Raw genomic sequence first — 57,485 nt, 5'->3', positions numbered from 1 at the left:
CCGGGGAAAATGTGGCCGCCCGTGCCACCAGCCATGATGAGGGCTGTCTTTTGCGCGCTCATACGCGGCCTCCCCGCATTAAGAGCTTATTCTCATAGTCGACCCGCAGTACCACTGCAAGCGCCACAAGGTTCATCAAGATCGCCGACCCACCAAAACTCATCAACGGCAGCGTGAGCCCCTTGGTCGGCAGCGCTCCCAGGTTCACGCCCATGTTGATAAAGGCCTGAAAACCGATCCAGATCGCCACACCCTGGGCCACCAGCCCTGCAAACACACGGTCGAGTGCGATGGCCTGGCGGCCGATGTGCATGATGCGGCGCGTCATCCACACGAACAGCACGATGAGCGTGAGCACGCCCACCAGGCCGAATTCCTCGCCGATCACGGCCAGCAGAAAGTCGGTGTGCGCCTCGGGCAGCCAGTGCAGCTTTTCGACACTGCCGCCCAAGCCCACGCCAAAGATCTCTCCGCGCCCGATGGCAATGAGCGAGTGCGACAGCTGGTAGCCCTTGCCCAGCGCGTGCTCTTCGCTGAACGGATCAAGGTAAGCAAACACGCGTTCGCGGCGCCAGGGCGAGCTGGCGATCATCAGAGCGAACGCTCCGACCAGAATGCCTGCGATCAGGAAGAACATGCGGGCGTTGACGCCGCCCAAAAACAAGATGCCCATGGCGATCACGGCCACCACCATGAAGGCGCCCATGTCGGGTTCGGCCAGCAGCAGCACACCCACAATGGCCACGGCAGCGCCCATCGGCAGCACGGCGCGAAAGAACCGCTCTTTCACATCCATCTTGCGCACCATGTAGTCGGCGGCATAAATCAGCACCGCAAACTTGGCCACTTCCGACGGCTGAAAGCCGATGGGCCCGATGGACAACCAGCGCCGCGCGCCGTTGACCACCTTGCCCACGCCGGGAATCAGCACCGCAATCAGTAGCAACAAGGCCACGACAAACAGCCAGGGCGCCGCGCGCTCCCACAGCGCCATCGGGATTTGGAACGCCAGCAGCGCCACCACAAACCCGATCACCAGGTACATGGCGTGGCGGGCCAGAAAATGCGTGGAGGCGTAGTTGGCAAACCGGGGGTTGTCCGGCATGGCAATCGATGCGGAATACACCATGATCAGCCCCCAGGCGAGCAGTGCCACCACCACCCACAACAGGGCCTGGTCAAACCCGAGCACGCTGGCCGGGGTGCTGGACGAGCGGCGGTATTCGATGCCTCCCACGCGCACAGGCAACACGTCCACGGCCTTGCCGGGCAACCCGCCAAACCAGCCGGTCAGGCGTTGCAAAAGGGGGGTTGCGGTGGCATTGCTCATGACAAACCTTCCGCCGACTGGCCCGCGTCTTCCGCCAGGTTGCGCACGGCCTCGCAGAACACCTGCGCGCGGTGCTCGTAGTCCTTGAACATGTCGAAACTGGCGCAGGCGGGCGACATCAGCACCGCATCGCCCGAACGCGCGCGCTCGGTCGCCATCTGCACGGCCTGCGGCAATGTCTCGGCGTCCAGCAACGCGACTCCCGACTCTTGCAGGGCCGCGCGAATCAGCGGCGCGTCGCGGCCGATCAACACCACTGCGCGGGCATAGCGGGACACGGGGGTGGCCAGCGGCGCAAAGTCCTGGCCCTTGCCCTCGCCACCCAGGATGACCACCACGCGGCGCTCGGCGCCCAGGCCCGTGAGAGCGGCCACGGTGGCGCCCACGTTGGTGCCCTTGCTGTCGTCAAAATATTCCACGCCGTTGATGATGGCCACAGGCTCCACGCGGTGGGGCTCGCCGCGGTATTCACGCAGCCCATACAGCATGGGCGCCAGCGGACAGCCTGCGGCGGACGCCAGCGCCAGCGCGGCCAGCGCGTTGACCGCGTTGTGGCGGCCACGGATACGCAGCGCATCTGCCGGGATGAGGCGCTGAATGTGCAGCTCTTCCTCGGCTTCGTTGCGGGCACGCTTGCGGGTTTCGTCGGCCTCCATCGCGCGCACCAGCCAGGGCATGCCACTGACCACTTCGATGCCGAAGTCGCCCGGGCGCCGAGGCATGTCGCCCCCAAAGGTGAGGTGTGCACGAACCTGCGGCTTCTGCAGCTTGACCTTGACGGGCGGCGGCAGCATTTCCATCACGGCGGCATCCTCGCGGTTCAAGATCATCAGCCCCGTCTGGCCAAAGATGCGTGCCTTGGCGGCGGCGTACGCCTTGATGTCGCCATGCCAGTCCAGGTGGTCTTGGGTGATGTTGAGCACGGTGGCGGCCTTGGGCTCAAAGCCCGCCACGTCATCCAGCTGGAAGCTGGACAACTCCAGCACCCACACGTCGGGCAATGTGCCAGCGTCCAGGTGGGTGGTCAGGGTGTCGAGCAACGTGGGACCGATGTTGCCTGCCACCGCCACACGCTTGCCCGAGCGTTCGACGAGTTGGCCGGTGAGCGATGTCACGGTGGTCTTGCCATTGGTGCCGGTAATGGCCAGCACGGCCGGGCGGTACCCCTGCGAGGCACCCAAAACACCCAGCGCCATGGAATACAAGCTTAATTCGCCTCCAGCGCTTATTCCATAAGCGCTAGCAGCTATCAATACGGGAGCAATTGCAGTCGGACTGAGGCCGGGCGAACGGTAGACCGCGTGCAGGTTCTGGCCTTCCACCAGCCGCGCATCCAGCGCACCTGCCACAAACCGCACCTGCGGCAGTTCGTGTTGCAGTGCTGCCAGTTGCGGCGGCGCGGTGCGGGTATCGGCCACGGTGACCTGCGCGCCCCAGCGCACACACCAGCGCGCCATGGCCAGGCCGGATGCGCCCAGGCCCAGGATGAGGACGTTCTTGTCCTGGAGGGGGGCTACCATTTCAGCGGGCGGACTGTCCGGTTCTGCCACCACATCTTCGGAATCGGCGGTGTCATCGGCCGCCACGGCGGCGACATTCGCGGCGCCCGGAGCGCTCTCGGGCGCCGACACCTCGGCAAAGATCTGGGCCACAAAATCGGCCGCGGCCTTGGCGGCTGAAACAGCAGGGGCCTTTTCAGGATCCCAGGCCGGGGCTTTGCCCGGTGCAGGGGTGGTGGCAGGCAAGGCAGGATCGGATGCGATGGCCTCTGCCTCCGCAGGCGAGCCGCCGTCTGCAAGTGCATCCGCATCCAAAGACTCTGCCGACACGGGCGACTCGGCAGGCGCCTCCGGTGCATCGCCATCAGCAAGCACCGCTATTCCGTCCACATCCGTGTGTGGGCCTTGGGTGCGCACTACTTCGGCGTCTGCGTCGGTTTCGTTTTCGTTTTCGTTTTCGGGGTCTGGTGATCTGCCCGCGTGCTTGGCATTCACCCCTGACACGTCCACGCTCACGCCCGCCGCTGCAGGCTGCTGGGCGGGTTGGCCGGGAATGAGGGGATCGCTCGGGTTCATCGCAGTTTCAGGGTGGACAGGCCCACCAGGCACAGCAACATGGTGATGATCCAGAAGCGCACAACCACCTGCGTTTCCTTCCAGCCGCTTTTCTCAAAATGGTGGTGCAGCGGCGCCATCTTCAGCAGGCGGCGGCCTTCGCCGTAGCGGCGTTTGGTGTATTTGAACCAGGTGACCTGCAGCATCACCGAAAGGGCTTCGACCACAAAGATGCCGCCCATGATGGCCAGCACAATTTCTTGCCGCACGATGATGGCAATCGTGCCCAGGGCGGCACCCAGCGCCAATGCACCCACATCACCCATGAACACCTGCGCCGGGTGCGCGTTGAACCACAGAAACGCCAGCCCCGCGCCCGCCATGGCGGCGCAGAAGATCAACAATTCGCCCGAACCCGGGATGTGCGGGAAAAACAGGTACTTGGAATACACCGAACTGCCCGTGACATAGGCAAACACCCCGAGGGCCGAGCCCACCATCACCACCGGCATGATGGCCAGGCCGTCGAGGCCGTCGGTCAAATTGACCGCGTTGCTGGAGCCCACGATGACCAGGTAGGTCAGGATCACAAAGCCCAGCACGCCCAGCGGGTAGCTCACTTCTTTGAAGAACGGTAGCTGCAGGCCCGCCTTGGGCGGCAGATCGAGCGAGAAGCCCGACTGCACCCAGCCCACAAACAACTCCCACACCTTGGCGTTGGAGCTTTCCGAAATACTGAACACCAGATACAGCGCGGCGAGCAAGCCAACGACCGACTGCCAGAAATACTTCTCGCGCGAGCGCATGCCCTCGGGGTCTTTGTTGACGACCTTGCGCCAGTCGTCCACCCACCCAATGGCCCCAAAACCCAGGGTGACGATCAGCACGATCCAGACAAAGCGGTTGGACAGGTCAAACCACAACAAGGTCGAGATGGCAATCGACAGCAAGATGAGCACGCCGCCCATGGTGGGCGTGCCACTCTTGGACAAATGCGTTTGCATGGCATAGCCGCGGATGGGCTGGCCGATCTTGAGCGAGGTGAGCACCCGAATCACCTTGGGGCCCGCGATGAGACCAATCAGCAGCGCCGTCATGGCCGCCATCACCGCACGGAACGTGAGGTACTGAAACACCCGGAAGAAGCCGAACTCGGGCGACAGGCCCTGCAGCCATTGCGACAGCATCAGCAGCATGTGGTCTCCCCGGCTTGGTGGGCCCGTGGTGTCACCGCGCGAGCGATATCAATGCGTTGCGCCATGGTGTCCCTCCTGTGTCTCGTTGGACTGTTTTTGTTGTTGTTCTTGCGACTGCACATCGGCGGTAGCCAGGGCCGCAATGGCCTCTACTACCTGTTCCATCTTCATGAATCTCGATCCCTTGACCAGCACGCTACCCACCGTGGGCAGGGCTTCGCGCACCGCCAACAGCAGTGCGCCCATATCGTTGAAATGCCGGGCACCGCCATAGGCAACATAGGCAGACGCGGCGTGTACCGATTGCTCGCCCAGTGCAAACAGCTGGGGTATGCCTGCGTTGCGCGCATGCGACCCGGCTTCGGCGTGGAACTGAGGGCCCTGATCGCCCACCTCACCCATGTCGCCCAGCACCAGCAGCTGGGGTGCAGGAAGCTCGGCCAGCACGTCGATGGCAGCGCGCATGGAGTCAGGGTTGGCGTTGTAGGTGTCGTCCACCACGGTGATCTGGCGGCCAGACACGTTCACGCTGAAGGCGCGGGAGCGGCCTTTGATCGGGGTGAAAGTGGTCAACCCCTGCGCAATAGCGGTCAACGGGGCACCCGCTGCCTGGGCGCAGGCGGCTGCGGCCAGCGCATTGGCCACGTTGTGGCGGCCTGCAATGTGCAAGCGGGCGTCGACACGGCCCTGTGGCGTCGCGATGGTCACGGCCCAGGCGCCCTGCTGCCACTGCGCGTGGGTGCAATCCACCTCGCCGCCTGGCCCAAAGGTAAGGCACGCGCGGCCAGCGGCCAGCGAGCGCCAGAGCGCGGTGTATTCGTCGGCAGCCGGAAAAACTGCGGTGCCATCCACGGGCAAGCTGGCAAACACCGACCCGTTTTCGCGCGCCACGGCCTCTACCGTGTGCATGAATTCCAGGTGTTCGCGCTGCGCGTTGTTGACCAGCGCCACAGTGGATTGCGTCATCGCTGCCAAAGTGGCGATTTCCCCCGGATGGTTCATGCCCATCTCGATCACCGCAGCCCCATGGGTGCTGCGCAGGCGCAGCAGCATCAACGGCACGCCGATGTCGTTGTTGAAATTGCCCTGCGTCGCGAAAGCGGCATCGCCTTTCCAGGCGCGCAGGATGGACGCGATCATCTGCGTCACGGTGGTCTTTCCATTGCTGCCGGTCACGCCAATCAGCGGAAGGCTAAATTGCGCACGCCACCCGGCAGCCAGCGCGCCCAACGCGGCAAGGCTGTTGGGCACCTCGATGCCCGGCAGTCCTGCCGCCTCCAGCCCGCCATGGGCCAATGCCGCGGCAGCTCCACCGGTGCGCGCGTCCGACAAGAAAGCATTGGCGTCAAAACGCTCGCCCTTGAGCGCCACAAAAAGGTCACCCGCCTGCAAGCTGCGGGTGTCGGTATGGACCCGGGCCAGGGGCGTGGCGGGGTCACCCACCAGGCGGGCGGCGGGCACATGCGGCTGCAGCCATGCGAGCGCCTGCTGCAAGGTCATCACCGTGGTCGGCGCTGCGGTGGTGGTGGTGGTCAGGCTCATGTGCTGACTCCTCGGGCTTGCAGCGCGCTTTGCGCGTGGGCCTTGTCGGAAAACGGCAGGCGCACACCGGCTGATTCCTGGGTGTCTTCGTGGCCTTTGCCCGCGATCAGCACCACGTCGGCGGGCGCGGCCTCGGCCACGGCCTGTGCAATGGCGGCGGCGCGGTCGGGTTCGGCGCGCACCACGCTGCTGGCAATGGTGCCTTGCAGAATCTGGTGCAGGATGGCGGCCGGGTCTTCGCTGCGTGGGTTGTCGCTGGTCACCAGCACCCGATCGGCCTGCTGCTGCGCCACGGCCCCCATCAACGGGCGTTTGCTGGCATCACGGTCACCACCACAGCCAAACACGCACCACAGCTGGCCTCCGCGCTCGGCCGCCAGAGGGCGCAGGGCCTGCAGCGCTTTCTCCAGCGCGTCAGGGGTGTGGGCGTAGTCCACTGCCACCAGGGGCAGCCCCGGGCTGTGGATCTGCTCCATGCGGCCCGGCACCGGCGAGAGCTGGGCACAGGCGTAAAGCGCGTGCTCCAGCGGCACACCCAGCGCGCGCAGCGCTGCCAACACGCCCAGCAGGTTGGAGACGTTGTACTGCCCGATCACGCGCGTCTGCAGCACATGGGTGTGCACGCCTTCTGCCACGGTAAAGCGCAGCCCGCCCTCACCCATGCCAATGTCGCGCGCGGCCAGGCGGGCCGGGCCGGTGATGGAAATGTTCCACAGGTCCAGCGGGCGGTCGGCCAGCGTGGCATGCAGCTCTGCGCCTCGCGGATCGTCCGTGTTGATCACGGCAGCCTGTAAACCGGGCCAGTCGAAGAGCGCGCTCTTGGCCTGCCAGTAGGCCGTCATGCTGGGGTGGTAGTCCAGGTGGTCCTGTGTGAAATTGGTGAACAAAGCGACGCGGATGCGCGTGCCCGCCATGCGGTGCTCGGCCAGACCGATGGACGAGGCCTCGATGGCGCAGGCGGAGCGCCCTTCATCTGCAAACTGCAGGAAGGCGCGCTGCAGACGCACCGGGTCGGGGGTGGTCATACCAGTGGGGGTCAGCGTGGGCGGCACACCCATGCCCAAAGTGCCCACCAGCGCACAGCCACCTTGCGAAATAAGCTCATTTTTTGATAGCGTATTGAGCGCTTCGGCCAGCCACCAGCTGGTGCTGGTCTTGCCATTGGTACCTGTCACGGCCACCACATCCAGGCGCTGCGTAGGTTGGTTGAACCAGTCGGCCGCAATGAGGCCCGTCGCGGCCTTCAAGCCGCGCAGGGCCGCCACGGGCATGCCGTGGAGCGCAAAGGCTTCGGCGCCTTCATGCTCAACCAGACAGGCCGCGGCGCCGCGCGCCAGGGCATCGCCAATGTGCGCGCGGCCATCGGTGGCCGCGCCTGGCCAGGCAATGAAGCCGTCACCGGGCCGGACTTGGCGGCTGTCGGTCTGCAGCGTGCCGGTCACCGTCTCGCGCAACCAGGCAGCGGCGTCGTGCACCGTCTCCAGCAAGGGCAGTGTGCTCGTCACAGCGACTCCTCCACCGCATCGGCCACGATCTGCGGCTTGACCGCCATGTCCGGCTGCACGCCCATCATGCGCAGCGTCTGCTGAACCACTTCACTGAACACGGGGGCGGCCACCGCACCGCCGTAGTACACGCCGTTGTTGGGCTCATCAATCATCACGGCCACGATGATGCGCGGCTTATCGATGGGCGCCATGCCGGTGAACCAGGCGCGGTACTTGCCCGACGCATACGTTTTGCCAATCTGTTTGCGCGCCGTGCCTGACTTGCCACCGACCGAGTAGCCCAGGGTTTGCGCTTTTTGACCGGTACCGCCCGGGCCTGCCGCCATCTGCAGCATCTTGCGCACCTGGTCGGCTGTGCGTTCTGAGAACACGGGCACGCCCACGGCGATGTCATCGCTCTTGAGCATGGTGGACGGAATCACGCGCCCACCATTGGCGAACACGGTGTACGAACGCGCCATCTGGAACAGGCTGGCTGAGAGGCCGTAGCCGTAGGACATCGTGGCCTGCTCCACCGGGCGCCAGGTCTTGTAGGCGCGCAGTCGACCCGTCACCACACCGGGGAAATGCAGCTGAGGTTTTTGCCCGAAGCCCGCCGCCGAGAAGGTCTCCCACATCTCGCGCGCAGGCATTTGCATGGCGATCTTGGTGGTGCCCACGTTGCTCGACTTCTGAATCACGCCTTCCACCGTCAGCACCCCGTGGTTCTTGGTATCGGTGATGGTGGAACCGGTAATGTTGATGCGGCCAGGGTTGGTGTCCACAACCGTGTCGGGCCGCACGCGACCGGACTCAAGTGCAAGGCCGATAGTGAACGGCTTCATCGTCGAGCCTGGTTCGAACACGTCGGTGAGCGCGCGGTTTCGCAGCTGCTCGCCCGTCAGGTTCTGGCGCTTATCGGGCACGTAACTGGGGTAGTTGGCCAACGCCAGCACTTCGCCCGTGTGCGCATCCAGCACCACCACGCTGCCCGCCTTGGCTTTGTGCAATGCCACCTGGTCACGCAGCTTCTGGTACGCAAAAAACTGCACCTTGCTGTCGATGGACAGTTGCATGTCCTTGCCGTCGACGGGTGGAACGGTTTCGCCCACACCCTCCACCACGCGGCCCAGGCGGTCTTTGATCACGCGGCGCGACCCGGCTTTGCCCGCCAGCTGGTCGTTGAAGGCCAGCTCCATGCCTTCCTGGCCGTGGTCTTCGACATTGGTGAAGCCCACGACATGGGCCGCTGCTTCGCCTTCGGGGTACTGGCGCTTGTATTCCTTGCGCTGATAGATGCCTTTGATGTCGAGCTTGGCAATCTGCTGGCCCACATCCCAATCGAGCTGGCGCTGGATCCAGACAAACGTCTTGTCCTCGTCGGCCAGCTTCTTTTGCAGGTCGGCCTGTGGCATGTCAAGCAGCTTGGCCAGTTGCTTGAGCTTGGCGCGAACTTCTGGCTTGTCCTGGTCTACATCTTCTGGAATGGCCCAGATGCTGGCCGCTGGCACGCTGGATGCCAGGATGAGCCCGTTGCGATCCAGAATTTTTCCGCGGTTGGCGGGCAGCTCCAGCGTGCGCGCAAAACGCACCTCACCCTGGCGCTGAAAGAAGGCATTGCCAAACACCTGCACATAGGCAGCCCGCGCGCCCAGGGCCATAAAACCCAGCGCAATCGCCGCCACAATGAATTTGCTGCGCCACACCGGCGTTTTGCTGGCAAGCAAAGGGCTGGAGGTATAGAGCACGCTGCGGCTCATGGCTGCACCCCTTCCGGACGGGCGGGGGTGCCGGTGGTAGCAGCCGCCGATGCCGCTGCCACACCTTGTGGGTCCGAAACGTACTGCGTGATGGCCGGCGTGGCTGTGCGCATGTTGAGCTGGGCACGCGCAATTTTTTCTACCCGCAGCGGCGTGGCCTGCGCACGTTTTTCCACCTGCAGGCGCTGGTGCTCTGTCTCCAGGCGTCGCGCCTCAGCCGTCGCCCGGTCCAGCTCGGTGAACAGGCGGCGCGATTCATACTGGGTGTGCACCAGATAGATCGCACTGGCCAGGACCGCCAGCAGCAGAACGAGGTTGAGACGAGTCATGCCGTCAAAGCGCCGTACGCTCAGCAACGCGCATGATGGCGCTGCGCGAGCGGGGGTTGGCCGCCACTTCGGCGGCGCTGGGCTTGATGCGGTCCAGGGCCACAAGCTTCATGGCCTGGGGCGCCGCAAAGGGCGCGCGGCGGTCGTAGACCTCCTTGGAGTGTTTGGCAATGAACTGTTTGACGATGCGGTCTTCGAGCGAGTGAAAACTGATGACCACCAGCCGCCCGCCCGGCTGCAGTACCGAGAGGCTGGCCTCTAGCGCCTGTTGCAGCTCTTCAAGCTCGGCGTTGATGAAAATCCGAAGAGCTTGAAATGTGCGCGTTGCAGGGTTCTGGCCCGCTTCGCGGGTTTTGACCGTGCCAGCCACGAGATCGGCCAGTTCTGCGGTGGTTGCAAGAGGACCCCGCTCTTCGCGCCTCGCAACAATCGCCTTTGCAATGGGGCCAGCAAACCGTTCTTCACCGTAGTCACGTATCACCTCCGCAATCTGACCGACTTCGGCCGTGGCCAACCAATCGGCCACGCTTTCACCGCGCGTGGTATCCATGCGCATGTCCAGCGGGCCGTCAAAACGAAAGCTGAAGCCCCGCTCGGGGCTGTCGATCTGGGGCGAGCTCACCCCCAGGTCCATCAGCACACCCGCAGCGCTGCCCGCAGGCAGGTCGGCCAGGTGGCGAAATCCTTCGTGCCGAATGGAAAAACGCGCATCGGTGATGCGCGTTGCTTCGGCGATGGCTTCCAGGTCCTTGTCAAAGGCCACAAGGCGACCCTCTGGCCCTAGCCTGAGCAGGATCAGGCGAGAGTGCCCGCCGCGCCCGAAGGTCGCGTCCACCCAGGTGCCAGCAGGCTCAGGGCCCGCGCCGCCCAGGAGGCCGTCTACCGCTTCATTCAGCAGAACGGTGGTGTGTTGCAAAGGAGTGGAGGTCACAGGCGCGCTCAAAAGGAGAAGTCCTTGAAGACATCCGGCATGTCGCCCTGCATGGCTTTGGCTTCCTGCGCGTCGTAGGTGGCCTTGTCCCAGAGTTCGAAATGGTTGCCCATGCCCAGCAGCATGGTGTCTTTGGAGATACCGGCTGCTTCACGCAGCTCGGGAGAAACCAGCACACGGCCGGTGGCATCCATGTCTACATCCATGGCGTTGCCGAGAAAGATGCGCTTCCACCACTGGGCAGACATGGGCAGTTGGGCAATGCGCTCACGAAACTTTTCCCACTCGGGGCGGGGAAAAACCATGAGGCAACCGTGCGGGTGTTTGGTGATGGTGAGCTGACCCGCCGCGGTGGCCGCCAGGACGTCACGATGCCGGGTCGGCACAGACAGCCGACCCTTCGCATCGAGACTCAGCGACGAGGCACCTTGAAACACGGACAGATTCCCAACTCGGTTGAATCCTCGTCGGCCCGTGCAACGGGCCTAGAGGGCACTTTTCACCACTTAATTGCACTTTTTTGCACTGTAGCAGGAAAAGCACGCCGAACAAGGGGGTGCACACCAAACTTTTGTAATGAAATCAACGACTTAGGCGCGACTCTGCAGCCGATCAAGAACTAAAAGTCGTTGAAAAATAAGCACTTACGGAAGCCTATGAAAGTGACCTCTCAAGGCTTGACCGAGTGGTCACAGGATGTAGCGCGACAGATCTTCGTCCTGGCTCAGGGCCTGCAGGCGGCCATCCACATAGGCAGCATCAATGGTGATGGTCTGGCCCGACAAGCGCGTGGCATCAAAACTCACCTCGTCCAGCAAGCGCTCCATCACCGTCGAAAGGCGGCGCGCGCCGATGTTTTCGGTGCGCTCGTTCACCTCAAACGCAATGTGCGCCAGCCGGGTGATGCCTTCGGGCACAAACTCCAGCGTCACGCCTTCGGTGGCCAGCAAGGCCTGGTATTGCTTGACCAGCGAGGCGTGGGTCTGCGTGAGGATGGCCTCAAAGTCCTTCACCGACAGCGACTCCAGCTCCACACGGATCGGGAAACGCCCCTGCAGTTCCGGAATCAGGTCGCTGGGCTTGGACAGGTGAAAAGCGCCGGACGCAATGAACAGGATGTGATCTGTCTTGATCAGCCCGTACTTGGTGGTCACCGTGGTGCCCTCCACCAACGGTAGCAGGTCGCGTTGCACACCTTGGCGCGAGATATCGGCGCCGCTGGACTCCTGGCGCGCGGCCACCTTGTCGATCTCGTCGATGAAGACGATCCCGTTCTGCTCGGCGTTCGCCACGGCGCGGGCCTTGATTTCTTCCTCGTTGACCAGCTTGCCGGCCTCTTCGTCGGTGAGCAGCTTCAACGCCTCGGCGATCTTGAGCTTGCGGGTGTGGCGCTTGTCCTGGCCCATCTGGCTGAACATGCCGCGCAGTTGCTCCGCCATTTCTTCCATGCCTTGCGGGCCCATGATTTCGAGTTGCGGACGCCCTTCGGCCAGGTCGATCTCGATCTCCTTGTCGTTCAACAGGCCTTCGCGCAGCTTCTTGCGGAACACCTGACGTGCGGTGTTGTCGGCCACGGGCTCGGTGCTCGCGGCGGCGCGGGCCGTTGGCACCAGCACATCCAGAATGCGCTCTTCGGCGGCGTCCTCGGCGCGGGTGCGCACCTTCTTCATTTCGGACTCGCGCGTCTGCTTGACGGCCATTTCGGCCAGGTCGCGGATGATCGAATCCACATCCTTGCCCACATAGCCCACCTCGGTGAACTTGGTGGCTTCGACCTTGATGAACGGCGCGTCGGCCAACTTGGCCAGGCGGCGCGCGATCTCGGTCTTGCCCACGCCGGTGGGGCCGATCATGAGGATGTTCTTGGGTGTGATCTCCTGGCGCAGGCTGCCTTCAACCTGCTGGCGGCGCCAGCGGTTGCGCAACGCAATGGCCACGGCGCGTTTGGCGCTGGCCTGGCCCACGATGTGGTGGTCCAGTTCGGAGACGATTTCCTGGGGGGTCATGGACGACATGGCGAAAATTCCAGTCAAATTGGGCTCTAGCGCTTATCCATCAAGCGCTAGCAGCTATCAAAAACGTATCAAAAGCGGTCTACCGACCGGCAAACTACAAGCCGACCTAAAGGGTCTCGATGGTGTGGTTCATGTTGGTGTAGATGCACAACTCGCCCGCAATCTCCAGCGACTTCTTGACGACGTCCTGTGCAGAGAGATCGGTGTGGTTGAGCAGCGCCTTGGCGGCCGAGTGTGCATAGGCGCCGCCCGATCCAATCGCCACAATGCCCTGCTCGGGCTCCAGCACGTCGCCGTTGCCAGTGATGATGAGCGAGGCTTCCAAGTCAGCCACTGCCAGCATGGCTTCGAGGCGGCGCAGCACGCGGTCGGTGCGCCAGTCTTTGGTGAGCTCAATGGCCGCCCGCACCAAGTGGCCCTGGTGTTTGTCGAGCTTGGCTTCAAAGCGCTCGAACAGGGTGAATGCATCGGCCGTGGCGCCCGCAAAACCCGCCAGCACCTTGCCATGGTGCAGCTTGCGCACCTTGCGGGCCGTGCCCTTGACGACGATGTTGCCCAGGGTGACCTGACCGTCACCGCCAATGGCCACTTGCACGCCCTGGGGCGTCTGGCGGCGTACGCTCAGGATGGTGGTGCCGTGAAACACCGGATGGTTGTCTTGTGATGAATCCATAGCTGCGGCAGATGAGGGTTGCCACTCATTTTGCAAGCGCAAGCTGCCACAACACCACGGGCACAACACGGGCCTGCAGTTGCAGCTTTGGCACTATCCCGCGTCAAAGCACAGCACAAGGGGCTAGTTCTTGCGCGGAACCACCCAGGCGTGTTCGTTGATGCCGATCACGTTGAAGAAAATCGCCACCAGCCGCTGCAGGTTCTGGAACTGGATGACGTGGCCATGGCCTTGTTGCTCGGCAGCCCAGTTGAGCACCGAACCAGCGGCTGCAAAGTCCACGCGAATGAGCTTGTCGCACGCAATGGTGAGCGGCACGCCGGGGCGCAGAAACGCCTGAAACGGCTCCAGCAGCGGGGTCGCGTCGCCATCGATGTGACCACTGAGCTGAGCCACAGGCCCGGCGTCCAGCGGGGCTGGCATCGACATCTCGCCCAAGTCTGACGGCCCAAAGTCGCTGTCGGCCGCCAGCGGAGCGGCGCCCGAGGTTCCGCCTTCGTTGTCCGAATATCCGCAACGCGGAGACACCCAGGATGGGGGCGAGACCTCGTAGGTCACGCAGTAGTCCAGCGCCACCATCTCAAACTCGTCCGCCTTGCCCATAAGGCGCAGTGCCGCCATGCGCAGCCTCCACCATTCGGGGCTGGTGGACCGATCACCAGACTGGGCCTTGGCGTCCAGCAGGGCGTTGAGCTTTTCGACCCCCGAGAAGACCAACTGCCCCTCGCGGTCCGCCCAAAGGGTGAACTGGTCGGCCATCAGTGGCACAGCAGCCTCGTCAATGCCGGTGAGGCGCGCCCAGGACAAGGTCCACGGGGAAGCCGAGCGGGCCAGCGATGCCTGCAGCGCAGCCACAGACGACACCGCCAATGTGGGCGGGGCGTTCCAGCTGAAATCCTTGCGCACCACACCCGCCGCAGCACCGGCGGCAGGCTCCACCGCGGCCGCCATGCCCAGTTGCTCCAGCATGGAGAACCACAGCGGTGCAGACCGGCTGTACTGGGCCGCAAAGTCAATGGCCAACGTGTCAAACCGGTCGTGTTGTCCAGTGGCGCGGTACAGGTCGAACAGCGTCATCCAGATTTCGAGCTGTTGCTCAGGCGCATCCTGCTGGTGCTGAGCCAAAACGTCCATCAGGCCGGACTCGGCACCTGCATGGTCACCATTGGCAAACCGGATGGCGGCTTCTTCTAGATCGGGTTCGTGCACGAATTCCTCCGGTTCGAATGCGGGCGCGGGTTTTGTCGCAGTCACCGCAGGGCTGAAGGATGCTTCATCCGGGCTGTTGGCGTTCATTTGCGCATCCGCGCCGCCAAACCGGCCAATGGCCATGCTGTCGTCTGCAAACAGGGGCTGGACAGCGGCTTTGTTCTCCAGCGGGGCAGGCAGGCTGCCGGGCGCTGTGGGCGCGTAAGCACGGGCGTGTGCCGATTCACTGCCTTCTTCGGTGCTCGACTCGGGCATCACGCCCGGCTGGGTGGGGGCGTCAGCGCCTTGTTTGCTCTTCCACCACTGCTGCGACATCTGCGCTTCGATCTCGTCGATCTTCTTGAGCGTGACGGCGCGCTCATCGGGCGAGGCCATGCTGCTCTGAAAGAACGAGGGCCGACCTGCAGCGTCTTCGACGCGCTGACCCTGCAGCACCTCGCGCTGGCGCAGCTTGCGCAGCTGATCGAACTCGCGGCGCCGCACAAAATCATTGCGGCGCTTGCGCTCGATCATTTCCTTGAGCATCTGCTTGCTGTACTGGCTCTCCCGGTCGTCCTGGATCGAATCCAGCTCGGTCCAGTTCACCGTCGGGTTCTTCACGAACCGAACCACCTTCGACAGCAGGCCTCCGGGGGTGGTTTCTTCCTTGCTCATGGCTCAGGGTGCAGGGGTGTGCTCAGTGCGAACGGGCCGGCTGGCCAGATCAATCACCAAACATCTTCTGCTTGAGTTCGCGGCGCTGCTGGGCTTCCAGCGACAGCGTCGCGGTGGGACGGGCAATCAGGCGGCCCACACCAATGGGCTCACCGGTTTCGTCGCAATAGCCGTAGTCACCCGAGTCGATGCGGCCGATGGATTGCTCAATCTTCTTGAGCAGCTTGCGTTCGCGGTCGCGGGTGCGCAGCTCCAGGGCGTGTTCTTCTTCGATGGTGGCGCGGTCGGCCGGATCGGGCACCACGACGGTGTCTTCACGCAGATGCTCGGTGGTTTCGCCTGCACTGTTGTGGATTTCTTGCTTGAGCTGAACGAGCTTGAGGCGAAAGAATGCCATCTGCTTTTCGTTCATGTACTCGCTGTCAGGCATGGCCGTGACTTCCGCATCGGTCAGCTCAGCGGCGGACTTGGTTTTCCAGTTGTTCGCCAGCTTGGGGTCTTTTTTTGCAGCCGTGAAAGTCGGATGCACTTGCGCAGTCGTGGGCATGGTGTGTTGATAACTGGCTTTGGCGGCGGTCGAAGCCACTGCCTGTGCCATGGATGGTACGGTCAATTGGGCCAATCGGGAAGAAGGCCGGGTTGTGCGCACGGGTACCTGTGAGCCTGCTTGCAGGACAGGGGCCGCAGCGGGTGCCGCCGCGGCTGGGGTTGCAGTCGCCTTGGGTGCCGCAGCAGCCTTGGCAGTGGCCTTCGCAGCAGCTTTGGGTGCCGCTGGGGCGGCGGCGCTTTTCGCCGCGGCAGGGGTGGCCTTGGTGGCTCCCTTGGGTTTGCTGGTGTCGGCTTTCACTTCCTGGTCTCCTCGCAATACGGGCGGGCCCTAGCTGCTTTCGCGGCCAAGGGCGGGTGGCAAGCCTTCCGGGGTTTTACCGGGGCGCGATTGTATCGACCTCTACTGACGCAAACGGAAACGTTGCAGATACAACACAAAGCCGCTGGACAACACATGCCGTCAGGCAATGACAGGAACCGTCAGACAAGGCTTTGTTCCAGCCCCTGCAGGAAGATGTCCTTGGGCAGGTCGATACCGATGAAAACCATCTTGCTGGTGCGGACCTCGCCCTCGGCCCACTGGGGGCCCAGATCGCTGCCCATGAGCTGGTGCACGCCCTGGAAGATCACCTTGCGCTCAGTGCCCTTCATATTCAGTACGCCCTTGTAGCGCAGCATGCGCGGGCCATAAATGTTGACAATTGCACCCAGAAAATCTTCGAGCTTGGCCGGATCGAACGGACGGTCCGAGCGGTAGACAAAGCTCTTCACATCATCGTCATGGTGGTGGTGATGCCCGTGGCCGCCATCGCCATGCTTGTGCGAGGGATGGTCGCAGTGCTCGCCCTCCGCGTGATCGTGGTGGTCATGGCCGTGGTCATGCGCTTCCTCTTCCTTGAGGAAATCCGGGTCGATATCCAGCTTGGCATTGAGGTTAAAGCCCCGCAGGTCCAGCACCTCCTTGAGCGGCACCTCGCCAAAATGCACTGCCTTCATCGGGGCGCGCGGGTTCATGTGTTTCAGGCGATGGATCAGCGCGTCGGTTTCCTCCTTGGAGACCAGATCCGTCTTGGACAGGAAAATCTGGTCTGCAAAACCCACCTGGCGGCGCGCCTCCTGGCGGTCGTTCAGTTGCTGCGGTGCATGTTTGGCGTCGACCAACGTGATGATGGAGTCGATCAGGTACGTCTCGGCGATCTCTTCGTCCATGAAGAAGGTCTGCGCCACCGGGCCCGGGTCGGCGACGCCGGTGGTTTCGATCACGATGCGCTCAAAGTCGAGCAAGCCCTTGCGTTTCTTGGCGGCCAGCAACTGCAGCGTTTCGCGCAGGTCTTCGCGGATGGTGCAGCAGATGCAGCCGTTGCTCATCTGCACGATCTGCTCCTTGGTCTCGGTCACCAGAATCTCGTTGTCGATGTTCTCTTCGCCGAATTCGTTTTCGATCACGGCGATCTTCTGGCCATGGGCCTCGCTCAGCAGGCGCTTGAGCAGCGTCGTTTTGCCAGAGCCCAAAAAGCCGGTAAGGATGGTGACGGGGATGAGGGACATGAAAACAGCCTTGTGGTTTGCAATGTGCGCCACCGCGGTGCCCTAGGAAACCTAGGGTGCCGGGGTCCGCAAAGGTAGGGAGTTTAGCGGCGCAGGGCTGTCATTGTTGCCGCACGGATACTACCAATTTAATAGCTATCAGCGCTTTATAGATAAGCGCTAGAGGCCTAAAACACCATTATTTCCGCATCACCACCAGCCCCTTGAGGTACTCGCCCTCCGGGAACTCCAGTGTCATGGGGTGGTCGGGCGCGCCGCCCAGGCGCTCCAGGATGTAGCCGTCCACGCCCGCATCCGCGCCCGCCGAGGCCACGATCTTGTGGAACAGGTCGGCGCTGATGCCGCCCGAACACGAGAAGGTGAACAGCACGCCGCCCGGGGTCAGCAGCTGCAGCGCCAGCCGGTTGATGTCCTTGTAGGCGCGGGCTGCCCGCTCGGCGTGTGCGGCGGTGGGGGCGAACTTGGGCGGGTCGAGCACGATGGCGTCGAAACGCTGGCCTTCTTTGAGGAATTGGCGCAGCGAGGCGTTCACATCGGCATCCATGAAGCTGGCGCGGTTCGGGTCAAACCCGTTGAGCGCCACGTGGGCACGGGCGCGCTCCAGGGCAGGGGCGGACGAGTCGATGGACGTCACATGGCCATCGGTCGCGGCGCCCGCCGCGCGCATGCCCGCCAGCGCCGCCACGCTGAAGCCACCGGTGTAGCAAAAGCAGTTGAGCACGTGCTTGAACCCCAGGCGTTGCGCGTAGTCGGCAAAACGCTTGCGGCTGTCGCGCTGGTCCAGGTAGAAGCCGGTCTTGTGGCCCTCGGCGATGTTGAGGGTCAGGCGCCACTGGTGTTCGTGGATGGACAGCTCCAGCGGCGGCGGTGCGTCGCCCGCGTGTGCTGGCGTGCCACCGCGCAGCCAGCCCGTGGCGGGCTCCAGGCCTTCCAGCGCGCGCACGCTGGCGTCCGAGCGTTCATACAGTTGGGTCAGGCCCGTTTCGCGCAGCAGGGCGTCGGCGATCACGTCCTTCCAGCGCTCGGTGCCCGCGCTGGTGAACTGCGCCACCAAGGTATCGCCATAGCGGTCCACGATGAGCCCGGGCAGGCCGTCAGATTCGCCGTGCACCAGGCGCACACCATCGCTTTGCACATCAAAACGGGCTCTGGCGATGATGGAACGTGCGCAAGCAGCTATGAAAAACGGAGCATCAATGCGCTGCGCCTCATCAAAGCTCCACACCCGCGCGCGGATGCGCGAGCTGGGGCTGTAGGCGGCCCAGGCTAGGAACTGGCCTTCGTGCGACTCCACACGCACGGTCTCGCCGCTGTCGCCGCCGCCTTTGGCGATGGCCGATTCAAAGATCCAGGGGTGGCGGCGCAAGAGCGAGCGCTCTTTGCCGGGGCGGAGGCGAAGGATTTTCATGGGCACGATTGTCGCGTGAACACCGCCCTGTGCTGATGCCAGTGCTCCCGTCGACTGACTTTGCCGGGCCACCGGGTGCGGCACCCTGGCGGGACGCGACTCAACCGCTCAGGGAGACTTCTTTCTCGCCCGCGGGTGGGCGGCGTCGTACACCTTGGCCAGATGCTGAAAGTCAAGCCGCGTGTAAACCTGTGTGGTGGTGATGTTGGCGTGGCCGAGCAACTCCTGCACCGCGCGCAGGTCGCCGCTGCTTTGCAGCAGGTGGCTGGCAAATGAGTGGCGCAGCATGTGCGGGTGCACGGGCGTCGTCAGCCCCGCTTGCTGGCTGCGCTGGCGCAGGCGCAGCCAGATCGACTGCGCGGTGAGCCGCTTGCCGCGCTGGCCGACAAACAGTGCCGTGTCGAGCCGCGCAGATCCTTCGCCGCCGAACGGTGTGGCCCGCAGCTGCAGCCAGACCTGCAGCGCCTCGGTGGCCGCGCGCCCCACGGGCACGCTGCGGCGCTTGCTGCCTTTGCCGAACACATGGGCCTCGCCTGCCTGCAGGTCCACCCAGCCACGGCCCAGGCGTTGGGTGTCGGCGTTGGGAATGGCCTCGAGCCCGGCCAGTTCGCCTACGCGCAGGCCACAGCCGTACAGCAGTTCGACCATGGCGGCGTCCCGCGCTTCCAGCCAGGGGTCTGCGCCCGTGTTGTCAAACTCTGCCAAGCGCACGGCATCGTCCACACCCAGCGCTTTGGGCAAGGGCTTGGGGGCCTTGGGGGCGCGCACATCCTGCACGGGGTTGTGCGGAATCAGCCCCTGCCGCCCCGCCCAAACGAAAAACCCGCGCCAGCCCGACAGGATGAGCGCAATGCCCCGGCCACTGCGCCCGCCGCTGTGCATCTGCGCCACAAAACGGCGGATGTGCGCGGTCTGCAGTTGCAGCAACGGCACATTCACGCCCGCCGCAAACTGCGCGAGCTTTTCGAGGTCCAGGGTGTAGAGGATGAGCGTGCGCGCCGCCAGCCGCTTTTCGACGCGCACATGCTCTAGATAGCGCAGGACGTGCGGGTCGAGCGTGGTGGGCGTTTCAGACATTTGCCGTGGCCGAGCCGCCGCCGCGTCTGTGCTGGCTTGCGGGCTACTTCAGCCGCAGCAGTGCTGCGCTGGCAAGCTCAGCCATGCGCGACAGAAATTCGGTGCCCATCGTGGCGTCAAACCGCTGCGGGTCTTGCGAGCCCAGCACCAGCAGGCCAAACGCGGGCGTGGCGCTGTCGATGGCACCTGCGCGCAGCGGCAGCAGGGCCAACGACTGGGCGGGTTCGCCCGCCTCATTGGCCAGCCAGGCGGCGGGTTCAAACCCCAGGTTGGGGCCGCAGAACGGCATGGTGAGCGACGAGGCAAACGCGCGGGCGTCTTCGCTGGCGCCCTGGGTGAAGTCGGCGTCGATGTACGGCGCGGCCACCTCCCACACGCGCACCGCAGCCTGGGGCACATCAAACAAGGTACGGACGCCATCCACCACCGCCTGGGGCAGGTCGAACGGGTCGCGCACCTGCAGCAGGCTGCCGGTCCATTGGTGGACCTTGTTGGCAATGGCGGCGTTTTCGGTGCTGTTGCGCACCATTTCCATGATGCGCTGCTCCAGGCCCTTGATCTTCTCGCGCAGCATTTCGGCCTGGCGCTCTTGCAGGCTCACGGCGCGGGCACCGTGGGGGCTGGTGATCTGCACGCTGGCCAGCACCTCTGCATGGCGCTCGAAGAACCCCGGCGTGTTGGTGAGGAACTGGGCGATGTCGTCTTCGGTGATCGGGGGGATGTGGGAGGTCGTCATAGAGTGGTGTCAGGAATGTCGATCTGGCCTTCAAACACCGTGGTGGCGGGGCCGGTCATGAAAACGGAATCGGGGTCGGCACCGCTCCAGGCAATGGTGAGGCGGCCGCCGCGCGTGTCCACCTGCACCTCGTTGTCGAGCAGGCCCAGGCGGATGCCCACCGCCACCGCCGCGCAGGCGCCGGTGCCGCAAGCCAGGGTTTCGCCCACGCCGCGTTCGAACACGCGCAGCCGCACATGGGTGCGGTCCACGATCTGCAAAAAGCCTGCGTTCACACGCTGGGGGAAACGCACGTGGTTTTCGATCAGCGGGCCGGTCTCCTGCACGGGAGCGGTGTCCACGTCGTCGACCAACTGCACGGCGTGGGGGTTGCCCATGGAGGCAACCGCTACCAAAACAGTAGCTATCAGCGCTTTACCATCAAGCGCTAGAGGCCATTTTTGCCCTAAACCTTGCCCCACGGGGCTCAATCCGCTGGCATCAAACGGCACCTGTGCGGGCTCGAACTGCGGCTGGCCCATGTCCACGGTGACGCGGCCATCGGGCGTGAGACGGGGAGCGATCACGCCGCCTTTGGTCAACACACGCAGGGTGTCTTTGCCCGACAGGCCCTTGTCGTGCACAAAGCGCGCAAAGCAGCGGGCGCCGTTGCCACACTGCTCCACCTCGCCGCCGTCGGCGTTGTGGATCACGTATTCAAAGTCGATGCCTTCGGCAGGAGAAGGTCGGACGGTGAGGATCTGGTCGGCCCCCACGCCGAAGTGGCGATCGGCCAGAAAGCGGTATTGCCCGGCGCTGAGACCCAGGCGGCCCTGGGTTTCGTCGAGCACCACGAAATCGTTGCCCGCGCCCTGCATTTTGGTGAAGCGAATCTGCATCCGCCGGATTATCGTCGGTGGTGCCTGAATAACCTCGGACTGCGCCGGTTTCACCACCGGACTAGGCTTGCGCTCTTTTGGCGCCGCTGTGGTCGCCACCCGCCAAGGACTCTTCATGCCCGATCTTTCCGCCTTCGCCATCACCCAGAAATGGCCCGCACAGCACCCAGACCGCCTCCAGCTGTATTCGCTGCCCACGCCCAATGGCGTGAAGGTGTCGATTGCGCTCGAAGAGCTGGGCCTGCCGTACGAGCCGCACCTGGTGAGCTTTGACACCAACGACCAGACCTCGCCCGAGTTCCTGTCGCTCAACCCCAACAACAAGATCCCGGCCATCCTGGACCCGAACGGCCCGGGCGGCCAGCCACTGGCGCTGTTCGAGTCGGGCGCCATCCTGCTGTACCTGGCGGACAAGACCGGCCAGCTGATTCCGCAGGATGCCGCTGCGCGCTACGAAACCATCCAGTGGGTGATGTGGCAGATGGGCGGTCTGGGGCCGATGCTGGGTCAGCTGGGGTTCTTTCACAAGTTTGCGGGCAAGGACTATGAGGACAAGCGCCCGCGCGACCGCTACGTGGCCGAGTCCAAGCGCCTGCTGGGCGTGCTGAACCAGCGCCTGGCGGGCCGCCAGTGGGTGATGGGCGACCAGTACACCATCGCCGACATCGCCATCCTGCCGTGGGTGCGCAACCTGATCGGCTTTTATGGCGCGGGTGACCTGGTGGAGTTCGATCAGTTCACGGAACTGAAGCGCGTGCTTGATGTGTTCGTGGCACGCCCTGCCGTGGTCAAGGGCTTGAACATCCCCGCGCGCGGCTGAGCGGTCATTGCTTAACGCATGCGCTCCTGGAGGAAATCCAGGAAGCACGCAATGCGTGCGGCCAGTTGCGTGTTGCGGTAGTAAACCGCGTTGATGGGCTGGCGCACCTCGACCGTGTCGCGCGCCAGCACCTGCACCAGGCGGCCGGCCTCGCGGTCGGCTGCGGTCATGAAATCCGACAGGCACACCAGGCCTACGTGCTCCAGCGCCAATTGGCGCAGGGTTTCGCCGCTCGATGCCGTGAGGCTGGGCACGATGGGCCATTCGTCCCCATGCGCGCCGCGCAGCGGCCAGCGGTTGAGCGACTCGGGCTCATTGAAGCCCAGCAACGTGTGTCCAGCCAAGTCGGCCACGCTTTTGGGCTTGCCGGCGCGCGCCAGGTACTCCGGGCTGGCCAGCACGCGCAGGCGGCTGGTGCACAGCGGGCGCGCATGCAGGGTCGAGTCGCGCAATTGGCCGATGCGGATGGCGATGTCCGTGCGCCGCTCCAGCAGGTCGATGTACATCTCGTCGGTATGGAGTTCCAGCGTGATCTGCGGGTAGGCCGCACGGAACGCCGGTACCAACGGCACCACGGCGTGCAGCATAAAGGGCGTGGCAGCGTTCACGCGCAGTCGGCCCGCGGGCTGCTGGCGGCGCGCGGCCATGTGCTCCTCGGCATCGTCGATGGACGCGAGGATGGCGCGGGTGCGCAGCAGAAAGGCCTGGCCCTCCTCGGTCAGCTCGGTGCGGCGCGGGGTGCGCCGCAGCAGTGTGGTCTCCAGCTTCCTTTCCAGGCGCCCAAGGGCCCGGCTGATGCCCGAAACCGTCTGCCCCAACTGGTCCGCCGCCGCCGTGATGGAGCCGCCGTCGACCACGGCCACGAAGGCCTGCAACTCTTCCAGGGTGGTTTTCATGGGCGCAATGCTCGCCGATTGTTGATTTCAAATCAACTATCTATGGCTTGCAACCGTCTTTTTCTGCAAGGCTGCAAACCCGACACTTCCCTGCATCCCCACAGGAGTGTTTCCATGCCCATTGCCTTGCTCGCGCTGACGCTCAGCGCTTTTGCCATCGGCACGACCGAGTTCGTGATCGTTGGTTTGCTGCCCACCGTGGCGGCCGACCTGTCCATCAGCATCCCCTCGGCGGGCCTGCTGGTGAGCCTGTATGCCCTGGGGGTCGCCGTCGGCGCCCCGGTGCTCACGGCCCTCACCGGCAAGCTGCCGCGCAAGGCGCTGCTGCTGTCGCTGATGGCGCTGTTCACCGCCGGCAACCTGCTGGCCTGGCAGGCACCGAGCTACGAATCGCTGGTGGCCGCGCGCATCCTCACCGGCCTGGCGCACGGGGTGTTCTTCTCCATCGGCTCGACCATCGCCACGGGCCTGGTTCCGCGCGAGAAGGCCGCCAGCGCCATTGCCATCATGTTCACCGGGCTTACGGTGGCGCTGGTCACCGGGGTGCCGCTGGGCACCTTCATCGGCCAGCACTTCGGCTGGCGCGAGACCTTTTTGGCCGTCTCGGCCCTGGGCGTGGTCGCCTTCATCGGCAGCGCACTCTTCGTGCCGCGCAACATCGCCCACACCCCACCCGCCTCGCTGCTGCAGCAGGCCAAGGTGCTGGCCGAACCCCGCCTGCTGCTGGTGTATGCCAAGACGGCCATCGGCTACGGCGGCACCTTCATCCCCTTCACCTTTCTTGCACCCATCCTCACCGACATCTCGGGCTTCAGCGCCAGCGCGGTGGGTTGGGTGATGCTGGTGTACGGCGTGTCGGTGGCCGCGGGCAACCTCTGGGGCGGCAAGCTGGCCGACCGGCTGGGGCCCATCCCGGCGCTGCGCATCATCTTTGCGCTGCTGGCTGCTGTTCTGTTGCTGCTGCAGTTCACCGCGCCCTACCCGTGGCTGGCACTCGCCACCGTGCTGCTCTGGGGTGCTGTGGCGTTTGGCAATGTGCCCGGCCTGCAGGTGTATGTGGTCAAGCAGGCCGAGCGTTTCACGCCCCAGGCGGTGGATGTCGCGTCGGGTCTGAACATCGCGGCCTTCAACCTGGGCATTGCGGGTGCCGCTTGGGCCGGTGGGGTGATCGTGACGCACTGGGGCCTGCAACACACGCCGTGGATTGGCGCACTGGTGGTACTGGTGTCGCTAGCGCTCACGCAATGGAGCGGGGTGCTGGACAAGCGCAGCGGCATCCCTGTGCGCAGCAGCGGGCCCGTGCCCGTGGGCCACTGATTTCTACTTTATTGAACTGACTGACTTTCTGACGACACAAGGACCGCACACATGACTGCCAACCTATCCCCCATCCCCGCCTTTGGCCTGGGAACCTTTCGCCTCAAGGACCAGGTCGTGATCGACTCGGTTTCACAAGCCCTGGAGCTGGGCTACCGCCTCATCGACACCGCGCAGATCTACGGCAACGAAGCCGAGGTGGGCCAGGCCATCGCCGACAGCAGCGTGCCGCGCAACGAACTGTTCATCACCACCAAGGTCTGGACCGAGAACTTGGCGGCCGACAAGCTCATCCCCAGCCTGAAAGAAAGCCTGGCCAGGCTGCGCACAGACCATGTCGACCTCACGCTGATCCACTGGCCCTCGCCCGGCGGCGCGGTGCCCGTGGCGGAGTTCATGGGGACACTGGCCGAGGCCAAGGCACAAGGCCTGACACGGCAGATCGGCGTGTCGAACTTCAACATTGCGCTGCTGCGCGAGGCCATCGCCGCCGTGGGAGCCGGTGCCATCGCCACGAACCAGATCGAGCTGCACCCCTATCTGCAAAACCGCGCCGTGGCCGAGTTCGCGCGCAGCCAGGGCATTCACACCACGTCGTACATGACGCTGGCCTACGGCAAGGTGCTGGGCGACCCGGTGGTGGGCGCCATCGCCCAGGCCCACGGCGCAACGCCCGCGCAGGTGGCCCTCGCCTGGGCCATGCAGCGGGGCTACGCCGTGATTCCATCGTCCACCCAGCGCGACAACCTGGCCAGCAATCTGAAGGCTCAGCAACTGACGCTGACAGATGCCGAGATGGCGCAGATCGCAACGCTGGACCGGGGCGACCGCTTGGTCAACCCGGACGGCCTGGCACCTGCCTGGGATTGATTCGGTACGGCCTCTGAGGTGCTCCGCGTGTCAGATGCCTGACATCACGCGCACAAAGGCCGGCACCACCCCCAACAGGTCGTCGCGCCGCTGCACGGCATGTACGTCTGCACGCGGCCCCTGGGCGCCCAGGGGCTTGAACACGACGCGGGGCCCGAACAGGATGCCCAGGGACGAGGGCACCAGGGCCACGCCCAGCCCGGCGGCCACCAGGCTCAGCACGGCCGCCAGCTCCACGGTGGTCTGCGCCACCCGGGGCGCAAAGCCCGCCTGCACGCAGCACTGCACGATGTGCTCGGCATGGGCCGATGAATCGCGGCGCAGCATCACAAAGGCTTCGCTGCGAAGGTCCTTCAAGGCCAGGGCCTTGCGCGCCGCCAATCGGTGGCCGGGCGGCAGCGCGGCCACCACCGGGTCAGGCCACAGCAGGGTGCTGGACAGCTGATCGTCGTTGACGGCGGTGCGCGAGATGCTCACGTCAATGCGCTTGTCGCGCAGTGCCGCCTGCTGCAGCGAGGGCTGCATCTCATGCAGCACCACGTCCACACCCGAGTGGCTTTGCCGGTAGCGCGCCAGCGCCGCCGGAAACGGCCCCAGAAAGTGCGAACCCGACAGCCCCACCTCAATGCGCCCCGCCTGCCCCTGGCCGATGGCGCCCACGCGCTGGCGCGCGGCGTCCAGCCGCTCCAGCACGGCGCGCGCATCCACCAGATACGCCTGGCCTGCCAGCGTCAGCTCCACACGGCGGCTGGTGCGCACAAACAGCTGCGCGCCCAGCTCGGCCTCCAGCTGGGCGATCTGCAGGCTGAGCGGCGGCTGCGACACATGCAGGCGCTGCGCGGCACGCGTGAAGCTCAGTTCCTCTGCCAGGGCGATGAAGTAGCGCAGATGCCGCAGTTCCATTGATACTTTTCAGATATAGATCAAGACCAACAATATATTGGACTGCGGGTTGGCTTGTTTCCACAATACCCTGACTACAACATCCAATTGGAGACAAACATGACGATCAAACACAGCCTGCTGGCCGCCACGCTGGCCCTCTCAGGCCTGGCCTCGGCGCAGGACAGCTATCCCACCAAGGCTGTCACCCTCACCGTGCCCAACCCGCCCGGCGGCGTGGTGGACACGTCGGCCCGGCTGCTCAATGAACCACTGACCCGCATCCTGGGCCAGCCCGTGGTGATCGACAACAAGGCCGGTGGCAGCGGCAACGTGGCCTACGGTGCGGTGGCCCGCGCCAAGGCCGATGGCTACAACCTACTGATTTCGTATTCGGCCTACCACGTGGGCAACCCAGCGTTGTCGCCCAGCCTGCCCTGGGAGGCCAAGGACTTCGCGCCGGTGGCGCTGCTCACCGTGGCGACCAACGTGATTGCGGTGCACCCCTCGGTGCCAGGCAGCAACCTCAAGGAGTTCATTGCCTACGTCAAGGCCAACCCCGGCAAGGTCAACTACGCATCGCAGGGCAACGGCTCGCTCTCACACATCGGCACCGAGATCTTCAAGCAGCAAAGCGGCACCTTCATGACCCACATCCCCTACCGTGGCTCGGGCCCGGCGGTGGCCGACGTGCTGGCAGGCCAGGTGCAGGTGTTCATCACCACGCCGCCTTCGGTCATGCAGCATGTGTTGAGTGGCAAGCTCAAGGCTTTTGCCGTGACCGGAAGCAAGCGCCACCCTGGTCTGCCCAATGTGCCCACCGTGGCTGAAGCGGGCATGCCGGACTTCAAGCTCGAAGCCTGGGTGGGTCTGTTTGCCCCGGCGGCCACGCCCCCAGCGGTCATCACGAAGCTGACGGGTGAGGTCAAAAAGGCGCTGGAACTGCCAGAAACCCGCCAGCGTGCGGACGCCGCCGGGATCGAACTGCGCTACCTGGCACCCGAGGCGCTGGGCGAATTGGTGAAGACTGAAACCGCCTACTGGGCCAAAACCATCAAGGGCGCCGGCATCAAGGCCGACTGACCCGCCCCCCCCCCCCACCTCCTTGCGCGATCTGTTCCTGGCGCCCCTGCGCGCCGGGCAGGGCAGCGCTTTGCCCAATTTTTCCTGAAAGACCGCCATGCAACGCACTTACCGCATCGGGCAGATCGTGCCCAGCTCCAACACCACGATGGAAACCGAGATCCCGGCCATGCTGCGCGCCCGTGAGCAGGTTTTGCCCGAGCGCTTTAGCTTCCATTCCAGTCGCATGCGCATGCAGAAGGTCACCAAGGAAGAGCTGGCCGCGATGGACCGCGACTCCGACCGCTGCGCGCTGGAGCTGTCGGACGGCAAGATGGACGTGATGGGCTATGCCTGCCTGGTGGCCATCATGAGCATGGGTCTGGGCTACCACCGCGCGTCCGAAAAAAGGCTGCACGAGGTCACCGTGGGCAACGGCAAGCCCGCGCCCGTGGTGTCGAGCGCGGGTGCGCTCGTCGAGGGACTCAAGGCCATGGGTGCCAAGAAGGTCTCGATACTCACGCCCTATATGAAGCCGCTCACGCAACTGGTGGTGGACTACATCGAGCACGAGGGCATCGCCGTGCACGACAGCCTGTCGCTGGAGATCCCCGACAACCTGCAAGTGGGCGCCCAGGACCCTGCTGCCCCCGCACAGATCGTGCAGCGCCTCGACACGCGCGGCGTAGATGTGGTGGTGATTTCGGCCTGCGTGCAGATGCCGTCTCTGGCTTCGGTGCAGCTCGCGCAGGACCAGCTGGGTGTGCCTGTGGTGTCGGCCGCGGTCTGCACCACCTGGGCCATGCTCCAGCGCCTGGGCCTCGAAACCAGCGTGCCTAACGCAGGCGCCCTGCTGTCGGGCAAGTATTGAAGGAAGGTCGGCGCACCACACCGCAACACCACAATCCACCGCTGCAAGGCAAAACCCGATAATGGCCTGATGCCCCGCATCAGCCAACAACTCCACCCCCACCGCGAACCCGTTGCCACCCGCCTTGCCGCCACCGTGCTGCTCCTGCGCGATGCCGTGGGCGATGGAACGCTGGAGGTGCTGATGACCCGACGCTCGCCGAACGCGAGCTTTGCCCCCGGCGCCTACGTGTTTCCCGGTGGCGGCATCGACGCGCTGGACGCCGCGCCCGACACACACGCTGCCGCTGACCGCCGCCCCACACAAAGCGATTTGCACCTGACCCAGGCCATTGCCGCCATCCGCGAGAGTTTTGAAGAACTGGGCGTGCTGCTGGCCCGCCATGCCGATGGCCCCCGCAACGGGCAGATGGCCGATGCGCAGGACATTGCCGCCATCGACCGCCACCAGCCGTTCGCTGCGCAGTGCGCCGCACGTGGGCTGCGGCTGGCTGCCGACGGTGTGTACCTGCTGGCCCACTGGACGGCCGACCGCGACTTGGCGCGCCGTTTTGAAGTGCCGTTCCTGGTGGCCCGCATGCCCGATGGCCAGGAGCCCGTGGCCGACGAGTCCGAGCAGTTCGAGCCCGTGTGGGTGCGCCCTGCCGACGCACTGGCGCGGCACGAGGCGGGGCAGTTCTTCATGATCTTCCCCACCATTCGCACGCTGCAGCGGCTGGCCAAGTTTGCCAACACCCAGGCGGTGCTGGACGCCGTGGCGCACGAGCAGCCCCTGTGGGTGAGTTGCCCGCGCGCGGGCACGCTGGCAGGCAAGGAAGCGCGCTACATGGAAGACGAGTCGCCCTTCGGCGAGTTGGCGCTGGTGTGCCCGGACGGGCAGATCGTGCACGCGCTGGACTGGCAGACCGAGCGCCCGGTGCCGCTGCTGCGCAACGTGATGCGACTGACCGCGCCCAACCCTGGCGTGATGACCGGCCCCGGCACCAACAGCTACCTGGTGGGCAACCCGGCCACCGGTTTCATCGCCATCGACCCCGGCCCGGCCGATGTCGACCACCTGGACAAGCTCTGGCGCGCGGCAGGGGGCGACATCCGCATGATTGTGTGCACGCACTCACATGCCGACCACTCCCCGGGCGCCGCGCCGCTGCAGGCACTGTGTGTGCAGGCGGGCAAACCCCAGCCGCCCATTCTGGGCTTGCCATCGGCCAATACGGCACGCGCCGCCAGTCAATTTAAACCCGACCGATCGCTACAAAATAATGAGCTATTAGCGCTTACAGGACAAGCGCCAGAGGGTGAAATGACCCATACCCTGCAGGTGATCTACACGCCCGGCCATGCGGCCAACCACCTGTGCCTGCTGCTGGTGGAAGACGCTCTGCTGTTCAGCGGCGATCACATCCTGAACGGCAGCACCACGGTGGTCGACCCGCCCGACGGCAACATGGCCGACTACCTGGATTCTCTGGACCGGCTGGATGCCGTGTGCGCCGAACACGGCGTGGAGTTCATCCTGCCCGCGCATGGTTATGTTCTGGGCGATGCGCGCGGTGCGATTGCCCGCCTCAAGGCCCACCGCCTGGCCCGCGAGGCCAAGGTGCTGGCCGCCATGCAGGCATTGCCGCAGGGCAGTATGGACGACTGGGTACAGCACGCCTATGCCGATGTGCCCGCGCGCATGTGGCCCGTGGCCCAGCGCTCGCTGCTGGCGCATGTCGAGCGCATCCGTTCACAGCAGCCCGGGAATAATTGATGCCCCCTAAGGCGCTGCGCGCCTTCCCCCTCAGGGGGACGCCACCAGTGGCCCGGCAAAGCCGGTTCCACGGTGGCACTGGCATGCGGCAGCGCCCGTTTTGAAGGCACCGCCGACAATCACGCATTTGCCCCTCGATTCCCACACGGCAAATGCCTTCCTTCCTCGCCCTATGACCGAAAAAAACCCCGACCCCACCCACATCCGCCTGGCCAAACGGGTGGCCGAACAATTGAACTGCTCGCGCAGCACGGCTGAGCAATTCGTCGAAGGCGGGTTTGTGAGCGTGGACGGCCAGGTGGTGGAAGCCGCAGGGGCCCGTGTGCGCCCCGATCAGGTCGTGACGATAGCGAAGGACGCGAGTCTGCTGGAACTGACGCCTGTCACCCTGCTGCTGCACAAGCCTGCCGGTTTTGAAGCCGGGCTGGGTCAGCCGGCCCAAGGGGGTCCGGCCCACGCCAGCCGCAGCCAGGGCGCCACCCCGGCCACTTCGCTGCTGGAGATTGCCTCCCATCTGGCAGAAGACGCCTCGGGCATCCGCGTGCTGCAACGCCACTTCAAGCAGCTCGAATGCTTCACACCGCTGCCGACCGAGGCCAGCGGCCTGGTGGTCTACACGCAAGACAAACGCATCGCGCGCAAGCTGGCCGAAGACATCGAATCGCTGGAGCAGGAATGCATCGTCGAGGTCAAGGGCGACATCGCAAACCATGGCTTGCAACGCCTGTGCCACGGCCTGACATTCAACGGCCGCCCGCTGCCCCCCATCAAGGTGAGCTGGCAAAGCGAGACCAAGCTGCGTTTTGCACTCAAGGGCATCCGCCCCGGGCAGATTCCAGCCATGTGCGACGCGGTGGGCCTGGCAGTCGTGGCCCTCAAGCGCATCCGCATCGGCCGTGTGCCGTTGTCCAAAGTGCCTGAGGGGCAGTGGCGCTATTTGCAGCCATGGGAGAAGTTTTAACCCCCCTGAGTCGCTTCGCGCCTTCCCCCCGAGGGGGACGGCCTGGCGGAGCCAGTTCCACGGGTGCGCTGGCGGTGCCGCGCCCAGTGCTGGCGGCGGGATCAGAAGGATCTACGCCGAAACGATAGCTATTAAAAACATAGCTGCTAGCGCTTATTGGTAAAGCGCTAGAGGCCAATTTGGCTCAAAATTTTCCTCTGTGATCCGCTGCTACACTGCGCGACAAACAAGGAGGGAGTTCATGAGCCAAGTTCCATCAGACCGAGACAGCGCGGCGGGGCCGATGTCCACATTCATGCCACAAAACATCGACGCCTACCCGCTCGAATTCACGGGCAGCGGGGGCGAATATTTTCGGGTGTGGATCGTCAACGTGTTGCTCAGCATCATCACGCTGGGCATCTACACACCCTGGGCCCGGCGCCGCACCGCCCAATACTTCTACGGCCACACGATGGTGGCCGGCAGCCCCCTCGAATTCACTGCGCAGCAGCGCAAGATGGTGATGGGCTTTGTGCTGTTGATGCTGATCACCCTGGCTTACAACATCGCCGCCAACACCGGGCAGGACACCGCAGTGGGCCTGTTGCTGCTGGCGGGCGCCGTGCTGGCGCCGTTCATCTGGGGCAGCGCCATGCGCTTTCGTCTGGGAGCTACCCGCTGGCGTGGTCTGCGGCTGCAGTTCACGGCCAGCTGGAAAGAGGTCTACATCGCCAGCTGGCCGGTGTTTGCACTAGCGCTGGTGTGGTTTGGCGTGTTTTTTGGCTTGCAGATGCTGTCGCCAGAACTGGCTGGGGCGCTGCAAGAGGCCGAAGAAGAAACCAAACGCAAGCTGCCCACGTTCACGCCCGCCATGGGCGGTCTGATCGTGCTGGGCCTGGTGCTGACCGTGCTGTGTTTCATCCGCCTCGAATACAACTTCAAGAGTCTGCTGGTGCTGAAGGCCCAGGTGGGCGCCGAGCGCGGTCGCTGGAAGCCGGTGTACATGGACTTTGTGAAGATCTGGCTGGCCACGGTGCTGGCCGGGGGCTCCATGGCGCTGGTCGCAGGCCTAGGCAATAAGCTGGGGCTGTGGCTGTTTGTGGTGATCGTGCTGGCCATCGTGGGCGGTATCTTCCTGCTCTTTTTGGCGTCCGCACCCGCCCGCGCCTACCGCGAGGCGCGTATGTTCCGGCTCATGTGGGACAACATCGGCGTGAGCCACGTGGCGCGTTTCAAGTGCCACCTGCCCACCGGCGGCTACGTGTGGCTGCGCATCAAGAACATGTTCCTCACCCTGATCACGCTGGGGCTCTACCGCCCCTTCGCGCGGGTGAGCGAGTACCGCATGAAGCTTGAATCGGTCACCCTGCACGTCAAAGGCGGCGTGGAGCAGGTGGCCGGTGCCATGGTGCGCCAGCAACAAGGCGGGCTGGGTGATGCGCTGGCGGATGCGGCGGGCCTGGACCTGATGGGGTGATGAGCCACCCCAGCGCGACTGCTGAAAACCCCACGGGCAAACTGGTCTCGGGGCGCTGGTTTGATGGCCTGAGCAGTAAGGCCCAGCCGGTGATGGTGGCCCTGCGGCCCACACCGCAGGGCCCTTCGCTCGTGCTTCACCCACTTGCGCAGTCGGGTGCCGCACCGACCGTGTTTGTCTTTAAAGACGTGGGCTGGCCCGAAGCGTGGAACGAGCGCCGCCCGCAGGTGCGCGTGGTCGTAGACCTGCGCGACCATGGCAGCCTGGAGATCGACGCCGTGGCCGAATGGCGCGCAGCTCTGGCGGCTGCGGGCGACCGCCCCGGCATCGCCCAACGCATGCAGACCCGCTGGCCCGTGTTGCTAGGCGTAGCCGTGGCGGCCGTCGTTGGCCTGACCCTGTTCTACCGTTACGGCACACCGTGGGCCGCAACCCAGATCACGCGGTTTGTGCCCCTGGCCTGGGAGACCAGCGTGGCCGAGAACGTGTTGAAGCAGATGGACGATGGCACGCTGAAGCCCAGCAAGCTTCCGCCGGAGCGCCAGGCCCAGTTGAAGGCCCGCTTCGACGCCCTGGTGCAACAAACCCCCAGCACACTGCACCGCTACCCCAGCTACAAGCCACCGCTCACGCTCGAGTTCCGCTCAGGCATGGGCGCCAACGCTTTTGCCCTGCCCGGCGGCAAAGTGGTGATGACCGACGGCATCGTCAAAGCAGCCGCCGAGAAGGGGCTGGACGACAACGCCCTGGTGGGCGTGCTGGCGCACGAAATCGGCCACGTGGTGTACCGCCACACCACCCGCATGGTGGTGGAACAAGGCGTGCTCAACATGGGCCTGGGGCTAGCTCTGGGTGATGTGTCCGGCATCGTGTCCACCGGAGCATCGGTGCTGACCGGCCTGGCCTACAGCCGCAACCACGAACGCGAGGCCGACTGCTACGCCATCGCCCTCATGAAGCACACGGCCCTGCCCACAGCGCCCATGGGCAAGCTGCTGCTGGCCATTGCGCGCGACGAAGAAGAACGCGAGGCGCGGGAAGAGCAGGAAGAAAAGGACGAGAAGCAAGCGACCAAGAAAGACGCAGCCGCCTCAGCCCCAGACAGCCAGGCCGCCGCCAGCGCCCCAGCGCCCGCCCCCCGCAAACGCAGGCCGACCGCCAACGACGAGCCCGAGCACGCGGTGTGGTCCCTTCTGAGCAGTCACCCAGAAACTGTTCAGCGCGCAACGGAGCTGGAAAAGGGGCACGCGCCGCATTGCCCCAAACTGTGACCAGGGTGCAGCGGGCACTGTTGCCAACTGTCCGCAGCACCTTACCCATTCACTCCTCTTCGCACGAAGCTGCAGTGCGAATGGCAAAAACATGAAACCGTCACACCCACGAAGGCGCCGCCTGGCAATGGTCTTGGTAGTTAGTCTGCAGACTGTGGCCGCTGCGAGCTGGGCACAGACAGCCAAGACGCCGGGCAACCCTGAAGCCACCCGCAAAGCACTCACCGCGTTGCTCGCCGCCGCCCACGACCCCATTCCGCGCACCTCGTCCTGTCACGAAGGCCAGGGCGCATACGGCCAGACGGGGCCCGCCACCGTGAAGGACTTGCTGGCCATGCGCATGGCGTACCTCTACGCGGGCTCCAACGTGATCGAAGGCCACTGCGAGCAGTCGCAGCAGTGCACGGTGTCGATCCGGCACGCTGCCGGAGAAGACGTGGCGTCTGTGTCCATCACCTTCGCCGTGAAAGCGGGGAAGGCCCAGGCCACCACGCTGCGATGCCTGATCACACCCTGACGCCGGTATGCTGGACCGATGGTTAAGCGAGCCCACCAGCGGAAAAATGAATAGTGTGAAGCGCGCCGATAAGCCGGATTCTGTGCACCACGGTTGCCCGCAGTGTGACCGCCATTAATCTGGGCCGGGTGTCGCCACCACGGCTCGGTGCTACCTACCCGCCAACTCTGCGGAACCACATCAACGTTGGCCTACTTGGTATTGCTGCGCGTAGAGATTGCCCGTTTCACCCAAGTCGCGTTCCGCGCCTTGGGCGGCTATGGGGCTTCAGGCTTGCGCCTGAGCGTCTGGCTTGCGCCAGCCGGTGCCAGCTTGCGCTGGCCCCCCATAGAACACCCGTGGTGGCTGAAAACGACCTGACTCGTCTCTGTTGCTCTGATCCTCACCTCACGGTGGGCAGCCGTTAGCTGCTACGCTGTCCTGTGCAGTCCGGACGTTCCTCCAGTGCCTGGTTTCCCAGATTGCACCAGCGGCGGTCTGGCGCGCTTCACGGGGTGGATTATCGCCCAGCGGCTGATGCACGATCCCAATCCAGCCCAAACCGCGCCAGGTATTTGCGCAGCCGGTCCGCATCATTGACCACTGTGCGCTGCGCGCGCGAGGCTTGGAACAGCTGGCGCCCCGCGTCGGACAGGGTGCGGGCCTGACGGCACACCTGCAGCACGGCCGCCAGTTGCAGTTGGTCGAACAGGTCCATGGATTCCACCGCTTTCTCACCCAACAGGTCCGCAAGATCGTCACGGCTCACCGCGCCGGTCGCGGACGCCAAACCGTTGCGCGCATCGCTGGCGGGTTGCCACAGCCAGCGCAGGCGGGCCATTTCTGCCTCGACCAGGGGCAGGCCAATGCGGCCGCTGTCGGCCAGTGTGGCCAGGCGCGTCACGCTGGCCGACAGGTCGCGGAAGTTGCCGGTCCACAGCGCCTCGGGCGACTGGGCGTAGCGCAGGTAGGCCGCGCGCGCCTCGTTGGAAAAGCGCACGCTGCGGCCCAGCTCGGCGCCTGCGCGGGCCAGTTGGTGATCCACGTTGGGCTCAATGTCTTCGGGCCGCTGCGCCAGGCCGGGCAGCATATAGCTCCAGAGGTTGATGCGCGCATACAGGTCTTCGCGAAAGCGCCCGGCCGCCACCTCCGTGCGCAGGTCGCGGTTGGTACCGGCGATCAGCTCGAAGTCGCTGGCCACCTCACGGTCGCTGCCCATGGGGTAGAAGCGCTTTTCCTCCACGGCTTTGAGCAGCATGGCCTGCTCGTCCAGGCCCAGTTCGCCAATCTCGTCAAGGAACAGCACACCCTTGTGCGCCGTGCGCAGCAGGCCAGCACGGTCGGCTGCCGCGCCCGTGAAAGCGCCCTTTTTGTGGCCGAACAGCGTGGATGCCGCGCCGTCGCCATGCAACGTGGCGCAGTTCACTTCCACGAACTCGCCTTCGACCTGATGGCGCGATTTTTTCAGCTCGAACATGCGCCGCGCCAGGTGCGACTTGCCCGCGCCCGTGGGCCCGGTGAACAGGATGGGCGCGCGCGAGCGCACCGCCACGCGCTCCACCTCGTCGATCAGCGCGTTAAAGCGCGCATTGCGCGTGGCGATGCCGCTTTTGAGGAAGTCCACCGCATCGCGCTGCTCGGCGCCAAACCGCTGGGCGATCACGTCGTAGCGCGACAGGTCCAGATCAATCAGCGCATAGCTGCCCGGGTCGCCCGCCTGCTGGCGCTTGGGGGGCGAGGTCTGCGCCAGCACGCCCGGAATGCGGCGCGACTCCACCAGCAAGAACAGGCAGATCTGCGCCACGTGGGTGCCGGTGGTGATGTGGGTCCAGTACTCCTCGCGTTCAGTGTCAAAGCGGTAGGCCTGGGTCCAGTCAAACAGCTTGGCATACACCTCGCCAAAGTCCCAGGGGTCGGCAATGGGCAGGGGGACCAAATTCACCGTGGTTTCCGGCGATGCGGTTTCGATGTCTTTGCACACCTGCTGCGCCAGGTCGTGGTGGGGCGGCGTGTAGAGCAGCTCCAGCCGCTCGATCACCACGTCCTCATGCTGCACCAGCGATACGGTGGGGCGCCACTTCTCCCACCGCCCTGCGCCTCGGCCGGAGTCGAGCTGGGTGCCGAGGAAACCGATCACGACTTTGTTTTTGCGCATGCTGTTTATCTATTTAGCTAGCTTTAATTCTATTTATTCCAAATTTACCTAAGAAGCAAAAAATCTTACGGATGAATTTCCCCATACAAATCAACGGCTTGAAGAAATTCAACCGACAAAACTCAGGCTGGCACGCATCTGGCAATAGATAAGACAGCCAGTGCAAGCGGTGACCGCTCACAGGCCGGGGTTAGGACCAACGTTCGCCCCGCCGGTGCAGGGAATCCGGGCCATCAAGGCCTTGTCGATTCCCCGCATGCCGCACACCGCAAACGCTGGGTAACGGCAAGGTCGGGTGACGCCTCGCAAGAGGACGTGCCGGGTTCGACTCCCGGCTTGCCACCACTGGTAGCTCAGTCTGGTAGAGCCCCCCGAAAGGGGTTGTCGCAGGTTCGATTCCTGCCCATGGCCGCAAGGCCAGCACTTGGAAGTACCGGTCGAAAGACCACCCGCCGGACGCGGGGAGTTGCGCCAGGGTTGCGTTTTTGGACGCAACCGCAAGGCAAGGCCCCGTCAGCCGGTGGCGGTTTGTGCCAGCACCCGGCACAGCCCGCGCCCGCAGCCAGCCACGCTGCCGCCCTGCTTGCAGGGCAGCAACCACGGCGCACTGCAGGGCCCTGGCTGTGCCCGCTGGCACCCCGCCATTGCTGTAACGGCACCCTGATTGCAACGACAACGACAGAACAAGGAGAAGAAAAATGATGAAGCTGATCGAACGAGTGACCGTGAAGAAAAACGAACGCGCCCTGCTGCTTCGCAATGGCAGCTTTGACCGCGTGCTCCAAAGCGGCACCTACTGGCTGTTTGCAGGCATGGACCAATTGCGCGTGGAGACGTTCGCCCTCGAACAACCCGCCTTCACCCACGGCCTGGCCGACTACCTGATGGCGCAGGAGCCTGCCGTGGTGGCGGCAGAGTTTGTGCAAGTGAACCTGTCGGAGCAGCAAGTGGGCCTGCGCAGCGAAAACGGCGTGCTGGTCGAGGTGCTGCCCCCTGGCACCCGCCGCCTTTATTGGAAAGGACTGGTAGAGGTGAGCGTGCAGGTGATCGACCTGGAGGCAGGCCCCGAGCTGCCCGCCGCCCTGGTGGCGCGCCTCACGCACACCCAACTGCGCCAGCGCAGTGTGACCGGATTGACTGGCGTGCTGCAAGTGCAGGTGCCCGAGGGCCAGTGCGCGCTGCTCACCATCGACAGCAAAGTGGATCGACTGCTGCCCGCAGGCGCCTACGCGTTCTGGAAGTACGGCCGCACCATCGCCGTGGAGCTGGTGGACCTGCGCCTGCAAGCCGTGGAGGTATCGGGCCAGGACATCATGACCCGTGACAAGGTGAGCTTGCGACTGAACCTGTCTGCCACCTTTCGCTACACCGATGTGCTGCGCGCCTTTGCCCAGCTGCAAAAGCCTGCCGACCACCTCTACCGCGAGCTGCAGTTTGCGCTGCGCGCCGCCGTGGGCACCCGCACGCTCGATGAGCTGCTGGAGAACAAGACGGTGATCGACGACGTGGTGACCGCGCACATGGCTACCAAGCTGCAGCCGTACGGCATGCAACTGGAGAGCGTGGGCGTGAAGGACATCGTGCTGCCTGGCGAGATGAAAACCATCCTGACCCAGGTGGTTCAGGCGGAAAAGCAGGCCCAGGCCAACGTGATCCGCCGCCGCGAAGAGACTGCCGCCACGCGCTCGCTGCTCAACACGGCGAAGGTGATGGAGGACAACCCCGTTGCCCTGCGCATGAAGGAGCTGGAGACGCTGGAACGGGTGGCTGAACGGATCGACAAGATCTCGGTGTTTGGTGGACTGGATCAGGTGCTCAATGGACTGGTGAAGATACGTTGAGCGCAAATCAATGAAGTGAAATTGTGATGAAAACGAAGAAACTGACAGCACGCGAAAGGCGCCTGAGCCGGGAAACCAAGGTACCGAGTTGCGAGTCCGTTGGCCTGGACCGGGCGGTTTACAGCGAGGCATTGCGCTTCCTGTTTGACCGCCCGGTACCCGAGAAAGGCGGACAGGAGTGGTACTGGCATATGTACGAGCCCGAGTTTGAAGCGACGCCCTTGCAATGGACCCATGTCCAGACCGTGCTGTTTGCCAATGCCGGGGTTGATCTGGCACCGTACAACGACGATCAGGTAGGGATGGGCCTGAACCATGTGATGAGCAACAACGCGGGCGACATCCCGCACATGGTGAACGACCCGTCCGTGCCGCTGGTCGACGCGATGCGCATGGTGCGGGCCTTGCCCACCCTGTGGCGCGATTGCCTTGGCCCGCGCCTGAGCGCTGGCGAGCCGAGCACGATCGGGAGCAGAAGCGACCGCCTCTACTTCGTGAGCTACATGTGGTTTGACGTGTGGCCCACGTTCTGGAATGCCAAGCACATCCCCGAGTGGCAGGACGCGATGTGGCAGATGTTTTGCGAGATGCTGGCCATGCCCTGGCGCGAAGCGCAGGTATCGGCCTTGCACGGCATCGGCCATGAGGGCACCCGCCTGAACCGGCCCAAGGAATTGCAGGCGCACATGGAGGCCTTCATCCGCCAGGTGAAGAACGACGACGAACTGAAAACCTATGCCCAGGCCGCAGCCCGTGGAATGGTTCAATGAACAACGAAGACGAAAGAACAACATGAACAACAACTACGAACAATACGAAGTGCCGAACGGCGTGCCCGTGAAGATGTGGACCAACGGCGTGCCCGTGGAAGAAGAAGCCCGGAACCAGCTGCGCAACATCGCGCGCCTGCCCATCGTGTTCAAGCACGTGGCGGTGATGCCCGATGTGCACCTGGGGATCGGCGCCACCATCGGCTCGGTGGTGCCCACGCTCAAGGCGATCATCCCTGCCGCTGTCGGGGTGGACCTGGGGTGCGGGATGATGGCGTGCAAGACCACGCTCACTGCCAGCGACCTGCCCGACAACCTGGCCGGTGTACGCGCCGCCATCGAGCGCGCCGTGCCGGTGGGGATAACCTCCAAGCGCTTTGGTCGCGACAAAGGCAGCTGGGATACCCCGCCCGCCGAGACGGACCGCGCGTGGGCGGGGCTGGTGGACGAGTTCGAGGAAATTTGCGAAGCGCACCCGCGCATCAAGAACACGAACAACTACAAGCACCTGGGAACACTGGGAACGGGTAACCACTTCATCGAAATCTGCCTGGACGAAAACCAGTCCGTGTGGGTGATGCTGCACTCCGGCTCGCGCGGCGTGGGGAACGCCATCGGCACCCACTTCATCGAGCTGGCCAAGAAGGACGCCGAGATGAACCAGCGCAACCTGCCCGACAAAGACCTGGCCTACTTCGAGGAAGGCGCAAAGTATTTCGGTGACTACGTGAAGGCCGTGGGGTGGGCGCAGAAGTTTGCCGCCGCCAACCGTGAGGTGATGATGGGCCGCGTGATTGCCGCGCTGCGCACCGTGATCACCAAGCCGTTCGAGACGCACGTCGAGGCGGTGAACTGCCACCACAACTACGTGCAGCGCGAAACGCACTTCGGGCAAGAGGTCTTCGTGACCCGCAAGGGGGCAGTGAACGCCGAGCAGGGCAAGCTGGGGATCATCCCGGGGAGCATGGGGGCCAAGAGCTTCATCGTGCGCGGAAAAGGCAACCCCGAGAGCTTCAACAGCTGCAGCCACGGTGCGGGCCGAACGATGAGCCGTACCAAGGCCAAGAAGATGTACACCGTGGCCGACCAGATCGCCGCCACCGAAGGCGTGGAGTGCCGCAAGGATGCCGACGTGATCGATGAGATCCCGATGGCGTACAAGAACATCGACGCGGTGATGGCGGCGCAGCGGGATCTGGTGGAGGTGGTTTACACGCTCAAGCAGGTTGTGTGCGTGAAGGGATAACGCTCTTCCAAAGGTCACTACGTTTTCTATAGCGGCTTGCGTTTACGAGATAGGTGAAAACGGGCATTTTTATACCAAAGAGCTTGATATGACTGAGCAAGAAATTGAAAAAAAGCACGCTGCAATTTTTGAGGCACTACGCAAAGAAATAGCTCGCCTAAATCAGGTTCTCGAAACGAACGAATTTTCCTCAGAGAATCCGCAACATGTCGCCACCCATCAATTGGCGTTGCGTCTCATCGAGTTCTCTACGGGCTGCCACATGCTTGCTAAAGCAGGTCTTGCAGCTGCAAATGCGGCGACGGGCCGGACCTGCCTGGAGGTCGGCTTCAAGCTGAAGGCGATATGCAAAAGCATGAGTGCCGCTGACATCTACAACAAGCAGGAGGATATGGATCGGCTGGCCAAATTGAAACCCATTTTGTCTAACCAGGAGATGCGCGCATATTTCTCGGAAGAAGACTTGAAAAGCTGGGACAACGAAATTCTGGAGATCGAAAGTGAGCTAAACAAGACAAAAACCGATGCTTCTAAAAATCACGCATCTGTACGCGCCAAGAAGAGCCGAAAGAGAGCCAGTCACGACAAGAAAACCGTCTATTCATGGGCTGTTGATGCCGGTGAGGAGGAGGTATATCGATTTGCTTATTCCATCTTCTCCGACTTCACACACTCCGGGCCTGGATCAATGAAGCACATCTGCAACGTGAGCAGCAAAGGTCAGTTTTTTATGCAAACGGGCCCTTCGGATCACATGGTTGACCAGGTGATCGGAAGCGTCAGCCACTGCCTCGCGTCCGCTTCGAATGCAATTGAGGGCTTGTTTGCACAGGTAGAAAAGAACCAATGCGCGAAGTAATCACCCTCGACGGCTCCACCGGCGAAGGCGGCGGCCAGATCCTGCGCACCGGACTCGCCCTTTCCATGGTCACCGGGCGACCACTGCACATCACACGCATCCGCACCGGGCGGCCCAAGCCGGGGCTGATGCGCCAGCACCTGGCCTGCGTGCAGGCGGCGGTGGCCGTGTGCGGCGGGCAGGCCGACGGCGCCGAGCTGGGCTCGCAAACGCTGCAGTTCACGCCCGGCGCCGTGCGCGCAGGCGACTACCGCTTTCAGATCGCGACGGCAGGCAGTTGCCTGCTGGTACTGCAGACCGTGTTGCCCGCGCTGATGCTGGCCGATGGCGAAAGCCGCGTGCAGCTGTCCGGAGGCACTCACAACCCGATGGCGCCGCCGTTTGACTTTCTGGAGCGGGCCTTTGCGCCGCTGGTGCGGCGCCTCGGCGTGGGGTTGGATCTGCAACTGCAGCGACGCGGCTTCCACCCCGCTGGGGGTGGCGAGGTGCTGGCGCACATCACGCCCGCAGCGCTGCCGTTGACGCCCGTGGATGTGCTGGAGCGCGGCCCGCTGCAAGACGCCTGGGGCGAGGCGCTGGTGCCCGGCCTCGCGCGCAACATTGCCACGCGCGAGCTGGACGCGCTGGGCCAGCGCATGGGGTGGACGTTCGAAGCAGGCCAGCTGCGCCAGCCCCCAACGCGCCAGAACGAGGGCCCGGGTAATGCACTGATTGCCACGCTGGAATACGCGCACATCACCGAGGTGTTCTGCCAGTTGGGCGAGCGCAGCCTGTCGGCCGAGCAGGTCGCCAAGCGGCTGGTGGACGAGGTGCTCGACTACCAGCGCAGCACGGGCGCTTTGGGACCGCACCTGGCCGACCAGTGGATGCTGCCGCTGGCCCTGGCGGTGTGGCGCAGCGGGCAGGCTGCACGCTACACCTGCACCGAGGTGACACAGCACACGGTCACCAACGCGCAGACGATTGCGCTGGGGCTGCCGGTACGGGTGCAAATCACGCCGGTGGACAAAGCCATGCTGGTGGAGATCAGCCCGCTGCTCTAAGCAGGTACGCATCGGCTTTGGGAGATACCTTGGCTATATCCATATCTCCAAGGCAGTAGAACAACTGGTTCAGAATGCGCGTGGTACCGCCATGCCAGCCCCGCGAACCCGTTCGCCTGGGTTTGTCGAAGAGTCCGCCATCGCGCCCTGGCTTCGACAGGCTCAGCCCGAACGGATTTCTACGAACTGACCGGGATTGCATAACCCCTTCTTTGCCCCTCACAGGAGACGCCATGAAAGTTGACAACATTCTGCAAACCATTGGCAACACGCCCCACGTGCGCATCAATCGCCTGTTTGGCCCAGCGGCCAACGTGTGGGTGAAGTCTGAGCGCAGCAACCCCGGAGGTTCCATCAAGGACCGCATCGCGCTGTCGATGGTGGAAGACGCCGAAAAGTCGGGCGCGCTGCAGCCCGGCGGCACGATCATCGAGCCCACCTCGGGCAACACCGGCATTGGCCTGGCGCTGGTGGCGGCCGTCAAGGGCTACAAGCTCATCCTCGTGATGCCCGACAGCATGAGCATCGAGCGCCGCCGCCTGATGCTCGCCTATGGCGCGCAGTTTGACCTGACCCCGCGCGAGAAGGGCATGAAGGGCGCGATTGCCCGTGCGCAGGAACTGCAGGCGCAGACGCCAGGCTCGTGGGTCCCACAGCAGTTTGAGAACCCCGCCAACATCGACGTGCATGTGCGCACCACCGCGCAGGAGATCCTGGCGGACTTCCCTGATGGCATTGATGTGCTGGTCACCGGCGTGGGCACGGGTGGCCACATCACCGGCGTGGCACGGGTGCTCAAAGCCAAGTTTCCCAACCTCAAGGTGTTTGCGGTGGAGCCCACGGCCTCGCCCGTCATCTCGGGCGGCGCACCCGCACCCCACCCCATCCAGGGCATTGGCGCAGGGTTCATCCCCAAGAACCTCGACACCAGCCTACTCGACGGCGTGATTCAGGTCGACGCCGAACCGGCCCGCGAATACGCACGCCGCTCTGCGCGCGAAGAGGGGATCCTGGTGGGCATTTCGTCGGGCGCCACGCTGGCCGCCATTGCGCAAAAGCTGCCGGAGCTGCCTGCGGGGGCCAAAGTGCTGGGCTTTAACTACGACACCGGCGAGCGTTATCTGTCGGTGGAAGGCTTCCTGCCAGCGTAAACACAGCCGCCGCAGATGCGGCACTTTGCCATGCGAAATGGGGCCATCAGGCCCCATTTTTTCGTCCCCTGCTGCACAAAACCACGGCCAGCCGTCCTACAGCGACAACACTGCGCAGACCAAACAATCGAGTCATCCCTCGGCCCGCCCCTCGTGGCCCTTGTGCCCATCGCGGCGGCTTCGCTGGGGACCCACTCCAAAGATTGTTTGACTGCCCATGGCCACCACCGCCGCTACCGATCCCCAGCCCATTGCGTTCAAGGTGCTTACCGTGAACGTGCACAAGGGCTTCACCACGTTCAACCGGCGTTTCATGCTGCACGAGTTGCGTGACGCTGTGCGTGATGTGGCGGCGGATTTGGTGTTTTTGCAGGAGGTGCAAGGCACGCACCACCGCCATGCCAGTCGCCTAGCCAACTTTCCGCAGGTGCCGCACTACGAGTTTCTGGCAGACACCATCTGGTCGCAGTACGCCTACGGCCGCAATGCGGTGTATGACAACGGCGACCACGGCAATGCGCTGCTGTCCAAGTTTCCGATCACGCACTACGAGAACCACGACATCTCCATCAGTGGGCCCGAGCGTCGCGGCATGCTGCATTGCGTGCTGCAGCCACCGGGGCACCACCTGCCTGTGCATGCCATCTGCGTGCACCTGGGGCTGCAAGAGTCGCACCGGCAAAAGCAGCTGATGCGGGTGTGTGAGTTGGTACGCACCTTTCCGGCCGACGAGCCTGTGGTGCTTGCGGGCGATTTCAACGACTGGCGCAACCGCGCGCACGAAGTGCTGGAGCGCGAAGCGGGTCTGCAAGAGGTGTTTGTGCAGGCCTTCGGCCGTGCGGTGCGCACGTTCCCAGCCTCCATGCCGCTGCTGGCGCTGGACCGCATCTACGTGCGCAACGCGGCCGTGCATTCGCCGCTGACGTTGCCCAAAAAGCCCTGGGACAAGCTCTCGGACCATGCACCTTTGGCGGCGGAGATCCTGCTATGAAACGCCCTGCTTTTAGCCTGCCCCGCTCGTCCCGCTGGGTTCCGGGCAATCACTTCGAGTTGCTGGAAAACGGCGAGGAGTTCTTCCCACGCGTGTTCACTGCCATTGCCGAAGCTAGGCGTGAGGTGATGCTGGAGACTTTCATCCTGTTCGAGGACAAGATCGGTCGAGAGCTGCATGCAGTCTTGCTGGCGGCCGCGAAGCGCGGCGTCGAGGTGCATGTGCTGGTCGACGGTTTTGGGTCACCCGACCTGTCTGACAAATACGTGGGCAGTTTGGTAGAGGCCGGTGTGCGGTTTCGCATTTTTGACGCCGGTCGGCGCTTCATGGGACAGCGCCTGAATGTGCTGCGCCGCATGCACCGCAAGATTGTGGTGGTGGACGGCCAACTGGGCTTCATCGGCGGCATCAACTATTCAGCCGACCATGTGGCTGACTTTGGCCCTGAGGCCAAGCAGGACTACGCGGTGCAGGTGCGCGGCCCCATCGTGGCGCAGATGCACCATTTCACACGCGAGGCGGTGCTGGACCGCAGCGAGCACAAACGCCACCGCGCGGCGGGCGTCACCGGGCGGGCACACGTGGGCACAGCCCACGCCATGTTTGTGACGCGCGACAACCAGCAGCACACCAGCGACATCGAGCGCCAGTACCGCGTGGCCCTGCGCGCTGCCCGCAGCCGCGTGGTGATTGCCAATGCCTACTTCTTCCCGGGTTACCGGTTCATCCGCGAGATGCGGCGCGCCGCAAAACGTGGTGTCGACGTGCGGCTGATCCTGCAAGGCCAGCCCGATATGGCCATCGTGAAAACGGCAGCCAGCCTGCTCTACCACCACCTGCAGCGCTCGGGCGTGCGCATTTATGAATACTGCGACCGCCCGCTGCATGGCAAGGTGGCGCTGGTGGACGATGACTGGTCCACCGTGGGCTCCAGCAACCTCGATCCGCTGAGCCTGTCGCTGAACCTGGAGGCCAATGTGATCATCCAGGACCGTGCGTTCAACGCCCAACTGCACCGCCGCTTGTCGCACCTGATGGAGCACAGCTGCAAGCAGATCGAAGCGGCTGCACCCAGCCGATGGAATGGTCTAGCGCTGTTGCGCAGCTACGCGGTGTTCCACCTGATGCGCTGGTTCCCTGCATGGGCAGGCTGGCTGCCCAAACACCAGCCCACGATCACGCTGGCCAACCCGGCGAACCCGGCTACTGCGGGCACGGTCACTGCCGAGCCCGCCAGCAGCCCGGCCGCCTGATGACCTGACGACGCGCGAGCACCCCCATCATGGCCACCCCCACTTTGCTCGCCGATACAGACACCACCGGGACCGATGCCACGGATAAATCAGGACGCGTGAGTCGTACAAGCGGATGGCGCCACTGGCCCCAGCAGGCCTGGTGGCCGTGGGCAACCCGTGGTGTTGCAGCCGCTTTTTTTGCAGCGGTTGCCTGGCTGATCTTTCAACAGGCGCGCACGGTGGACTGGCCTGCCGTGCTGCAGGCCCTGCGCGACCTGCCCGCCACCGCGCTGGTGGTGGCGGGTGGGCTGGCGTTGCTGAGCCATTTCACATACGGCACCTACGACTGGGTGGGGCGCTATTGCAGCGGCCACCGGTTGACGCGCGCCACCACGCTGGGCATTGGGATGACCAGCTACCCCTTCACGCTCAACCTGGGCTCGCTGATCGGCGGCGTGGGCGTGCGCTATCGGCTGTACGCACGGCGCGGCGTGGACCCCGGCACCATCGGCCAGGTGGTGGGCACCAGCATCGTGACGAACTGGGTGGGTTACCTGCTGCTCGCGGGTGCGCTGGCCTGGCTGTGGCAGCCGCCTGCGGTGGCGGGGTGGGCTGTGACGCCGTGGCAATGGCGCCTGGGCGGCACCGTGCTGGGTTGCCTCCCGTTGGCCTATGTGGCTGTGTGCGTCTTGCGCAGCGGGCGGGCGCTAACGTTGCGTGGACACGAATTTCCGCTGCCGCGCTGGCCCGTGGCGCTGTGGCAAGTGGCCGTATCGGCCGCCAACTGGATGCTGATGGGCGCCGCCCTGTGGATGGTGCTGCAAAGCCAGGTGAGCTACCCCGCCGCGCTGGCCACCGTGCTCCTGGGGGCGGTGGCGGGGCTGGTGCTGCGCGTGCCTGCGGGCCTGGGTGTGCTGGAGGCCGTGGGCGTTGCGCTGCTGGCCACCAAGGCGCTGGGGCAAGAAGAAGTGCTGGCAGCCTTGCTGGCTTACCGGGCGCTGTACTACTTTGGGCCGCTGGTGCTGGCGGCCGTGGCGTTTGGCGTGGCAGAGCTGCGCTGGCGCCAGCAGGCCAACCCGGACGCTGAAAGCGCCACAGAGCAGAAAATATGAATCAAATATGCCTCTAGCGCTTATCCATAAAGCGCTAACAGCTATTAATTTGATATTTTTTTAGGCAGGTTGCTCCACGCGACTTTCCCGCCTGGGATTCCATCCGCAGCGCACACCTCGTATCATCGCGGCCCCACGCCATTGCAACCCGCCCGATCGACACGGGCCCGCAAGAACATGATCCGACTCTCCGAAATCCGGCTGCCCTTCACCGTGGCCGAAGCCCCCGAGGCGCCCCTGCGCGCCGCTGCTGCCACCCTTTTGGGCGTGGCAGACGCTGACATCACCCACCTCCAAGTCTTTAAACGCAGCTTTGACGCGCGCAAAGCCGACTTGCTGGCGGTGTACATCGTGGACGTCACCTTGGCCCAGCCCGCGCGCGAAGCCGAGCTGCTGGCGATTTTTGCCGGAAGCGCCCACATCCAGCCCACGCCCGACATGGCCTGGCACCCCGTGGGCCAGGCGCCTGCTGACCTGCCCCTGCGCCCCGTGGTGGTGGGCTTTGGCCCCTGCGGCATTTTTGCGGCGCTGGTGCTGGCGCAGATGGGTTTCAAGCCCATCGTGCTGGAGCGCGGCAAGCCCGTGCGTGAGCGCACCAAGGACACCTGGGGCCTGTGGCGCAAGCGCGAGCTGCATGCCGAGAGCAATGTGCAGTTTGGCGAAGGCGGCGCAGGCACGTTCAGCGACGGCAAGCTCTACAGCCAGATCAAGGACCCGCGCCACCTGGGCCGCAAAGTAATGAACGAGTTCGTCAAAGCCGGCGCGCCTGAAGAAATCCTTTACGTCGCCCATCCGCACATCGGCACCTTCAAGCTGGTGAAGGTGGTGGAGAACCTGCGCGAGCAGATCATTGCGCTGGGCGGCGAGATCCGCTTTGAGCAACGCGTGACCGACGTGATCGTGGAAGGCACTGGAGAAAGCCGACACCTGCGCGGCCTCAAGGTGCTGAACCAGGCCACTGGTGAAACCACCGATCTGCGCGCCGACCATGTGGTCATGGCGCTGGGCCACAGCTCGCGCGACACCTTTGCCATGCTGTACGACCGTGGCGTGGCCATGGAGGCCAAGCCCTTTTCCATCGGGTTTCGCATCGAACACCCCCAAGGCGTCATCGACCGCGCACGCTGGGGCCGCCATGCGGGACACCCGCTGCTGGGCGCGGCCGACTACAAGCTGGTGCACCACGCGCAAAACGGCCGCGCGGTGTACAGCTTTTGCATGTGCCCCGGCGGCACCGTGGTGGCCGCCACCAGCGAGCCCAACCGCGTGGTGACCAACGGCATGAGCCAGTATTCGCGCAACGAGCGCAATGCCAACGCGGGCATGGTGGTGGGCATCGACCCGCGCGACTACCCCACCGACCCGGCGGCGTTTGAAACCCACCTGGGCCAGACCTACGGCGTCGAGCGCCTGGCCGCCGGGCAGTTCCACCCGCTCGCGGGCAGTGTGCTGCAGCGGCAGCTCGAATCCAACGCCTTTGTGCTGGGCGGGCGCGACTACAGCGCGCCGGGCCAGCTGGTGGGCGACTTCATCAGCGGCACGCCATCCAAACAACTGGGTGACGTGGAGCCGTCTTACAAGCCCGGCGTGGCCCTGGGTGACCTGCATGCCGCCCTTCCCGGCTACGCCATCGAAGCGCTGCGCGAGGCGCTGCCCGTATTCGGCCGCAAGATCAAAGGGTTTGACATGCACGATGCGGTGCTGACGGGCGTGGAGACACGCACGTCGTCGCCCCTGAAGATCGGACGCGGCGAGAACCTGCAGAGCTTGAACACTGCCGGGCTGTACCCGGCGGGTGAAGGCGCCAGCTACGCGGGTGGCATCTTGTCGGCGGGCGTGGATGGCATCAAGGTGGGCGAAGCGGTGGCGCGCAGCCTGCTGGGCACGGGCGCTGCATGACCACGGTGACCCTGGCGCGCCCCAGCATCGCGCAGTTTGTCGCCGCAGCCCTGTCCATGGCAGTGGTTGTGCTGGCATCCAACATCCTGGTCCAGTTCCCCATCAACGACTGGCTGACCTGGGGTGCCATCACCTACCCCGTGGCCTTCCTGGTGAGTGAACTGGTCAACCGCGCCCATGGCCCGGAGCAGGCCCGGCGCGTGGCGTGGGTGGGATTTGCGGTGGCCGTGGCGGCGTCGCTGGTGCTGGCGCCAGCGCGCATTGCGGTGGCTTCAGGCATGGCGTTTTTGCTGTCGCAGTGGCTGGACATCGGCGTGTTTGACCGGCTGCGGCACGGCACCTGGTGGCGCGCACCGCTGGTGGCCACGGTGCTCGCGGCGGTGCTGGACACCGCCGTGTTCTGGAGCATTGCGTTTGCAGGTACCGAAGGCCCCTGGGTGACCTGGGCGCTGGGCGATCTGGCGGTGAAGCTGGTGCTGGGCGTAGCGTTGCTGTTGCCGTTCCGCCTGTTTATCGGCCACCAGCTGGCGCAGCGCGCCGCCTGAAGGGGCAGCGCGCTACAGCCGTGGTGGACTACTTGCGCTGCAAGAAGTCCACCGCCAGTGCCGCCAGCGTGCGGGCGCCCACCGGCAGCTGGTCTTCGTCGATGTCGAACAGCGGCGAATGGTTGGACGGCGCGGTCTTGAAGTCCTTGCCTTTGGGCGGCGCGCCCAGGAAGAAGAAGAACCCGGGCGCGACTTTCTGGAACTCCGAGAAGTCTTCCGAGCCGCTCACCTTGGGGATGATCATGGCCTTGCCAGCGGTAGCTAGCTTGAGCGCGGGCAGGGATGCAGCCGTCAGCTCGGCGGGGTTGGTGGTGACCGGGTAAGCCACAGGTCCGAAGCGCACCTTGGCCTTGGCACCGCTCGATGCGGCGATCTGCTCGGCGGTAGTAGTAATGCGCTTCAAAGCCTCCTGCCGCATGCCTTCGTCGAAGGTGCGCAGCGTGCCCAGCATCTCGACGCTGTCGGGAATGATGTTGTAGCGCGTGCCGCCCTGGATCTGGCCGATGGTGATGACGGCGGGCTCCTGGCTGATGTTGAGCTGGCGGCTTACCACCGTCTGCAGGCCCAGCACCACCTGGCTCGCGGCCACGATGGGGTCCACCGCGTTCCAGGGCGATGAGCCATGGCCGCCACGGCCTTCCACCTGGATGCTGATGTTGTCCGACCCCGCCATCAGCGGCCCGCTGCGGTAGCCCACCACGCCAGACGGCAGGTTGGCCGTGATGTGCAGACCGTAGATGGCTTGCACGTCTTTGAGTGCGCCTTCTTCCACCATGGCCTTGGCGCCAAAGCTGGGCACCTTGCCGGTGGCATCGGGCTCTACCGGTGCGCCTTCTTCCGCGGGCTGAAAGATGAACTTGATGGTGCCGGGCAACTGTGCCTTCATGCCCGCCAGCGCCTCGGCCGCGCCCATCAACATGGCCACGTGGGCATCGTGCCCGCAGGCGTGCATCACCGGAACTTCCTTGCCCAGGTAGGTGGACTTGACCTTGGAGGCGAACGGCAGGCCGGTGTTCTCGGGCACGGGCAAGGCGTCCATATCGGCACGCAATGCCACCACCTTGCCCGGCAGGCCGCCCTTCAGGGTGCCCACCACACCGGTGCCGCCCACGTTGGTCTGCACTTCCATGCCCAGCTTCTTCAAGTGATCGGCCACCAGCTTGGCGGTACGCACTTCCTGGCCCGAGAGTTCAGGGTGGGCATGGATGTCACGGCGCCAGTTGACCATCTTGGCGGCCACGCCATTAATCGCTGCGTCGATGGTTTGCAAGCCAGCGGCGTCCAGTGCCTGGGCCTGTGCGGACGATACGAACGTCAGCCCGCTGATGAGCAGGCCGGAGGCCAGCGAAATGGCAGAGAGGGGTTTGTGCATGTTGGAGCAGATCCGTACGATGAAAGAGCCAGAAGAGGAGCGCGGTGAAGAACCCCACCGCGCATTCATGCTACGGGCCACCCCAGCGTTGCAGACAAGCGAAAATGGCCATCCACAGAGCTAATATCGCCATGTCCTCTTCCTCTGTCTCGTCCGCGACGGCCCCGGTTTTTCGGGTCGATATCCCGCTGCTGCCCGAATCGGCAGTGGGCAACGCACTGCAGTTCATCGACCTGCTGCGCAGCGCCAACCTGCTGGCCGGGCTGCGCTTGGGCGCCAGCGCCCCGCGGCTGACGTGGCGGCTGCTGGATGCCAAAGGGGCGCCGCTGCCCGTTCTGCCCGGCGCCCTGGCGGCCTACACCCCCGCGCCTGCAGAGCCACCCAGCGGTCCACCGTTCGCGCTGTTCATCCCCTCCTTCCATACGGCGGACATCCCGGCCATCCGCAACGCCGTGGCGCGCAACCGCCCGCTCGTGCGCCAGATCGGGATCGCGCTGGACGCCGGGCAAAAGGTATTCACTCTGGGCAACGGCGCCTGGCTGGCCGCCGAGAGCGGACGCCTGAGTGGCCGGCAGGTCAGCCTGCCGTGGTTTTATGTGGCCGGTTTCGAGCGAGACCACCCGGACATCGGCTTCGGACTCGGCCAGGACATCGCTGAAGACGGCCCGTGGATCAGCGGTGCACTGCCGATCAGCGTCGGCGACCTGGCCGTTTCTTTGATCCGCCACACCTTGGGCAGCGCGCTGGCTGAGGCCTGCGCCAGCGTGCTGGCCCCCGACCACGAACGCACCCGCGCGGCGCTGCAGGCCAACGCGCAGCAGCACATCCCCGCCACCCGCGACAGCACCCTGGCCCGCGCCATTGCCTGGATGGAAGCGCATCTGGACAAGCCGTACTCGCTGCCTCGGTTGGCCGAGGCCGCAGCGGTGAGCACACGCACCTTGCTGCGGCACTTTCAGCAAGAGCTGTCCCAGTCGCCGCTGGACCACCTGCACAGCCTGCGCTGCGCACGCGCCAAGGTCATGCTGGAGGTGACGCTGGAGAGCGTGCCCAGCATTGCCGTGGCCTGCGGGTACAGCGACCCCGCCGCGTTTCGCCGCATCTTTGCGCGCTACACCGGCATGGCCCCGTGGGAATACCGCAAACGCCACGCATTGCGCGCACCGCGCAGGCGCTGGCGGGTGGATGTGGCTGCGCGCTGAGGGGGCTTGGTCACTCGATCAGCCGCCGCGGCTGCCGCGCCCGTGTTGGCGGCGAAGGCCCTGACTAGCGCAGCGCTACTGCGGACGAACCCGCCGCGCCTTGCGGCAGGCGGAACGCTTCCACCAGTTCGGCCAGTTGCTGCGCCTGCACACGCAGGCCCTGCGCGGCGGCGGAGGATTCCTCCACCAGCGCGGCGTTCTGCTGCGTCATCTGGTCGAGCTGCGAGACGGCCTCGCCCACCTGGCTCAGGCCGGTGGTCTGCTCCCGCGCGGCGGTGCTGATCTCGCCAATGATGGTGGCCACTTGCCGTACGGAATCCACGATCTCACCCATGGTGCTGCCCGCCGCATGGACCAGTTGGGTGCCTTCACCCACCTGCCGCACGCTGTCGCTGATCAGCCCGCCAATCTCCTTGGCCGCCGTGGCCGAACGCTGCGCCAGGCTGCGCACCTCGCTGGCCACCACAGCAAACCCCCGGCCTTGTTCGCCCGCACGGGCGGCTTCCACCGCGGCGTTCAGCGCGAGGATGTTGGTCTGGAACGCAATGCCATCGATCACGCTGGTGATGTCGGCAATGCGGCGCGACGACAGTGCAATGCCTTCCATGGTGCCCACGACACGGTCCACTGCCTCGCGCCCGCGCTGGGCCACGCCGCTGGCACCGGTGGCCAGGATGCTGGCCTGGGCCGCAGCGTCGGCGCTGTGGCGCACGGTGGCCAGCAACTCTTCCATGCTGGCGGCGATCTCTTCGAGGTTGGATGCGGTCTGTTCGGTACGCGCCGACAGGTCGCTGTTACCCGCGGCGATCTCGCTGCTGGCCCCGGCCACCGACGTGCTGGCCTGGCGCATGCCCACCACCAATTCGGCCAGCCGCGCCTGCATGCCGCCCAGGCGTGACAGCAAGGCCTGCAGTTCATCGCGATTGCTCGCTGCATGCGACGGCACGGCGGTGGTGAGGTCGCCCTCGGCGATGCGGTCCGTCACCTCCGAGGCCTGCGCCAACGGCTTCAGGATGGAGCGCGACAGCAGCCAGGCGCATGCAAGACTCAGCAAAAGCCCCACCAGCGATCCCGCAGCAAGCAAGGTGATGCCCTGCTGCTCGCTGCGCTCAGCCGCTTCGCGGGCCTCTGCCACGCGCTGGCGCTGGAACTCAGCGAGCTTGTTCACCGCTGCGGCATAGGCGTCGGCCGCAGGGCGCAGCTGGTTGGCAATGGCGTCAGGAGGCAGGGCCTCGCCGCCCTTGCGACGTTTCACGAGGTCGTCCCGCACGGTTCTGAATCCGTTGCCGGATTTGTCGATGGCATCGAACAGCGTCTTCGACTCGGCGTCGTCTGCCAGCTCGTCCAGACGCTTGCGCACCTCGGCCGACCGCGCCGAGGTGATCTTGCGATCAGCGTCAATGCGGGCAGCGTAGGCGGGGTTGTCAATCTCCAGCAGGGTCTCGGCACGCACCGAGCTGAGTACCACAATGGCATGAAGCTCTCGCGCCAACAACGCCCGCTCAGAGGAGTGTCCACCCAGGTCATCGGCAATGTCTTGCAGTCCGGCCAGCCGCCAGATCCCCACCGCGGCGGACAACGACATCACCAGACACACAACGCCAAAGGCCAGAGCCAGGCGCATGGCAACACGGGCGTGGGAGAGTTTCATAAAGAGGTCCGCAGAAGAAGGGAAGGCCGACGAAACAAGCCGTCAGGTTTGCCTATGGGCTTGGGCTCCCAGAGGCTCTTCCTAGCTTATCGACAAATCGTTACAAGCTCTTGAGCCTGATGCCGCGCCGCAACAGCCCGTCCAAAAAGGCAAACCGCCGCAGGGCGCGAACCCTGCGGCGGTTTTCAGGAGGCTGCGGCGAGCGTCTCGCCGCTGGTCCAGACCTTAACCCTGCTGCGCGTTCTGCAACGCGGCAATGCGCTCTTCAATGGGCGGGTGGGTGCTGAACAGCTTGCCAATGCCACCGGCAATGCCCATGGCGGCCATGCTCTTGGGCAGCTCTGCGGGGTGGCTGCCGCCCAAACGGGCCAGAGCGTTGATCATGGGCTGACGGCGACCCATCAGCTGCGCGGCGCCCGAGTCGGCGCGGAACTCGCGCTGGCGGCTGAACCAGGCGACGATCATCGCAGCCACAAAGCCCAGCACGATGTCGAGCACGATGGTCGTCACGTAGTAGCCGATGCCCGGGCCGGAGCTGTTCTCGTCGTTCTTGCGCAGAAAACTGTCCACCGCATAGCCCACCACGCGCGACAGGAACACCACAAAGGTGTTCATCACGCCCTGGATCAACGTCATGGTGACCATGTCCCCGTTGGCGATGTGGGCGACTTCGTGGCCAATGACCGCCTCGACTTCTTCGCGCGTCATGCCCTGCAGCAGCCCGGTGGACACCGCCACCAGCGCGTTGTTCTTGAAAGCACCTGTAGCAAACGCGTTCGGATCGCCCGGGAAGATGCCGACTTCAGGCATGCCGATACCGGCCTTGTCGGCGAAACCGCGCACGGTGTCCACGATCCAGCGCTCGTCGGCCGAACCGGTGCCGTCGATGATCTGCACCTTGGCGCTCCACTTGGCCATGGGTTTGCTGATCAGCAGCGAAATGATGGCGCCGCCAAATCCCATGATCAGCGAGAAGCCGAGCAATGCGGTGAGGTTGAGCCCGTTGGCAGTGAGAAAACGGTTGACGCCCAGCAAGCTCGCCACCACGCCCAACACCAGCACAACGGCCAGGTTGGTCATTACAAATAACAAAATCCGTTTCATGGGTTCTCCGTGGGACAAAACAACAGGGTGATTGCAGGCTCAGATGGGGGCCGGAGGCTGCGCTTCAAGCCACAGCAATTCCGCAAGCCCGACCCCGTTTCTGGCCGCGATTTATCGCGCTATGGTAGGTGTAAATCTGCGCCAGGGCCTTATCACACAGGCCTTGGCGGGAATTAGGGCGCAGCCACCGCCTGCACGCCGCGCGGCGCCCGGAACACCTGGGTGTCTGCATAAAAAGCAGGGTCTTCATTGGCAGGCCACCATCCGGGCACACCGAGCACCGGCAGGGGCACAAAAGGTTTGGTGGCCCAGCGCTCGGGCTGCATCTCGTTGGCAACCCAGGCATCCAATTTCGCTATCGAATCAATAGCTTCTTGCGCTTGATAGACATGCGCCACCATGGGTTTTCGAGGTGAAACCAGTTTTTCGAGCAGCGCATGCCCCAGCACCACCAGTCGCGCCTGCCGCCACAGCGGGCGCAAGTCTACAAACAACCGCTGCCAGTCTCGCGCGTGCAGCGCAGTCCACAACTCGGGGGGCGCTTGCAGCACGGCGCCGTTTTCATCGAACACCGTCAATGCATCCCGCAACGGCCCACGCACGGCTTGTACGCCGTCGGCGGCAATGGCCTGCGCCTGCAGCTGGTTCAGGCGGCGCTTCGTTTGCGGAAACTGCAGCCAGACCAGGCCGTTGAAAAAGTCGTGCAGGTTGTCGCGGGTGGGGACCAGGCGGGTATCGAAGATGAATTGCTCGTAGGCAGTGCCGCCGGGCAAATCGGACTGGGGGACGAACTGCACCGGAGCATCGCGCAGACGATTCAATGCGTCAGCCACCAAGATCCCAGACTTGCAATCGGCATGCGCCGGAACGCCTACGTCCCTGAGGAGTTGCACCCAAGGAACAGACCAATCAACGGAGCCAATCATCAGAAAGTCACTACGAGGGTGGAAGCACGTACCGCACTTGATTTGGTTGTTTTTGCGGCTGCAATTCGAAATGGTGGGGAAACTTTTTGAACAGCTTCGTTGAAGCCGAATTTTTGCCCAACAACTTTGCGTCGTGCAACAGCTTCGCAATTTCGCCCAAACGCTGGAATTGCCCTCCCATCAATGTCGGAGCTGACTCAAGAATTTGATGCACGGTCACCTGCGAGGCTGACGCGTTTGCAACTGTGCCAATCTTTTTGGCAGGTGCCTTTTTTGCTGCAGTTTTCTTGGCAGATGCTGTCACCTTGGTCTGAGCCTTGGGCGCAGCAGCTTTCTTGACGGCCGTCTTTACAGTCGGAGCCTTCTTGGCTGGCGGGCTTTTCTTCGGCGCAGGCGGTTTGCTGATTTCCGCAGGCTCAAGTATGGAAGTGCGGTTCGCAGGCTCTACAGCGCCATCGCCTACGAAAAACACCTTGTCGTAGGCATAGACGGCTTCGGGAGCCATCTTTCCCCGCTCCGAAATACAGACCATTCGGAATCCGCGTTCCCGAAGGCGCAGCACCAAAGGAACGAAATCGGCGTCACCCGAGCCGATCGCAATGGTGGTGGGACGTGATGGGGCAAAAGACATTTCCATCACGTCAACCGCCAAGGCAATGTCCGTCGTGTTCTTCGACAACGACAGATTCATATAGGGCCGAATCAAAGCGGTACGAAGAACGTCTCCAAGGCCCTTGAGCTTGTCGGCGCTTCCGTAAGCACGGCGAATCGAGACAGACCCCTCACCCAGCTCCAGGGTACGAATTGCCTCCTCTACCCACGATGACGAGCAAAGATTGTCGGCATCAATGAAGAATGCGATCACAGGCGCCCTCCTGCGCTGGCAGCGTGTGGCCAGCAATCACGGCGTAAACAATTAACCGACCAGTCGCCACGGCAGCGCTTCGCCCGCTCGCAAAGGCTTGAGGTTGGCTTCGCCAAACGCAAAACTCTCGGGCGGTGTCCATGACTCGCGGCGCAGCGTGATGGTGCCGGTGTTGCGCGGCAGGCTGTAGAAGTCGGGGCCGTGGAAGCTGGCAAACCCTTCGAGCTGGTCGAGCGCGCAGGCGTTGTCGAAGGCCTCGGCATACATCTCGATGGCGGCGTGGGCGGTGTAGCAGCCAGCGCAGCCGCTGGCGTGCTCCTTGAGGTGAGCGGGGTGCGGCGCGCTGTCGGTGCCCAGAAAGAACTTGTTGCTGCCGCTGGTGGCGGCCTGTACCAGGGCCACGCGGTGCGTTTCGCGCTTGAGCACGGGCAGGCAGTAGTAGTGCGGGCGCACGCCGCCGATGAAGATGGCGTTGCGGTTGTAAAGCAAGTGGTGCGCGGTGATCGTGGCGGCGGTGAAGTGGTCGGCACTGGCCACATAGTCGGCCGCATCCTTGGTGGTGATGTGCTCGAAGACGATTTTCAGCTCGGGGAAGTCGCGGCGCAGCGGGATGAGTTGCTGCTCGATGAACACGGCCTCGCGGTCGAACAGGTCGATGTCGCTGCTGGTCACCTCGCCGTGCACCAGCAGCAGCATGCCGGCCTTCTGCATAGCTTCGAGCGTCTTGTACGTCTTGCGCAGGTCGGTCACGCCCGCGTCGCTGTTGGTGGTGGCGCCCGCAGGGTAGAGCTTGGCGGCGACCACACCGGCCGCGCGTGCGCGCACGATTTCTTCGGGCGGCAGGTTGTCGGTGAGGTACAGGGTCATCAGCGGTTCGAACTGCATACCCTCAGGTACTGCGGCCAGGATGCGCTCTTTGTACGCCAGCGCCTGCTCGGCCGTGGTCACGGGTGGGCGCAGGTTGGGCATGATGATCGCGCGGCCAAACTGGGCGGCCGTGTGCGGAACCACGGTGTGCAGCGCCTCGCCGTCGCGCACATGCAGGTGCCAGTCGTCGGGGCGGGTGATGGTGAGGGTGTCAGGCTGGGTGGGGGTGTGGGGTGCGGCTGTCATGGGCAGCATTGTCCCATCGGCACGGGCTTTGCAATTTTGATAGCTACCAGCGCTTATCAGATAAGCGCTAGAGGTCAAAAAGGCTTAAAACTTTCCATCCAGCCGACACCGATAGCAGGCAGGGTTCTGACCCACGGGGCCACCCCAACACCGACACCCCGCAGGTTCAACGATGTGGAGGTGCGCATAAAAAAAGAGCGCCCGGCGGGCGCTCTTTTTGAGGGGTGGCACAACAGGCCATCACACAGGGCTCAGTGCGCCAGGATCTTGTTGAGGAAATCCTTGGTGCGGGGCTGGCGGGCTTCGGGGTGATTGAAGAAGTCGTCCTTGGAGCAGTCTTCCAGTATCTTGCCGCCCACGTCCATAAAG

At 64.4% G+C, this 57,485-nt stretch carries 50 protein-coding genes, 1 other RNA gene and 1 pseudogene (1 of these 52 running past the window's edge); 22 read left to right on the top strand and 30 right to left on the bottom strand.

Features of this window, described 5'->3' with window-relative positions; translation table 11 throughout:
- The 19 genes from murG to dapF form a co-directional block, all read right to left on the bottom strand.
- On the bottom strand, positions 1-62 hold the start of the coding sequence (murG, locus tag ACK41V_RS08255) for an undecaprenyldiphospho-muramoylpentapeptide beta-N-acetylglucosaminyltransferase (protein ID WP_409780452.1). 1,009 nt of this gene lie to the left of the window's left edge; 62 of the gene's 1,071 nt are visible here — the first part of the coding sequence; its start codon is at positions 60-62; its stop codon lies off the left edge, out of view.
- Positions 59-1,330 (bottom strand): putative lipid II flippase FtsW, encoded by a 1,272-nt coding sequence (gene ftsW, locus ACK41V_RS08250; protein ID WP_409780449.1) that lies wholly within the window; start codon positions 1,328-1,330, stop codon positions 59-61. Before ftsW ends, murG begins: the two co-directional genes overlap by 4 nt.
- On the bottom strand, positions 1,327-3,405 hold the full coding sequence (gene murD, locus ACK41V_RS08245) for a UDP-N-acetylmuramoyl-L-alanine--D-glutamate ligase (protein ID WP_409780446.1): 2,079 nt from the start codon (positions 3,403-3,405) through the stop codon (positions 1,327-1,329). The genes ftsW and murD overlap by 4 nt, the downstream gene beginning before the upstream one ends.
- Positions 3,402-4,580, bottom strand: coding sequence for a phospho-N-acetylmuramoyl-pentapeptide-transferase (gene mraY, locus ACK41V_RS08240; RefSeq protein WP_409780443.1), 1,179 nt, complete (start codon positions 4,578-4,580; stop codon positions 3,402-3,404). Before mraY ends, murD begins: the two co-directional genes overlap by 4 nt.
- A gap of 48 nt (positions 4,581-4,628) precedes the next feature.
- Complete coding sequence (murF, locus tag ACK41V_RS08235) at positions 4,629-6,122, bottom strand: UDP-N-acetylmuramoyl-tripeptide--D-alanyl-D-alanine ligase (RefSeq protein ID WP_409780440.1); 1,494 nt, start codon at positions 6,120-6,122, stop codon at positions 4,629-4,631.
- Positions 6,119-7,627 (bottom strand): UDP-N-acetylmuramoyl-L-alanyl-D-glutamate--2,6-diaminopimelate ligase, encoded by a 1,509-nt coding sequence (locus ACK41V_RS08230; RefSeq protein ID WP_409780438.1) that lies wholly within the window; start codon positions 7,625-7,627, stop codon positions 6,119-6,121. Before ACK41V_RS08230 ends, murF begins: the two co-directional genes overlap by 4 nt.
- Positions 7,624-9,369, bottom strand: coding sequence for a peptidoglycan D,D-transpeptidase FtsI family protein (locus ACK41V_RS08225; RefSeq protein ID WP_409780435.1), 1,746 nt, complete (start codon positions 9,367-9,369; stop codon positions 7,624-7,626). Before ACK41V_RS08225 ends, ACK41V_RS08230 begins: the two co-directional genes overlap by 4 nt.
- A complete protein-coding gene (ftsL, locus tag ACK41V_RS08220) occupies positions 9,366-9,698 on the bottom strand; it encodes a cell division protein FtsL (RefSeq protein ID WP_409780433.1) in 333 nt (110 codons plus the stop codon). Before ftsL ends, ACK41V_RS08225 begins: the two co-directional genes overlap by 4 nt.
- 4 nt (positions 9,699-9,702) lie before the next feature.
- On the bottom strand, positions 9,703-10,629 hold the full coding sequence (gene rsmH, locus ACK41V_RS08215; protein ID WP_409780430.1) for a 16S rRNA (cytosine(1402)-N(4))-methyltransferase RsmH: 927 nt from the start codon (positions 10,627-10,629) through the stop codon (positions 9,703-9,705).
- 8 nt (positions 10,630-10,637) lie between these two features.
- Positions 10,638-11,066 (bottom strand): division/cell wall cluster transcriptional repressor MraZ, encoded by a 429-nt coding sequence (gene mraZ, locus ACK41V_RS08210; RefSeq protein WP_409780427.1) that lies wholly within the window; start codon positions 11,064-11,066, stop codon positions 10,638-10,640.
- Positions 11,067-11,318: 252 nt separating this feature from the next.
- A complete protein-coding gene (gene hslU, locus ACK41V_RS08205) occupies positions 11,319-12,644 on the bottom strand; it encodes an ATP-dependent protease ATPase subunit HslU (protein WP_409780424.1) in 1,326 nt (441 codons plus the stop codon).
- 106 nt (positions 12,645-12,750) lie between these two features.
- A complete protein-coding gene (gene hslV, locus ACK41V_RS08200; protein WP_409780422.1) occupies positions 12,751-13,317 on the bottom strand; it encodes an ATP-dependent protease subunit HslV in 567 nt (188 codons plus the stop codon).
- A gap of 123 nt (positions 13,318-13,440) precedes the next feature.
- Positions 13,441-15,180: an STAS domain-containing protein gene (locus ACK41V_RS08195; RefSeq protein ID WP_409780419.1), complete on the bottom strand. Its 1,740-nt coding sequence runs from the start codon at positions 15,178-15,180 to the stop codon at positions 13,441-13,443.
- Between the two features lie 49 nt (positions 15,181-15,229).
- Complete coding sequence (dksA, locus tag ACK41V_RS08190; protein ID WP_409780416.1) at positions 15,230-16,027, bottom strand: RNA polymerase-binding protein DksA; 798 nt, start codon at positions 16,025-16,027, stop codon at positions 15,230-15,232.
- A gap of 182 nt (positions 16,028-16,209) precedes the next feature.
- A complete protein-coding gene (locus ACK41V_RS08185) occupies positions 16,210-17,277 on the bottom strand; it encodes a CobW family GTP-binding protein (RefSeq protein WP_409780413.1) in 1,068 nt (355 codons plus the stop codon).
- 178 nt (positions 17,278-17,455) lie between these two features.
- Positions 17,456-18,685 (bottom strand): class I SAM-dependent rRNA methyltransferase, encoded by a 1,230-nt coding sequence (locus ACK41V_RS08180; protein ID WP_409780411.1) that lies wholly within the window; start codon positions 18,683-18,685, stop codon positions 17,456-17,458.
- Positions 18,686-18,793: 108 nt separating this feature from the next.
- Entirely contained in the window at positions 18,794-19,762 is a 969-nt protein-coding gene (locus ACK41V_RS08175; protein WP_409780408.1) for a tyrosine recombinase XerC, read from the bottom strand.
- Between the two features lie 43 nt (positions 19,763-19,805).
- Positions 19,806-20,498, bottom strand: coding sequence for a DUF484 family protein (locus ACK41V_RS08170; protein ID WP_409780405.1), 693 nt, complete (start codon positions 20,496-20,498; stop codon positions 19,806-19,808).
- The gene (gene dapF, locus ACK41V_RS08165) at positions 20,495-21,376 is read right to left on the bottom strand and encodes a diaminopimelate epimerase (protein ID WP_409780403.1); all 882 of its coding nucleotides are present in this window, start codon (positions 21,374-21,376) and stop codon (positions 20,495-20,497) included. The genes ACK41V_RS08170 and dapF overlap by 4 nt, the downstream gene beginning before the upstream one ends.
- 115 nt (positions 21,377-21,491) lie before the next feature.
- On the opposite strand from dapF, the gene ACK41V_RS08160 reads away from it, so the two are divergent.
- Complete coding sequence (locus ACK41V_RS08160; RefSeq protein ID WP_409780401.1) at positions 21,492-22,196, top strand: glutathione S-transferase N-terminal domain-containing protein; 705 nt, start codon at positions 21,492-21,494, stop codon at positions 22,194-22,196.
- A gap of 11 nt (positions 22,197-22,207) precedes the next feature.
- On the opposite strand, the gene ACK41V_RS08155 is transcribed toward ACK41V_RS08160, so the two are convergent.
- On the bottom strand, positions 22,208-23,092 hold the full coding sequence (locus tag ACK41V_RS08155; RefSeq protein WP_409780399.1) for a LysR substrate-binding domain-containing protein: 885 nt from the start codon (positions 23,090-23,092) through the stop codon (positions 22,208-22,210).
- A gap of 114 nt (positions 23,093-23,206) precedes the next feature.
- On the opposite strand from ACK41V_RS08155, the gene ACK41V_RS08150 reads away from it, so the two are divergent.
- Positions 23,207-24,409 carry an MFS transporter gene (locus ACK41V_RS08150; RefSeq protein WP_409780396.1) on the top strand — a complete coding sequence of 401 codons (1,203 nt, stop codon included), beginning with the start codon at positions 23,207-23,209 and terminating at the stop codon, positions 24,407-24,409.
- A gap of 51 nt (positions 24,410-24,460) precedes the next feature.
- Complete coding sequence (gene dkgB, locus ACK41V_RS08145) at positions 24,461-25,279, top strand: 2,5-didehydrogluconate reductase DkgB (protein WP_409780393.1); 819 nt, start codon at positions 24,461-24,463, stop codon at positions 25,277-25,279.
- Between the two features lie 30 nt (positions 25,280-25,309).
- Here the strand turns inward: dkgB and ACK41V_RS08140 are convergent, their stop codons facing one another.
- Positions 25,310-26,182 carry a LysR substrate-binding domain-containing protein gene (locus tag ACK41V_RS08140; protein ID WP_409780391.1) on the bottom strand — a complete coding sequence of 291 codons (873 nt, stop codon included), beginning with the start codon at positions 26,180-26,182 and terminating at the stop codon, positions 25,310-25,312.
- A gap of 99 nt (positions 26,183-26,281) precedes the next feature.
- Here ACK41V_RS08140 and ACK41V_RS08135 point away from each other — a divergent pair, with 99 nt between their 5' ends.
- The 7 genes from ACK41V_RS08135 (at position 26,282) to ACK41V_RS08105 (ending at position 34,057) form a co-directional block, all read left to right on the top strand.
- Positions 26,282-27,244 carry a Bug family tripartite tricarboxylate transporter substrate binding protein gene (locus ACK41V_RS08135; protein ID WP_409780388.1) on the top strand — a complete coding sequence of 321 codons (963 nt, stop codon included), beginning with the start codon at positions 26,282-26,284 and terminating at the stop codon, positions 27,242-27,244.
- A 97-nt stretch (positions 27,245-27,341) separates the two neighbouring features.
- Positions 27,342-28,094, top strand: a complete 753-nt coding sequence (locus tag ACK41V_RS08130; RefSeq protein ID WP_409780385.1) for an Asp/Glu racemase — start codon at positions 27,342-27,344, stop codon at positions 28,092-28,094.
- A gap of 69 nt (positions 28,095-28,163) precedes the next feature.
- A complete protein-coding gene (locus ACK41V_RS08125) occupies positions 28,164-29,849 on the top strand; it encodes an MBL fold metallo-hydrolase (RefSeq protein WP_409780382.1) in 1,686 nt (561 codons plus the stop codon).
- A 172-nt stretch (positions 29,850-30,021) separates the two neighbouring features.
- Complete coding sequence (locus ACK41V_RS08120) at positions 30,022-30,810, top strand: rRNA pseudouridine synthase (protein WP_409780379.1); 789 nt, start codon at positions 30,022-30,024, stop codon at positions 30,808-30,810.
- A 241-nt stretch (positions 30,811-31,051) separates the two neighbouring features.
- The gene (locus ACK41V_RS08115; protein ID WP_409780376.1) at positions 31,052-32,269 is read left to right on the top strand and encodes a YjgN family protein; all 1,218 of its coding nucleotides are present in this window, start codon (positions 31,052-31,054) and stop codon (positions 32,267-32,269) included.
- A complete protein-coding gene (locus ACK41V_RS08110; protein ID WP_409780373.1) occupies positions 32,269-33,540 on the top strand; it encodes a M48 family metallopeptidase in 1,272 nt (423 codons plus the stop codon). The genes ACK41V_RS08115 and ACK41V_RS08110 overlap by 1 nt, the downstream gene beginning before the upstream one ends.
- Positions 33,541-33,667: 127 nt before the next feature.
- Complete coding sequence (locus ACK41V_RS08105; protein ID WP_409780370.1) at positions 33,668-34,057, top strand: hypothetical protein; 390 nt, start codon at positions 33,668-33,670, stop codon at positions 34,055-34,057.
- Positions 34,058-34,110: 53 nt separating this feature from the next.
- Here ACK41V_RS08105 and rnpB read toward each other — a convergent pair.
- Both rnpB and rtcR read right to left on the bottom strand, forming a co-directional pair.
- Positions 34,111-34,546: RNase P RNA component class A (gene rnpB, locus ACK41V_RS08100), an RNA gene on the bottom strand.
- A gap of 10 nt (positions 34,547-34,556) precedes the next feature.
- The gene (rtcR, locus tag ACK41V_RS08095; RefSeq protein WP_409780367.1) at positions 34,557-36,191 is read right to left on the bottom strand and encodes an RNA repair transcriptional activator RtcR; all 1,635 of its coding nucleotides are present in this window, start codon (positions 36,189-36,191) and stop codon (positions 34,557-34,559) included.
- A gap of 701 nt (positions 36,192-36,892) precedes the next feature.
- On the opposite strand from rtcR, the gene ACK41V_RS08090 reads away from it, so the two are divergent.
- From ACK41V_RS08090 to ACK41V_RS08040, 11 genes are all read left to right on the top strand, one after another.
- The gene (locus ACK41V_RS08090) at positions 36,893-38,032 is read left to right on the top strand and encodes a slipin family protein (protein ID WP_409780517.1); all 1,140 of its coding nucleotides are present in this window, start codon (positions 36,893-36,895) and stop codon (positions 38,030-38,032) included.
- A gap of 26 nt (positions 38,033-38,058) precedes the next feature.
- Positions 38,059-38,802 (top strand): hypothetical protein, encoded by a 744-nt coding sequence (locus ACK41V_RS08085; protein WP_409780364.1) that lies wholly within the window; start codon positions 38,059-38,061, stop codon positions 38,800-38,802.
- A gap of 22 nt (positions 38,803-38,824) precedes the next feature.
- Complete coding sequence (locus tag ACK41V_RS08080) at positions 38,825-40,048, top strand: RtcB family protein (protein WP_409780361.1); 1,224 nt, start codon at positions 38,825-38,827, stop codon at positions 40,046-40,048.
- Between the two features lie 88 nt (positions 40,049-40,136).
- Entirely contained in the window at positions 40,137-40,907 is a 771-nt protein-coding gene (locus ACK41V_RS08075; protein WP_409780358.1) for a DUF5677 domain-containing protein, read from the top strand.
- A complete protein-coding gene (rtcA, locus tag ACK41V_RS08070; RefSeq protein ID WP_409780355.1) occupies positions 40,895-41,950 on the top strand; it encodes an RNA 3'-terminal phosphate cyclase in 1,056 nt (351 codons plus the stop codon). The genes ACK41V_RS08075 and rtcA overlap by 13 nt, the downstream gene beginning before the upstream one ends.
- Before the next feature lie 233 nt (positions 41,951-42,183).
- Positions 42,184-43,101, top strand: coding sequence for a cysteine synthase A (gene cysK / locus ACK41V_RS08065; RefSeq protein WP_409780352.1), 918 nt, complete (start codon positions 42,184-42,186; stop codon positions 43,099-43,101).
- Between the two features lie 217 nt (positions 43,102-43,318).
- The gene (locus tag ACK41V_RS08060; protein WP_409780349.1) at positions 43,319-44,092 is read left to right on the top strand and encodes an endonuclease/exonuclease/phosphatase family protein; all 774 of its coding nucleotides are present in this window, start codon (positions 43,319-43,321) and stop codon (positions 44,090-44,092) included.
- The gene (clsB, locus tag ACK41V_RS08055; RefSeq protein ID WP_409780346.1) at positions 44,089-45,345 is read left to right on the top strand and encodes a cardiolipin synthase ClsB; all 1,257 of its coding nucleotides are present in this window, start codon (positions 44,089-44,091) and stop codon (positions 45,343-45,345) included. The genes ACK41V_RS08060 and clsB overlap by 4 nt, the downstream gene beginning before the upstream one ends.
- Positions 45,346-45,374: 29 nt before the next feature.
- Complete coding sequence (locus ACK41V_RS08050; RefSeq protein WP_409780344.1) at positions 45,375-46,439, top strand: YbhN family protein; 1,065 nt, start codon at positions 45,375-45,377, stop codon at positions 46,437-46,439.
- 177 nt (positions 46,440-46,616) lie between these two features.
- A complete protein-coding gene (locus ACK41V_RS08045) occupies positions 46,617-48,338 on the top strand; it encodes an NAD(P)/FAD-dependent oxidoreductase (protein ID WP_409780341.1) in 1,722 nt (573 codons plus the stop codon).
- Positions 48,335-48,883, top strand: a complete 549-nt coding sequence (locus tag ACK41V_RS08040; protein ID WP_409780338.1) for a VUT family protein — start codon at positions 48,335-48,337, stop codon at positions 48,881-48,883. Before ACK41V_RS08045 ends, ACK41V_RS08040 begins: the two co-directional genes overlap by 4 nt.
- Positions 48,884-48,911: 28 nt before the next feature.
- Here the strand turns inward: ACK41V_RS08040 and ACK41V_RS08035 are convergent, their stop codons facing one another.
- On the bottom strand, positions 48,912-50,255 hold the full coding sequence (locus tag ACK41V_RS08035) for an amidohydrolase (protein ID WP_409780335.1): 1,344 nt from the start codon (positions 50,253-50,255) through the stop codon (positions 48,912-48,914).
- Between the two features lie 131 nt (positions 50,256-50,386).
- Here ACK41V_RS08035 and ACK41V_RS08030 point away from each other — a divergent pair, with 131 nt between their 5' ends.
- Complete coding sequence (locus ACK41V_RS08030) at positions 50,387-51,457, top strand: GlxA family transcriptional regulator (protein WP_409780332.1); 1,071 nt, start codon at positions 50,387-50,389, stop codon at positions 51,455-51,457.
- Between the two features lie 64 nt (positions 51,458-51,521).
- On the opposite strand, the gene ACK41V_RS08025 is transcribed toward ACK41V_RS08030, so the two are convergent.
- From ACK41V_RS08025 to ACK41V_RS08000, 6 genes and pseudogenes are all read right to left on the bottom strand, one after another.
- On the bottom strand, positions 51,522-53,108 hold the full coding sequence (locus ACK41V_RS08025; RefSeq protein WP_409780329.1) for a methyl-accepting chemotaxis protein: 1,587 nt from the start codon (positions 53,106-53,108) through the stop codon (positions 51,522-51,524).
- A gap of 225 nt (positions 53,109-53,333) precedes the next feature.
- A complete protein-coding gene (gene htpX, locus ACK41V_RS08020; RefSeq protein ID WP_409780326.1) occupies positions 53,334-54,212 on the bottom strand; it encodes a protease HtpX in 879 nt (292 codons plus the stop codon).
- A 173-nt stretch (positions 54,213-54,385) separates the two neighbouring features.
- The gene (locus tag ACK41V_RS08015) at positions 54,386-55,138 is read right to left on the bottom strand and encodes a DUF3025 domain-containing protein (protein ID WP_409780323.1); all 753 of its coding nucleotides are present in this window, start codon (positions 55,136-55,138) and stop codon (positions 54,386-54,388) included.
- A 10-nt stretch (positions 55,139-55,148) separates the two neighbouring features.
- Complete coding sequence (locus tag ACK41V_RS08010; protein ID WP_409780319.1) at positions 55,149-56,003, bottom strand: NYN domain-containing protein; 855 nt, start codon at positions 56,001-56,003, stop codon at positions 55,149-55,151.
- Positions 56,004-56,054: 51 nt separating this feature from the next.
- A complete protein-coding gene (gene pyrC / locus ACK41V_RS08005; RefSeq protein WP_409780316.1) occupies positions 56,055-57,116 on the bottom strand; it encodes a dihydroorotase in 1,062 nt (353 codons plus the stop codon).
- Between the two features lie 251 nt (positions 57,117-57,367).
- Positions 57,368-57,485: pseudogene (locus ACK41V_RS08000) on the bottom strand (amino acid ABC transporter ATP-binding protein); the annotation flags it as partial.

Source organism: Acidovorax sp. (genome assembly GCF_046291265.1).
Classification (GTDB): domain Bacteria; phylum Pseudomonadota; class Gammaproteobacteria; order Burkholderiales; family Burkholderiaceae_C; genus Acidovorax.
This window is presented reverse-complemented; position numbering and strand designations above follow the sequence as displayed.

Coding starts and splice junctions, on each gene's coding strand:
- ftsW (WP_409780449.1), bottom strand. CDS start 1,330: ATGAGCAATGCCACCGCAACCCCCCTTTTGCAACGCCTGACCGGCTGG.
- murD (WP_409780446.1), bottom strand. CDS start 3,405: ATGAACCCGAGCGATCCCCTCATTCCCGGCCAACCCGCCCAGCAGCCT.
- mraY (WP_409780443.1), bottom strand. CDS start 4,580: ATGCTGCTGATGCTGTCGCAATGGCTGCAGGGCCTGTCGCCCGAGTTC.
- murF (WP_409780440.1), bottom strand. CDS start 6,122: ATGAGCCTGACCACCACCACCACCGCAGCGCCGACCACGGTGATGACC.
- ACK41V_RS08225 (WP_409780435.1), bottom strand. CDS start 9,369: ATGAGCCGCAGCGTGCTCTATACCTCCAGCCCTTTGCTTGCCAGCAAA.
- ftsL (WP_409780433.1), bottom strand. CDS start 9,698: ATGACTCGTCTCAACCTCGTTCTGCTGCTGGCGGTCCTGGCCAGTGCG.
- hslU (WP_409780424.1), bottom strand. CDS start 12,644: ATGTCGTCCATGACCCCCCAGGAAATCGTCTCCGAACTGGACCACCAC.
- hslV (WP_409780422.1), bottom strand. CDS start 13,317: ATGGATTCATCACAAGACAACCATCCGGTGTTTCACGGCACCACCATC.
- ACK41V_RS08195 (WP_409780419.1), bottom strand. CDS start 15,180: ATGAGCAAGGAAGAAACCACCCCCGGAGGCCTGCTGTCGAAGGTGGTT.
- ACK41V_RS08185 (WP_409780413.1), bottom strand. CDS start 17,277: ATGTCCCTCATCCCCGTCACCATCCTTACCGGCTTTTTGGGCTCTGGC.
- ACK41V_RS08180 (WP_409780411.1), bottom strand. CDS start 18,685: ATGAAAATCCTTCGCCTCCGCCCCGGCAAAGAGCGCTCGCTCTTGCGC.
- ACK41V_RS08175 (WP_409780408.1), bottom strand. CDS start 19,762: ATGTCTGAAACGCCCACCACGCTCGACCCGCACGTCCTGCGCTATCTA.
- ACK41V_RS08170 (WP_409780405.1), bottom strand. CDS start 20,498: ATGACGACCTCCCACATCCCCCCGATCACCGAAGACGACATCGCCCAG.
- dapF (WP_409780403.1), bottom strand. CDS start 21,376: ATGCAGATTCGCTTCACCAAAATGCAGGGCGCGGGCAACGATTTCGTG.
- ACK41V_RS08160 (WP_409780401.1), top strand. CDS start 21,492: ATGCCCGATCTTTCCGCCTTCGCCATCACCCAGAAATGGCCCGCACAG.
- ACK41V_RS08155 (WP_409780399.1), bottom strand. CDS start 23,092: ATGAAAACCACCCTGGAAGAGTTGCAGGCCTTCGTGGCCGTGGTCGAC.
- ACK41V_RS08150 (WP_409780396.1), top strand. CDS start 23,207: ATGCCCATTGCCTTGCTCGCGCTGACGCTCAGCGCTTTTGCCATCGGC.
- dkgB (WP_409780393.1), top strand. CDS start 24,461: ATGACTGCCAACCTATCCCCCATCCCCGCCTTTGGCCTGGGAACCTTT.
- ACK41V_RS08140 (WP_409780391.1), bottom strand. CDS start 26,182: ATGGAACTGCGGCATCTGCGCTACTTCATCGCCCTGGCAGAGGAACTG.
- ACK41V_RS08135 (WP_409780388.1), top strand. CDS start 26,282: ATGACGATCAAACACAGCCTGCTGGCCGCCACGCTGGCCCTCTCAGGC.
- ACK41V_RS08130 (WP_409780385.1), top strand. CDS start 27,342: ATGCAACGCACTTACCGCATCGGGCAGATCGTGCCCAGCTCCAACACC.
- ACK41V_RS08125 (WP_409780382.1), top strand. CDS start 28,164: ATGCCCCGCATCAGCCAACAACTCCACCCCCACCGCGAACCCGTTGCC.
- ACK41V_RS08120 (WP_409780379.1), top strand. CDS start 30,022: ATGACCGAAAAAAACCCCGACCCCACCCACATCCGCCTGGCCAAACGG.
- ACK41V_RS08115 (WP_409780376.1), top strand. CDS start 31,052: ATGAGCCAAGTTCCATCAGACCGAGACAGCGCGGCGGGGCCGATGTCC.
- ACK41V_RS08110 (WP_409780373.1), top strand. CDS start 32,269: ATGAGCCACCCCAGCGCGACTGCTGAAAACCCCACGGGCAAACTGGTC.
- ACK41V_RS08105 (WP_409780370.1), top strand. CDS start 33,668: ATGGTCTTGGTAGTTAGTCTGCAGACTGTGGCCGCTGCGAGCTGGGCA.
- rtcR (WP_409780367.1), bottom strand. CDS start 36,191: ATGCGCAAAAACAAAGTCGTGATCGGTTTCCTCGGCACCCAGCTCGAC.
- ACK41V_RS08090 (WP_409780517.1), top strand. CDS start 36,893: ATGAAGCTGATCGAACGAGTGACCGTGAAGAAAAACGAACGCGCCCTG.
- ACK41V_RS08085 (WP_409780364.1), top strand. CDS start 38,059: ATGAAAACGAAGAAACTGACAGCACGCGAAAGGCGCCTGAGCCGGGAA.
- ACK41V_RS08080 (WP_409780361.1), top strand. CDS start 38,825: ATGAACAACAACTACGAACAATACGAAGTGCCGAACGGCGTGCCCGTG.
- ACK41V_RS08075 (WP_409780358.1), top strand. CDS start 40,137: ATGACTGAGCAAGAAATTGAAAAAAAGCACGCTGCAATTTTTGAGGCA.
- rtcA (WP_409780355.1), top strand. CDS start 40,895: ATGCGCGAAGTAATCACCCTCGACGGCTCCACCGGCGAAGGCGGCGGC.
- cysK (WP_409780352.1), top strand. CDS start 42,184: ATGAAAGTTGACAACATTCTGCAAACCATTGGCAACACGCCCCACGTG.
- ACK41V_RS08060 (WP_409780349.1), top strand. CDS start 43,319: ATGGCCACCACCGCCGCTACCGATCCCCAGCCCATTGCGTTCAAGGTG.
- clsB (WP_409780346.1), top strand. CDS start 44,089: ATGAAACGCCCTGCTTTTAGCCTGCCCCGCTCGTCCCGCTGGGTTCCG.
- ACK41V_RS08050 (WP_409780344.1), top strand. CDS start 45,375: ATGGCCACCCCCACTTTGCTCGCCGATACAGACACCACCGGGACCGAT.
- ACK41V_RS08045 (WP_409780341.1), top strand. CDS start 46,617: ATGATCCGACTCTCCGAAATCCGGCTGCCCTTCACCGTGGCCGAAGCC.
- ACK41V_RS08040 (WP_409780338.1), top strand. CDS start 48,335: ATGACCACGGTGACCCTGGCGCGCCCCAGCATCGCGCAGTTTGTCGCC.
- ACK41V_RS08035 (WP_409780335.1), bottom strand. CDS start 50,255: ATGCACAAACCCCTCTCTGCCATTTCGCTGGCCTCCGGCCTGCTCATC.
- ACK41V_RS08030 (WP_409780332.1), top strand. CDS start 50,387: ATGTCCTCTTCCTCTGTCTCGTCCGCGACGGCCCCGGTTTTTCGGGTC.
- ACK41V_RS08025 (WP_409780329.1), bottom strand. CDS start 53,108: ATGAAACTCTCCCACGCCCGTGTTGCCATGCGCCTGGCTCTGGCCTTT.
- htpX (WP_409780326.1), bottom strand. CDS start 54,212: ATGAAACGGATTTTGTTATTTGTAATGACCAACCTGGCCGTTGTGCTG.
- ACK41V_RS08015 (WP_409780323.1), bottom strand. CDS start 55,138: ATGATTGGCTCCGTTGATTGGTCTGTTCCTTGGGTGCAACTCCTCAGG.
- pyrC (WP_409780316.1), bottom strand. CDS start 57,116: ATGACAGCCGCACCCCACACCCCCACCCAGCCTGACACCCTCACCATC.